Below are 57,671 nucleotides of genomic sequence, written 5' to 3'. Positions count from 1 at the left end.
TATATCAAGTGGAATATTCCGATGTGTTGGTTCTCAGTTATGTGGTGGATTTTAGGTCACTGACGCCAATCCACACATAATGGCTAATTCAAGTTCTGACATTCGGGTAACGTGCCGAGAATGTTACGAACCGATTAGTGTTGACGCAAAGGAGTGCCCTCATTGCGGCTACAACCCCCGCCGAAATTTCCAAATACTTGCTGTCGTCTCCGTTTTCATTTTCGGATTCTTTGCCATTATCGCAGGGTTCCTAGCCCCATTTGCAGTGAATATATTTGCAGTCTTAGCGGTTATCACCCCAATTCTCTTTTTGCTAGTCGCTCAGAATGCGAATCCTGCGAGAAAAACTGCTTAGATTCTTCTTCAAACCAAATTCATAGTCGATATCGGCTCTGTTGAAATCCTTAGAGAGTTACAGGTTCGCCCGGTAGTCTGATCGGATGGATGCCCTGCCGAAGTCGCAGTTACTCCGGTTCGTTGAGCAAGCGATGCAATTGGCTCAGCGAGCTGTCGCTCATTCCTCCTCGAAGTTCTCGAAATGGCGGTACACACTTCATCAACACATCGTCCTCCTCTGTCTCAAGGTTCGGAAGAATACGACGTACCGGACGCTCCTTGACGAACTTATCTTGCGTGTGGTGGCTACTTCCCTCAACACCGCGCTAGTTACTACCCCTGTTTGTTGTGGCTTCCTCCCCGATACACAGAAAGCCAATGGGAAAGCCAGCTACTATGCCTCAACTTCAAACGCGGGTTCAGCAACTCGCTTGTTTTCCTCGAAAATCGAGATGGCCTCGCTGACCGCGTCAGCATCTTGATTCTGCAACACTCCCGACAGTTGGCTCATTCCCTCGTACACGCACACGCGGACTTCCTCGGAGCCGTATACGATGAGCCCGAACTCTGGGAGTTCTGAAGCGGAATGAATACCACTACTACTTCTGTCGAGTAACTCGCAAACTTCGGGATACCTTCGCTGAATTAGGCTCACTAAATCTGGATGCGTGAGAATTTCAAGAGTTGTACCCCCCTTAGCATAATCACGAATCGCTTGGAGTTGTTGGGAGAAGACGACGGGGAGCGAGGCACGAATGGTATTGCAGTCCGGTGGGATCCCCAAATCCTCTAGAGCCGTAACTGGAGCACGCTCAGGGGCCATCTCAACTGCATCAGCGTTTGCGATAGTCGCCCCAATTGGCGAATTGGGCGGTAGCATAGCTAGGAGTTCAGACGCTGGCTTAACCTTCTCTGCCGCCTTGACGGTCTCGCGGAACTCTTCATACACGATTCTCCCATATCTGGTGAACTCACAGCTGCCGTTGCGCCGCTCTAGGACATTGGCTGCCTCCAATTCTCGCACCGACCTGTCTATCGTGGTCCGTGAGGCCTCCAAGTTATCATTCATTTTTCTCTTCTCTACTACTCCCATATCCACCTGTTCAAGTATCTCATACCGGGACACGATGACCTCTAGCGACGGAAGTTCCGAGCCCAATTTCATGTTAAACAACTAATACTCGGTCCTATTGATTTATTGCCACACCGAAATTCGATTTTGGCTAGCGATAGTTTTATGACTGATTACTAGCCCACTATCGGAGAGCCCCTCAACTATGATAGAATTTTTATTTGTAGAGAGGGACTCGCTTCCTTCTAATTAATCGGTCCATGGGCTGAGGTTGGTGAATTACAGATCAGTGAGTCATGTCCGATGACAGAAGTGAAGATAAGGTAGAGAAAGGGAAAAGCACGCGCTCCGGTCGGCGAACATTTCTGAAGACAGTTGCAATCGGGAGCAGTATAGCATTCGGTGCGGGCCACGTCAGTGCAGCAACTGACGAGGAAGTCACAATCACGGAAGCCCGGGTTCCGATGGAGAGTGGGGCAGACGCAGAGTACGAAGTGGTGGAAAAAGATGTCCCCAAGGACTGGCACGAAGCCGTTACTCACGCGACTGAGGTTCACGACCGGGAGAAGTTCTACCAGCGTGACGATGTGGTAGCTACCCTTGTCAACCCGGACACCTTCGACAACGCCGAGCCTTCAATCGAAGTAGAGGTCAAGGAGAGTGGTTCGTCTAGTAGAGACTCGATCAGTCCCGGAGACGAGCGTTCACTTCCGGACTCCATCGGGGGCGTCCCAGTTGAAAAGAAGAAAGTCGAAGAGACGTCGGATCCTTCGATTACCCCGTCAATTCAGTCCGCTTGCGGCACTGGGGACTACGGTTCTACGCCTCCCGGAGGGGTTGAGTGTAGTGGCAGTAGTCCTGGAACGCTTAGCTCTCCTCTCGTGAAGGACGGGACGATGTACTTCGCGACTTGCTGGCACATCTTCGGCTCAAGTCCCGTTGATGACTCGGCAGAACTCTCCCAAAGTGACGGGAATACCATCGGCAAGGTAACCGACGGCGATTCAACTGATGATTTCGTCGCTTGTGAGCCAGCGAATGGCCATACTCCCACTCGGGAACTCTATGGAACGAACTACAAAATATGGGGCAATTACACGAAGTCTGGCGTGCAAGCACTCGCTGCCGACAACAAGTCGATCACGAAGCAGGGCGTCGGAACCTGTGAAACTAGTGGGGAGGTTCGAGGCGTTGGGACCAACGTGTTCGATGGGTCGACGACAAGACACGAACAGGTCCGGTGGGGAAGCTCGTCTACTCTAGAGGACGGCGATAGTGGGGCCGTTGCTTACCGCCACCATCAGGACGATAAGGTCCTCGCCGTCGCGATGTGTGGGGGCGTCACTAGCCCGTACAACCTCGGGGGCCGGTACGCATTCGGGACCGGGGCCTACCATATCAACCAGGAGTACGGATACGGATGGTGAGAATGACAACGCACCGAAAAAAGTAAACGAGAACCACGCCACCAATATACTGATGTCGCTATTGCCCCCCGATGTGTTTGATTTCGACTCCTCTCAAGGAGGAGCCGTTCGAGTACACGGGTTGGTCGGGGAGCAAGCGGACGAGATCTTTAGCGTTCTTGCAAGCGAGGGTGCGAGAGCGATTCTCAACCAAATTCATCGAGAGCCTTCAACGCCATCTGAGGTGGCAAATCAAGTTGATGTCTCCGTAGAGAACGTCACCCACCATTTAGACAGACTCGGCGACGCCGATTTGATCCAGGTTGCCGGGACCAGGTATTCGGACCGAGGAAAGGAGATGACGGTCTATGCGCCTGGCGACAACCCTCACGTCGTATTCATTGGTACTGATGACCGGCAGCAGAGCTTGTTTGGGTTCATCAAGAACTTCGCAACGGTCAGTACTGTGCTGGTGGGGGTTAGTGTAATCGTACACACCGTGCTCACGCACAGACTTCCGTCCGTATCCAATCTTACTGGTGGTGGCTCAGAGGCACCAGCATACGTGCTCGCTGCGTTTCTTGGGGCCCTCCTTTTCGCCACTACGCTCGCCGTTCACGCCTATGTGAGGGCATCTACAAGGCTGGCTGGACCACCCAGACGTCGTGGTGACTCACAGGGCGTCAACCTTGCGTACCTCTCGAGTGCTGTGTTCACTGTCGCCACGATTGGTTGGGTTCTTCGGCAAGCTCTCGGCTTCACTCAGACAGTCAGCATAACCGAAGCTCTGTCCGTAGTATCGGTTCTGCTGATATTTGTAGTGGCATGGGCCAGTTACAAGCAATCCCCAATCCAAGCGGGCTGGACTATTGCGACAGCAGGGTATCTGGGTATGATTGGGCACCAGATGGCTGTCGTCTTTCGCGGGTTCATCGGCCCACAGTTAGGTGTCTGGGTAGCCTATATTCTGCTTGGGTCAGTCGCAGGCGGGGCAATCGTAGGGACAGTAGGGTACGCCTGTGGGAGAACTGTGAAGCTGTTGTCCGACTGATTTCCCCATTGACATCCTCCCCGCCCTGAAAGGGCGAGGATTCCCACGGTACCGCACCGCTGGGTTGGGATGTTTAAGGTTTGTAGCCACCCCGAAGGACAGCTACTGGCTGTGCCAACCAGCCGTTACTCCTATCCCGGCATGGGATTCGGAGATACTTCTTAGTGCTTACACCCCGAGTTCCGGTACGGAAGAGGGTGTCTTCCACTTGGAATCAGGGAATCCCGATACTGTCCGATTAAGCGGGCGGGCAGGCCGCCTCGGTTGGCTGTTAGTAGGGTGATGAGTTACTTAAAACATCGGTTTGGGTAGTTCGGACGGTATTTGGGGAGAGGTGTCGGATTCATCCCCGCGCTAAAGCACGAGGCTTTCTCCTCATACTTCCGTAAGTCCCTCCGGATTATCGTTACTTGGTGGGGTACTCAGGTTCTATGGCTCTGTTGGCTTGAGAGGTATACCAACGTCGCAATTATAGCTGGGAGTTCGATCGGCTGCGACGCACTTGCTTCTGCGGCACCGCCACTCGTCACGGAAAGCCCAGCAATGCTGAACGTAGTTGCAGCCGCACCTTTGAGGAAGGTGCGCCGAACCGAATCCCGTCCGCGGCCGGTATCTTTGTTTGCTATGAGTCGCACCGGAGAATATGGTTGTCTTATCATCACTCCATGGATTGCAAAAATCCCGTGAAATGACGACCCCTCAAAAGTTGGGAGTTCATCATATCCTTTTCCTATAGCTTGTAATAATAACTTACGCACATTATGAAAACTAGCATATAATCCAAAAGATTTGAGCGGTGATATCTCCCCACAAATCGGTATATTGTTAATGCATAGGCTAATGCGATAATGGTCTTAGTAATCAATGAAGTCATGGACCGCAAAAATAGCAACTCAACATCGCAGAACCGCCGAAGGTTCCTCAAAGCCTCTGGTGCAGCACTAGCAACCGCCGTCGCAGTCCCAGGTGCAACGGCCGCGGAAAGCGGCAGTTCAGCATCGTTCGACCCCTCGAATCGAGATGCAGTCATTGAGTATCTCGAATGGGTTGACGCGCAGGACAACCCGCCCAAGCACCTACGGGAACTGAACGAGGCACGAACGGACGCAGTCGTAGGCGTCATGACGGATGTCACCTGGAGTATCGAGGAGGGAACGACCAACGCCATGCCATCGACCTCTGAGATCAAGGCGACTCCGGACGCCTACATACCCGAAGACTACGAGGCTACCGCTACTGGGAGCGTCGGTGGGACGACAACGGAGTACACCTTCACCCACCGAATCGACTGGTCCTACAACAACAGCGACTACCAAGGCGTGAACTCCACTCTCGACCCTAATGCCAGCGGTCTGCTCGCGGCGTACGTGAGTGGAAGCAAGGAAGTGGACGAGAAAGTACGCGACCCAGCTTCGTTCATCCAGCGCGCAAAGGCCCAGTTCAGACTCCGGGGCGCCGGTAAGACCGTCACATCTGAGGTAGATGTCAGTGGAGACGCGTTGGGCAACGGCGAGACTCTCCTCTCTAACGCACCGCTATAGCCGTCTAAACGGCCCTACGGCCTCAGAAACATTTTCCTCAGAGAAGATACAAGACAGAGTAACTATATGCCACAGAACGTAACAGCGGTTGCGGAGTATCATTTCAATAGAATTGTGCGAAGCCGGGTGCTCTGGCTCCTTAGTCTACCAATTCTACTGGATGGGATAGTAAACGTCACAACAACGCAGACAGCTATGCAGTACCTCGGCAATCTCCGATACATCGCCTCGTTCCAGCGGGGAATTGCTATCTGCATCCCCTTCGCGTGTATCTTCTTTGGGGCTCGCGCCATTGCTGGCGCTCGAGGGGCCGGCCAGCTCCAGACGACAGTGCTACAGCCGGTATCGCGTCTCGACGTGCTGGTGGGCAAAGCGCTTGGTCAAACCGCGGCTCTACTACTCGCGATCTCCGCTGTCGTGTTCGTCGGATATCTCTACGGGACAGTTTCAGGTTTCCGCCCGCCGATTCCGCGGACGCTGGGCTTTGAAATTCTTAGTGGGGTGTACGCTGGAGCACTCACGATTGGGATGATTGGCCTCTCTGCGCTCTTTCAGCGAGCTATTGTCCCCGCGAGCGTCGCGTTTGTCGGGGGGGCTACCTCGTTCCTCTTCTACGAATCTATCGTCGCAGCCCCGTTGAAGCTACTCTACGGGTCCGCCAGTGGTGGCTCTCCCGCTGGAACGGACGGCACTGTCCTGGCTAGTACACAACCTGATGCCCCACTTGGTCTCTTAGCCCTCGTTAGTCGGCTCCCACCTACCAACGCGTACTACGCATTCTCGAACTGGGCATTAGGCCTCCCCAACGCTGACGCGCTCTCCCTACTCATCGTGTTTAACCTACGCCCGGATAGCGTATCCCTTGGCGTAACACCCCTCGGTCCGTTGTTCGGTGACTCAGGGGTCCCACTGTATCTACACCCGATGGCCAGCGTGGTAACGCTGGTCAGCATCTCGCTGGTCGTGTTCGCAGTAGGGTATGCTGTGTTCAAGAGATCCGACCTCCAGCAACTATGACAGACGTTATTACAACCACGAACCTCGAAAAGCAATACAGCAATACGCTGGCGGTAGACAACCTGAACCTCGCCGTTGAGGAAGGAAGTGTGTTTGGGTTTTTAGGGCCGAACGGCAGCGGAAAGTCGACAACGATTGGGATGCTGATGGGCCTCATCCAGCCGACCAGAGGAGAGGCAACAGTCGCAGGGATCAACCCCGAATCAGACCCCGTTTCCGTTCGGTCCCAAACTGGAGTCCTTCCGGAGGGGTTCACACCGTACCCCACACTAACTGGACGAGACCACCTGAAACACGTTGCCGAACTCCGTGGCGCAACTGTCGATGCTGATGATGCGCTCGCCCGAGTGGGCCTTACGGAAGCAAAGGACCGTCAAGCAAGCGGATATTCAAAGGGAATGACCCAGCGGTTGGGGCTGGCGACTGCGCTTATTGGGAACCCAGCAGTGTTGATACTTGACGAACCGTTCGCCGGCCTCGACCCGGATGGCTCACAGATCGTGCGTGAAGTCGTCGAACAGGAACGAGAGCGGGGGACAACGATCCTCTTCTCCAGCCACATTCTCGGCGAGGTTCAGGTTCTTTGCGACCACATCGGAATCCTCTCTGAGGGGCAGCTCCTCACTCGAGGAGAACCTGGGGACCTGCAACGAGAGGCAGGTCTCCGTAGTAAGATACACGTCAGTATCGACGGGGGACAGCAGAAGGTGGCGGAGGCCGCTTCAAACATCTCCTTCGCGGAGGTGGTCTCTACTTCGGACGGTGAAGCCACGCTCACGTACGACAGCGACAACTCTCATTTGGATGTCGTTCGGGCACTGGAAGCAAATGGTGGTGAAGTCACCGACGCTGTGGTTGATGAGCCTACCGTCGAGGACATCTATCGAGCCTTTACGTAACAGGAATTGAAGGCCGGATGTCTGTCAATCGAAGTTCAGATCTGGCACGTCACTGTTGGAGTTGGCTAAGGGAGACGGAACTCGCAACTTGCCTCTGTTGCTTGAAGATAGAGATACAGGAGATAACAATTTGGAGGACATAGTTCGAGATCACAGGGGCTAATATCTCAACGGATTCCCCGTGGAGGGACATCCTCATCGTCATCTTTGACCTCTTCAAAGCCGACGATCCCGGCATTTTCATCGTCTAAAACCTTGTCCCGTTGTACGCGATATAATTCAGCCGTTGCCTTGGCACCCTCCACTACTCTCTCCACATCTACTGGATCCACGTCCTTCAGGGATCTGTAGACCCAAGTGCTCGTTCGCTGGTCTGGCGAGTCGATCTCAATTTGAACCCATGGGTCAATTCCGTACTCGTCCTCCATTTTAGTACGTTCAAACTCGTTCTTTGGAGAATTGAATAGGAACGTAATCTCTCGTCGCCTTCCACTTTCTAATGGGTCACTTGCTTCGGCATCCGTGTCGGCTGCTGGATGAGTGTAAGCAACATGAGTGAACGTGCTTGTATTTCTGGCGAGATCAATAATCTTCATTTCAGCCGTAATGTCGGTTGCCGTGACTTCACCACTATTGGATACTACGAGTGACGTGTTTGTGGTGGGCATAGCCTCCTCCTCTTTGAAGAGAGTGACATTCACGTCCTCAGGTCGGAGAGCAGCATATTCGAACCGTCCTTCAAAGTAAATCATTGTCGCATAGAACACCGTGGCGGCGACGAGAATTTGCTGGTCAAGTCCGGTAGGTGACGATGGAGATGACGATTTGCGCATCGATATTACGAGTACAGCAATCAGTCCAAGCGCGATTAGTGATTTAATGAGGAAGGTGTGTGACGAGATCTTCCCCACCAACAAGGCGCTCTTGAATTGACGGTACATGCGTCGGAGGGTTCCTCGTCGCCATCGCCACCAAGGCGATATTGAAAATTCCGCACCACCGTCCAGAAGGATGATCCGGTCTTGGTACAAACGATATCCGAGACCGAGAATCACCCCAATAGAAAGAAGAGGTATTACCCAGAGAACGGTCGGCGGGATACCTGAAACGCAAACGACTCCATCAGTACAGCCCATTATCACAAACTCCCCTCTCTCACATCTTGAAAGTCGCTGATGGCTAACCCATATTTCGGAGGGTTCTATTGCCCCCTCGATGGGTGAGGGGCTCGCTGTACTGGCGGGTTCCCTGAAGACGGTGAGAACGATGGCAACCAGAGACATCTACGAGACGGGCTTCGACGAAGACGTCCGAACGGAATCGAGTGCGAACCAGTGTCCCGAATGCGACGGTCGGGTCACCACGAACGCGGTCGAGACGGTCTGCGAGGACTGTGGGCTAGTCATCGACGAACAGCGCATCGATCACGGGCCGGAGTGGCGGGCGTACGACGACGAGGAGCGCGAGCGAACGGGCGCCCCACTTACTGCGGCCCGCCACGATCGCGGCCTGTCGACGGAAATCGGTCGCGGCACCGACGCGAAGGGGAACGAGATCTCCGGGCAGAAGCGACGGCGACTCGCGCGGATGCGCCGTGAGCAGACCCGTGGCCGCTGGCGGTCGAAAGCGGAACGGAATCTCGCCCACGGCCTGGGCGAAGTGCGTCGGTTGGCGAGTGCCCTCGAACTCTCCAATTCGGTCCGCGACCAGGCGTGTCAGCTCTTCCGGAGCGCCCAAAACGAGGATCTGCTTCGTGGCAGATCCATCGAGGCCATCGTCGCGGCCAGCGTCTACGGGGCCTGCCGGTGCAACAGCCTCTCGCGGTTAGTGGACGACGTCAGCGAGATGGCCCGCGTCGCAGAGTCACGGGTCACGAGACACGTACAAAACGCTGAACGAAGAGCTGTGCCTCCCCGCTGAGCCCGTCTCCCCCAGCATGTTCGTGCCGCGCCTCGCCTCGGACCTCGAGTGTCCGGACGAGATCCGACAGCGTGCCCGAACCCTCGCGGAGCAAGCCGAGGAGCGGGGCGTCACGACGGGCGTCCATCCGACCGGGTTCGCCGCGGCCTGCCTCTACAAGGCCGGTCGTGAAGAGGGGCGATGGCTGACGCAATCCGAGGCCGCGGACGTGGCCAACGCCTCGAAGGCGACTGTTCGGGCACACCGGGATACGTTGGAGGAACAGGTCGCCTGAGCGATAGGCAGGATCCTCAGAGATGTGCCGACAGTAGAGCTGGCCAATCCGCTAATTCCGTCAGGATAGTACATCAGGCAATGCGACGATCCCTCGCTTCACCACGATTGAGCTACGTTCGTTTCTCACGGACGCCTTCACGCCCACGAGTCATATCCTCACAGTTCAGACACACCTGCGGTTCGTCGACCGAATCCGGCGTGAATACACGAACGTAGACCTCCGTGACATGGCCGCCGCAGTTCTGGCATTCCGCCATACCAGTAGCAGCCAGACCATCGACCATAGGCTTTCTGACAGCGACGACACGAACGAGTAGAGATAGTAAACGGCGTCCGTGATCGCTTCAGACTCAGTCTCGGGAACATCACAAATCAATACTTGTCGCATAGATCGCCTGGCCATGGAGTGACCAATTTGCTACTGTTGAAATCCTATTGATCAGGTATTATGTACGGTGAAACAACCCGTAAGTGAGTGTGCGAACCTCCAATACGAAGGGGTGAGTTCCGCTACAGAGTAGTCAGCACCCCGGACGCTGTTAGTTTGGGGCCATGATGGTCGTCTCTCTCAGGGATGCCCAGAGCAGCCCTATCAGGACGAGGATAACGGCGAGTACTCCAAATCCGACGAATTGCATGGGGGTGAGCAGTGGAAAGTCAAATTCGGGCCCGAGGCGGTGGAACGCGATTCCGGGAACAGCAGTGAGTGCCGCAGTTCGAGCTGTGGTCCGACCCTGCAACGACGTATACGAAACCCCGCCGAGGATTAGCCCATAGATGATGAACGGCAGTTGGTAGAGCCAGTACACGAAGGGGAATCCGCCGCTCGCATACGTAGTGAAGCGATAGTACTGTCCTTCGTAGGCAATCGCATACAGGCCTTGGCCGGGCGCAGCGTAGTCACTGTAGAAGAATCGGTCTGGCCGGTCTTCGTTCCCAAAGACCGTGTAGTGTCCGTCCGGCGATTCGATCGTCCGTCGAACAGCATCTTGCGCGGAGTTCGAGAGACTGTCGTACTGGAGTAGCGGAGTGTCTCCCTGGATGTCGGATTTCTCGATACGCTCAGACGAGAAGGTAGCTTGCTCGCCCCAGTCCGCCATCGTGATGGGGGCACCGACAAGTGAGAACGCGACTAGTAGGGCGAAAAGGGAGAGAATCACTCGACGGTTCATGGGTTGGGCGTCTGGAGGAGGAGATAAATGTCTTGTCTGTACTTACCGAATCGATCACGACATCAAGGCAGATTTTAATCCGGTAATTCGTAGGGGAACAGCCGCTCAGTAGGTGTGCAAACCGCGAAGTTGGGGGACTTATTCAGTTGTTTCGTTAATGATGTGGTGGTGGAACTGGCGGAACAACAGCAGAGCAGATATCGGGAATGTGAGTAGAGTACCAATTCTGCCTAATGCGAATTGAAGGATGACCCCGATAATAATGACCTGAACTGTCCAGATGATTGCTCTGACTTGCCAGCTGATGTATCCGTGGAATATAGTCTCCCGGGATTGCTCTATCGCTTCACCCATTTTCCTTACAAGGAGTTCACAACAACATAAACATAGATTTTGTGACCGCCTGCAGTTGTTGGCACCACGCGTCATCAAGAACCACAGCCAGACCTACAGCGACAGCCCACGAACTCACCATCCCGACTCTCCCCCGATAGAGGGCCGAGGCCACTCGTCTATTCTCGTTCCCACAGTGTCTCGATTCGCTCTTCGACGTAATCGAGGACGAGCTGACAGACGTCACGATGGTCTGGGGGCCACTGTGCGTCCTCTGCGTCGGCACGACTTGCATCCGGCGGCGGATGGAAGTGATCGCGTGCGTTGTGGCTGCTGGGGTGGCGGTCCCAGCGACGCTTCCACACGCTCTCTTGGCGCTCTTCTTGATAGTGGACGGTGAAATCGTCGTTGCGATACCACCGAATCTCAAATCGAGCAGACGCATCGCCCGGGTAGTAATCATCGGCGAGTTCGACACGGAGATACAGCTTCCCCTCCTCGACGAGGGCCACTGATTCGAACATCCGACGGCCAGCGAATCGAGACTGTATCCGCTCTAACACCGCCCGGTCTAGTGGCGCGGGACTCGCGGGGTCGTCGGCCGGCACCATCGTCAGCCGTGCGACGGCGCTGTCGAGCTAGTCGCCTTCTGGCGCGCGCGCTCGTGCAATTGTCGTTCCTCAATCACGGTTGCCCAGTCACCGAGGTCCGCATACACGTCGTCAACGTTCTCGGCGTCGTAGTCGAGGACATCAACGTCAGCGGGCGAGTCAGCGTCGTACTCCTCGCGGTATGCCTCAATTTGGTCGGTGAGGTCCGAAACCCGAGCCTGTAGTTCGTCGACGGTGTGTTCGTTCGCCAGTTCGTTCATTCGCCGCCACTCGAAGTAGTCGTTGTTGCGCTCGTATCGCGCTGGACGGCCGTCGTGGTGGATGACGATGCCGAGATCAGCGTAGAAAGACAGGTGCGTCCGTGCAGACTCTTCGGAGCAGTCTGCACGCTCGGCAATCTCGGCGGCTGTCATCGGCTCCCGCGCATGGAGGACCGCGCCGTACACGCGCTGTTTCGTGTCCTGGCCTTCGAATGGCCGGTCGAATGACGGTGGGCCGTCACGACGAGTGTCGTCGGTCATACTTCGACCAACGGACTAAGCACACATATTTCTTCTTCTAACCAAAATATATACTGCACATTCTCGTGCTGTCGATTGAACGGCCGGGCTTGACCCCGAGGCGGTTCACGGGCGGTTGGGAGTACCCGTCGGGCCGCGATTCTGTAGACGGGACAGTTGGAAAAGGTTCGCCACAAAGCGTGATTGATACGTAGCACTCAACAGAGTCACTATCATAAGGGAATGCAGTGAGTCAGGACGTTATTACCGCTCTCTTCGGCGACCCATTCGCGGTGATGAATACAATCGGGCTGGTTGCGTTCGCCCTCGTCGGGTCATCGAAGGCGATTCGCGAGGAGTTCGACGTGTTCGGAATCGCCATCGTCGGGTTAGCGATGGCGTTTGTCGGTGGCGCGACTCGAGACTTGCTCGTCACGCGAGTGCCATTAGTTCTCCAGTCCCCGATCGAGATCACGCTGGGCCTACTCGGCGTCGGGTTAGCGATCACGCTGAGCGTCGGCTTGGAGTCCCCGGATACTCACCCAGTCGTGCTCGTCGCGGACGCGATCGGCCTCGCCGCCTTCGCTACGACGGGCGCTATCGTCGCCACCGACGTGGGCGTCTCAGCGTTCGGCGTCGTTGCGATTGCGACAATCAACGCCGTCGGCGGCGGTGCGTTCGCGGACATCCTGCTCGACCGAGCCCCGTTCATCCTCTTCGAGGACTTCTACGCGAGTTGTGCCGTCCTCGGTGGCGCGGCATACTGGCTGACCGGCACGATCGGCGCAAATGGCAGCACGGCTGCTGTCGCGTGTGCAGTGGTGACTGTCGGAACACGATTGGTCGCGGTCACGTACGATTGGCATCTCCCGACCGTCCAGCGGTTAGGCCGTCCCCGAGAGTAACCGAATCTCCGGGTGATTTAGGGCCAGAGCCCGCGCGTCTCGTGGGCTTCCGCGATTCGCGAGAGCGCGACGATGTACGCTGCGTCGCGCCACGTCACGTCCCGTGTCTCGAATTCGTTTCGAACGTCCTGCCACGCTTCCAGCATCTCCGTTTCCAGTTCGTCGTTGACGCGTTCGAGCGACCACGCGCGACGATTAATGTCCTGAAGCCACTCGAAGTAGCTCACGGTGACGCCGCCGGCGTTGGCCAAGATATCCGGGATGACGGGGACATCACGCTCGGCGAAAATCGCGCTCGCGGTACTCGTCGTCGGTCCGTTGGCACCCTCGATGATGATGTCGGCCATCACATCGTCGGCGTTCGCTTCCGTCAGGACGTTGCCGATTGCCGCCGGAATGACCACGTCAACATCCAGTTCGAGTAGCTCATCGTTAGTCAGCGTCTCCGGCGCCTCGTGGGTCATCACGGCCTCCGGCTCCTCGTGGTGGGAGGGAATCGCGTGCGTGTCGAGACCGTTGGCGTCGTAGACGCCGCCGTTGACGTCACTCACTGCGACGACATTCGCGCCCCAGCTGTCGAGTAATTTAGCTGCATTCGAGCCGACGCTCCCGAAACCCTGGACCGCGACCGAGGTCTCTTTGATGTCCTTGTCGTAGTAGTCGATCGCTTCGCGAGTGATGATCGCGACGCTCCGCCCGGGCGCTGCATCGCGGCCCTTGCTCCCGCCGACGATCGGGGGTTTCCCGGTGACGACGCCGGGAATCGTTTCGTCTTCCTGCATCGAGTAGGCGTCCATCAGCCACGCCATCGTCTGCGGATCCGTCCCCATGTCGGGTGCCGGGATGTCCGTCGTCGGGCCGATGACGGACCGGATTTCGTCGGTGAAGCGACGCGTCAGCTGTTCTTTCTCGTCTTCGGTAAGGTCCTTGGGGTTGACGGCGATGCCGCCTTTCGCGCCCCCGAAGGGGATGTCCATCACGGCGCACTTCCACGTCATCCACATCCCGAGCCCGACGCATTCCTCGCGTGTCACCTCGGGATGATAGCGGAGGCCACCCTTGAATGGGCCACGGACGCTGTCGTGCTGTGCGCGATACCCAGTGTAGACCTCTACGTCGCCGTTCTCGCGCTCGATTGGAACTGTGACTTCGTGGACTTTCTTGGGGTGTTTGAGTCGCTCGACGACGCTCGGGTCGATGTCGAGATGGTCGGCGGCGTGCTGGAGCTGTCGACGCGCCGTCTGTAGCGCCGACTCCGGTTCGCTCGGGTCGTCGGCTGTCTCGTCGTGGTGGGTCGATGTCGATGGCATTATTCGAGAGGTGTCCGTCGGTTCCGCATGTTGCCAGCGCAGTCGGGGCACTGCCCCGGGTTGTCCTCCGCGAATACGACGTTCCCGCAATCGAAGCACTCGTACGGCGATTCCTCGGCTGAATTCTGGTTGACGTCCCTCATGGATGAGTGAGCGTCCCGTCGGTGGCTGCGGGGTGCTCTACATATGGATAATGAGTGTATAAGGGAATACGCGGTAGTTGAGCACCGAACCACCGGCCGTCGAGTATCGTTTACTATTCAACGTCTCGTGGAGCTGAACCGGGAAGCGCTGCTGGTGGGCAATCACTCAGGGCGAGCGGTGGAGATTAGTCCGCACGTTGAGAGACCACCGGTACGTGCCCGTCGATCAACGCCGCGAAGAGTTTCCGCTGAACGGTCCGGATGTGCTGATAGAACGCCTGCGGCGAGATGTCCAGCGACTCCGCGACGGCTTCACCAGTCACCGACCGCGGCGACTCGAAGAACCCGCTGTAGTACGCCGTCTCCAGGACCTCCAGTTGCCTGTCAGTCAGGCTGTCCAGCACTGACGCGTAAAAGCCGTGTTCGGACGCCTGCTCGCGCGTCTGCTTCGACGTCAGCTCAACGTCCTCGAAGCGCTGGGTGACGAACTGCGTGACGTTTCTGGCCTCAGCGTTCCCAGGGACGTCGATGACGAACTCCGTTCCGGCCTGTGATGCCGTCGCGGTCTGCAGGACAGCACCGTGGTCGGCCAGTTCCGTCGCCAGGAACGGCTCCGCCAACCGGAGCCGCAACACGCCCCCAGTCTCACCACCACGAATCCGCTGGACGTCCTCAATCACGTGGAGGCCAGTTGCCACGTCGACGACCATGTCAAGCGGTGCGTCTTGGACCGTGACGAACACGTAGTTTCCACTAGCAGTCTGCTGGACGCCGCCTTCGTACGTGATCGTACAGTTGGCAGCCCGCGCCAGTTGCGCGAGCACGAACGACGGATCAGTAACCGTGTACTCGACGCGAGTCATCGATGTGGTGAGCAGCGCGCGCTTGCGCTCACTTGCACTAATTGCGGAGGCGATCGTCTCACCGAGCTCCGCGAGCACAGTCTGGATTGTTTCATCGAAGGCGTCCGGTGTCTCCGCGTACACCGTCAGAACGCCATACGAGAGGTCGTTGTACACCAGCGGAATACTCAGCACGGACAAAAGGTCGCGTGAAATCGCGTCCTTGCGCCATGAAGCCGCCCGGAGATCAGCCGCAACGTTCGAGACTAGCGTCACCTCACCAGTCGCCGCAGTCCGACCGGCCGGCTCAACGGCCTCAGCGGCGACCGGGAACGACTGCGTATCAAGATAGCCCTGATCAGCCCCGGCCCACGCTTGGGGGGTCACGACGTCATTCGTGCTATCGAGGGTGCCGATCCAGGCAAACTGAAAGCGTCCATCCGCAGTAAGTCGTTCACAGACCGTGTGGTCGATTTCCTCGCGGGTCTCCGACTGCACGAGCGCCTGGTCAATCTCGCGGATCGTCCCGTTGATCTGGTTGAGCGTGGTAAGTTGGTCGTTCTGTCGCTGAAGTTCCCGGTCCTGCTCGCGAAGCTGGGATTCCCGGTCGACGCGGTCCAACGCTGCTTCCGCCGTCGCCGCGAGCAAGTCCGCAAGTTCCCGCGTCACGTCGTCGAAGGCGCCGACGTCGGTTGATCCGGCGACGAACACGCCGTGGTTTCCGAGTGGAATGTACGCGATGCTCCGGAGGTCAGTCACGGGATTGGCGAGGAGGTCGGCGTCGTGGACGTCGTCGAAGAACCGGGCCTCATTCTCGACGAAGCTGTTACTGGTGAGATCGCGGCCGTCCGCGTGGACGTCCGCAAGGGGGCCGTGGGCGTTCCGCATCGCCTGTGAGTACGCGGTCGGCTGGAGGTGGTTGTCATCGGCATCGAAGAGGTAGACGGCGCTCGCGTCGAGGTTGAGAACGTCGGGGGCATCGTCGACGACGTGTTGGGAAATTTCGTGGTGCGTTTCGGCGTACAAGAAGTCCCGCGCGGTCTCCTGGAGGGTTGCGAGGGCTCGCTCGCGCTGCTTGCGCTTCGTGATGTCACGGCAGCTATACAGCAGCGTGCCGTCCTGAATCGAGACCTCGCGAACGTTCACCAGCAACGTGTGTTCGCGGCCGGCCTTGTCCGTGGCCGTCGTCTCAATGTTCTTCAGGACGCCGTCCTCGGCGAGGTCCTCGCGGTCGAACAAGTCCTCGCCGAGCAAGGCCTCGATCGTACCCAGCTCCCGGATCTCTTCGGCCGTGTACCCGAAGATGAAGTGGACGTTGGGGCAGACGTACGTGTACTCGCCGTCCTCGTCGGTCATGAGGACGGTGTCAGTCATGTTGTTGAGCGTGACGCGGTGGAGTTCCTCTGACTGGCGGAGTTCCCGCTCGAGGTCAACACGCTCGGTGATGTCGACACCGTCGACAATGATCGAGACGAGGTCGCCGCGTTCGTCGGTGACTGGTTGGACGGAGAGCTCCAGTACTCGCTCTCCAGAGACACCGCGCTGAGTGACCACAGCGTGCCCGAACTCGCCGCGGTTGGCTGTCTCGACGAGCCGACGGATGTCAGCGCTCGTCTGACCCTCGTCAGGCCACCAAGGCAGTGTCCAAAATGGGTCGCCAACGACGACGTCGGCGTCTACGTCGATCATGTCGCGTGCCGTCTGGTCGACGCGCTCGAGCGCCCCCTCGGGGTCAAGTACCCACGTCGCTGACCGAGGGTCGTGGAATGCGGCGTCGAACTGTCGCGCCCGCTCGCGCTGTGTCTCCGCCCGTTGGGCGTCCCGCAGTGCCTGCTCGGTTCGCCGCAGGGCGTCGGTGACAGTATCGTCCAGCGGGCCAGTGACCGCAATGTAGTCGGTAACACCGGCTTCGATCGCCGTGCTGGCGATCGACTCGCTCCCGTCGGCCGTCCCTAAGATGATGGGAAGCGTAGCGGTCGTTTCTCGAATGCTGCGAACGAGTTCGATCGCCGTCGCCTCGGGGAGGCGGTAGTCAGTTACGACGCAGTCGACTGCCGTCCGTTGCAGCGTTTCTCGGGTGGCGGCTGCCGTCGAGACGTAATGAACAGCCGCGTCGAACTGTTCGCGGAGGGCGTCAACGTACGAAGCTAGCCACGCTGTGTCGCCCACAGCGACGATCGTCGACGTGCCGAGAATACTCCGGGATTCTGGATTCATGTGTGCGAACTCGGCCCCGATTACGGAACGGGATTTCACGCGCGTGAGGCGGCGATACTATTACCTGTGACTATACACGCAAAACCCCCAGTGTTTACTATTCAACCGCCGGTGATGGTTCGTGTTTCGACATCAGCGACGAATTCGAATCGCTGAAAGTCCGATTTTCGTGGTGGTTATGGGCGAAGACAATCCCGCTGATTTCGCGGAGCGAGCGTGGATGGTTGACGAAGGAAACCGTACTTTTTCGGTGGTGACCGAACCGAAGACGCTGTCGGCGAGGAAGCAATGTGGACCGCCGAGTTGACATCCTCCCCGCGCTGAAGCGCGAGGCTTTCTCCTCGATTCTCCGTAATCGCGGCCGAATTCTCGCCGAGTTCATGCAGTCCGGTACCGACTCCGGAATAGGCCGTAACGATCGTCCCGCGACGAAGGCCCCGACTAGTGTAGAGACGGTCAACAGCCATCTTAACCAACAAAACTACGGAGTCGCGGGTCGTGTTGGTTAACACGAGAATACTCGATGTCTGACGAACCTCCAACCCCGCCAGCGAGCCTGCCGACGGAAATCGTCGACGCGCTCGACGAAGCCACGGCGGAACATCTTCGAGACGCTGCTCGCTACGCCGAGGCGCTGGCCGAGCACAGAGAGCGAGAGGGTCGTGTCGAGGCGGACGCTAACAGCGGCGAGGTGGCGGAGCGGCCAGACGACCGCCCGGACGACATCCCTGCCAAAGCGACAGTCACGATTAAGGAAATCAACGACAATCGCTACTACTACTGGCAGTGGCGGGAGGGAGAGAAGATTCGTTCTCAGTACAAGGGCCCGGTTAACCCGGACGAGTAACCCCCGGCGCAGGACACCCACCCCACGTTTCCGTCGTTTCCCCACGACGGAAGGGAGCCGACGAGGAGAGCTACAGCGACGCAGAATCGAGACCCGCTCGGGCTTGGGGAGAAGACAGGGCCGATTAGTTGGACGTAACGGCCGCCTTCGGACTAGAAGGGTGGTCGTCGCTCCGGTAGTCTTTCATCACGCGTTCCTCCGCCCGGTGGAGGATTTCACTACAGGTGGACTTCGAGATGTCGAGCGCGTCGGCCAAGGCGACGAGCGTGGTCCGTCGAGGGGTGTCGTAGTACCCGCGGTCGATGGCCTCGTCGACTAGCCACTCCTGTCGGTCGGTCAGTAGGGATTCCGACTCGACGCTCTGCTGAATCCGGTCGACATCGTACTCAATGCCGACATCGTCTAAGGTGTGACCGAGGTTCGACAGCGTCTCCGAGGGGATGGTGGCTTCCAGCGTCATCTCGCCGTCGATTATCTCGAACGGCATTTCGAGCGGAACGCCGGAGTCCTGGAGCGAGTTCAGCAGTAGCGGAACCGTCGTCTCGACTTGCATCTCGGTCATTCCGTCGGTGGATTCGAGAACGGTGACGTCGGTGACCGTCTCGTACGCTCGAATCTCCGCACAGACCGCTGCAGGGTCGTTTCCGCGGAGTTCGACTCTTGCGACGCCGCTGTCCTCGTTTGCGGTGGCCGCTAGCACGCGGAATCGCGTGTTCGGATGCGCTCGCGATACCTCGCTGATCCAGACCGCGTCGGGAATCGTGATGGTGAGTTTTGCGTATGGCATGGCGGAAACCGTGGGCAATCTAATTCACGCGTACGGGTGGCTTTGTCTGCCTAAATCGTACATTTTGGCCTAACCTAAAAGTCGTTCGTGTGAACATCTTCGACGGCTGTTGAAGTGTCCCATAGAGCGCTCGGCGGACGAACATCTCCGCCCACACGGCTTAGTTTAGGTTTAGCTAAAATCGAACGAGGATGTCCGGCCGCAACGCCGCTGACACAGACGGACAATCGGAGAACGGGGCCACTCCGCGAGGCCTGCAGCCGCGGGTCGTGCTCGCACTCGTCCTCGTCGCGGCGCTCGGAGGCGCGTGGCTCACTCACCGCGGCCAACCGCTCGCCACGAAGCTACTGCCGTGGGCGACCGCCGTCACTACCGGCGCCCTCGCGGGGGGCGTGTACTGGCGGCTGGTGCTGTTCGACGCGGACGCATTCGACCGGGCGGAGCACCGGCGAGCGGTACGAGCGCGGTGGCGGCGACTCGAAACCGCGCTCGTCTGGGCCGTCACCCTGTCCAGTGGGGCGTACCTCGTCGCGGGGACGACTGCTCCCGTCCCCGGGTTCGGCCGGCCGGTAGTCGTCGCGGGGACGGTCGCGGTGGTCGCCTGCTGGTACGGTCACCGCCGGTTTGGTGATGCGAGAACGAACCACCGGAAGAGAGCGCTGCGAGCCGGCGTCTTCACCGGGTCTGTCGCGGTCATCGCGGGATTCGCGTGGCTGGAAACTGCGACGACCACACTCGACTGGGTGGTCCGGCTCGGGCACGTGGCGGCGCTCGCGGTCTGGCTCGGGGGCGCCGTCTGGCATAACTTCGTCGTCCTTCCGACGATTCGAGCGCACCCGGATGCCGCTGCCGCGGTGAAGTCGCAGGCACACGCGTTCCGCCGTCACCTCCCCGTCGTCATCGTCGTCCTGTTTGCGACTGGCGTCTACCAGACCGGCCGCCTCGTCGGCTACTCGATGACGGCATTGACGGGGACGACGGTGGGCCACGTCGTCACCGGGAAACTCGTCGTCCTCGCTGCGCTGACCGGATTGGTCGCCATCAACGTCAAGAAGAACCCGTAGCCGCCGCGTTCGAGTGTATCGAACAGCCGATAACTGCGCCCTTCGGGCCCACGGAACGCACCACCATGAACGTGACCGTCGACGACCTCCGAGACGCGGCTAGCCGGCTCCGAGACCTGCTAGGCGCCTACGAGCAGTTCGTCGACGGCTGGCCCTACGACCACAGCCCCCTGCCGCATCGCGTCGAGGCGTACCGCTCCGGACGGGACGCGGGTCGGGTGGAGTCGCCGACCGACGTTGGCGCCGCGCTCGCGGCCGACGTCGTGGAACAGTACTACCGCGCCCGCGAGCTGGAGAGCGCGTACGTCCAGCAGACGAGAGCGCGCGGGCGGACGGATTGGACGCGAATCGTCGCGGAAACGGCGCCAGTCCGGCAGGCCGCCCAGCGGGTGCACGCGGCGGGCTATGGAATCGACCGCGAGACCGGCGACCCCGGCTACCTGCTGCCAGCGGAGCTGTGTCCGGCGCGTCGCGTGTCGATGAACGCCGGTTCCTCGCCGGTCGTCTACGAGGACCGGGTCGCCCAGTACCGGGCGGTCACCGACCGGTTCAGCATCTCGCCCGATGTCGTCTACCACCCCGGCTCGGGTCACGACGTCAGCCCGTCGGAGGCCTTCCCGGACAGTCGAGTCGTCTACACCGACGTCGACGCGGCCGCGATGGCGGAGCTACGGCGGGCCAGCTACGACGCCCACGGTGCCGACGCCGTCGGTTACGAGCTCGACGAGCGCGCCGACCTAATCGTGTTCCGGAACGCAGGCCTGTTCGAGGAGGCCGTCGTCGCGACGAACCTGCGACGCGGCGGGTGGGTCGTCGCCAACGACCACCTCGAATCGGCCCGCCACGTCTCGCGGTTGGATGGGGTCGACCTCGTCGCCGTAGTGCCTGCCGAGTGGGACGGAGCCTCGCCGCGGATAGACACGGTCGAATCCCGTGATTCCGAGGTCCCGTCTTCGAGGTCGGAACGTACCGACGCACGGGACGACAGCCGGCGTACGGCCCTTCCACCAGCTGACGAGGTGCCTGCGCCCCTCCGAGCGGGGTCTCCACTCGACCTCTACGTCTTCCGGTACGAGGCGTGACACACCGGGTGCATCGCGGATGACCGCGACGGAGCCACGAGCCGCCGCCCTCGCGTGGCGTCGTCCGGCTCGCGGTGCGATGGCAAAGCTTCGGGGGAAGGTGTTCGCGAACAGCGTCTCCCGGCGTGCGCGTCAGGCACGAATGCAATGTCCAAACACGCGTTCCTGTTGCTCTCACCGCCGGAGACGCCGGGGAAGATTGCGAATCCGCTCGAGTACGCTCGCCAGCTGGACGAAGCCGACCACGAGGTCGCGGTCTACTTCGACGGCGCGGCGACCTACTGGTTCGACGGCATCGACGACCATCCCGCGCCGGCGGTCGAGGCCTACGAGCAGGCCAAAGAGCGCGGCCTGATTGCGGGCGTCTGCGACCACTGCGCGACGTTCAAGGGCGTCGCGGACGCCGTCGAGGCCGCGGGCTTCGAGGTCGAGGGGACCGAGCACGCGCCCGACGTCGCCGCGCTCGTCGAAGACGGATACGAACTCCACACGGTGTGACCAGCAATCCCGACAGCCGGGAGGGGCCCCCTCCTTGAGATAATGCCGCCGGAAGGAAGTGCGGAACATCGCCGTCAACTACGACCCGCTGAATCGGTCCAGCCACGAGGGGTTCACGGTTCGGGGACTACGTCTGTGTTCGGACGTAGTACGGACCGTCCCAGTCGTTGACCCAGTCCGGGGCAGCAGCGTGAGCCTGCAACAGGTTCGCCTCGTAGGACTCGTCCTCGAACACGTCGCCATCGTCGTCCGTTGCATCCTCTCGGGGGACGGTGAACGTCACGGGCTCCCGGTCGCTGGCCGAGGTCAATTGCTTGCGGTCCCAGTCGTGTGCCTCGCCCGGCGAGTCCACCCACTCCTGCGGGTGGAACGTCACGCTAACCTTGTCGTCCGGAGTCGAATCCGACATCGTCACACCGAGGAGTCCGCTTCGCCGCCGTTCGTGGCGGTTGCGTCAGTTTTCCCGATGAGGACCCTGAACTCGCCGGGGTCTTTCGACAAGTACTCCCAGTAAAACTCTGGTCCCGCTTCCGCCTCGAACTGGTGGTAGAGCGGTTTCGGGTCGTGGTCGTTGACGAGCACGAATCCCTCACCGCGTTCGAGGTCGGCGTACGCGTCGTAGATGCGCTCGTGGCGTTCCGCAGGCGGCCGGTCTCGGACGTCCAGCTCGGTGGCGATCGCCGGCGCGTCGGCTTCAGACGACGACACCACTCCGTCGGCGTCAGTCGCCTCCGACGCGTCACCTCCTGCCGAATCTGCCGAGGTCGATTTGGTGATTTGGACGCGACAGCGGCCCGGTTCCGACTCGACGACCTCCCACGTGAACGCGTCGCCGTACTGCTTGCGGAACTCCTGATGGAGCGGCTGCGGTTCGTGCGGCGCGATGAGTTCCATCGTCCCGCCTTCGGGGAGCATCCCGTACCGGTGATGAATCGTCGGGTGGCGTTCCGGCTGGGGAATCTCGCGAACGTCGTAGCGCGTCACGACGTCGTCGTCCTCGTTGCCCTCCGATTCGCCGGTCCGGACCACTTCGACGCGCCACCCATCCTCGCCGCGGCTCAGGTACTCCCAGCCGACCACGTTGCCGTGCATCGACTTGAGCTCGTGGTACAGCGGTTTCGGGTCGTGGTCGTTCACCAGCACGAACCCTTCGTCGGTCTCGAGGTCGCGGAAAATCTCTAAGAGGGCTTCGTGTCGACGCTGGGGTTTCAGGTCGCGGACGTCAATCGCGGGATAGGCACTGTCGAGGTGGCCGTTGACAGTCAACTGTAGTTCCCGGGGGGTCGCATCCGGATGCGCGTACTCCCAGTCGATAGCGCGGTCACGGTCGAGTTGGTAGCGGACCAATTGGGGGTCGACGTCTCTGTCGCTGAGAATTTCGAGTGTGTCACCGGCAGCAGCGTCCTCGATAGCTTGGAATAGCCGAGTTCGAGACCCATCTATCGGCTCCCCGCGTAAATCAACCGTGTCAGTCATCAACTCGAACGTGGGTGTTCTGGGGTAAAACGGCTCGGCCGAAGGGATTTGCCGAGTTACTGAAAAGGTGTTCCGAGAGACCTTTTATCAGCCGTGTTTTGAGAACAGACTGAGCATCCCCGGGTCTGGTTGAATGCGACCGAGTGAACGGTGGACGCGGCCAGCACTCACTGGTAGAAGGTATCAAAACCGCTAATCCCAGTTCTAGCTATTAGTACGTCTGGGGTGGTTGTTCGAGAATTTCGAAGATTTCGCGAGCGCGATACTCCTTGTTGCGGCCGTGCCGGGGCACCTCCTCGAGGACGCCTTCGTCGACGAGCTCGTTGATTGCCCGCGAAGCCGTGGATTGTTCGACGTCGAATAACCGTTGGACGGTCTTGCTCGTGACGTAGGGCTGCTCGAAAAGCGTCACTGCGAGCTGGTTCTTGGTGTACGACTTCCCCCCGTACGCTTGCTCGTATTCGCGGCGAAGGTCCGCGAGCGCGAGCGTCCGTTCTACCGATTCGTGCGCCTGGCGTGCGATTCCTTCGACGAAGAACGAGAGCCAGGCCTCCCACTCACCGTGGAACCGGACGCCCTCCATACGCTCGACATACGCGGTCTTGTTGCGGTTGAAGTACTCGCTGAGGTAGAGGTTGGGCCGTTCGAGGAAGTCGGCGTCGTACAACTGGAGGGTGATGAGGAGCCGGCCGAGTCGACCATTGCCGTCGCCGTACGGGTGAATCGTTTCGAACTGGTAGTGGAACAACGCGATGTCCACGAGCGGGTGGTAGCTGCCACCAGTCCGATAGTAGGTGAACAGCCCGTCCATCAGGTCATCGACCGCGCCCGGAACAGGTGGGAGGAAGTCCCCGAGGTAGTTCGGTTTCATCTTGTACGCGCCGATCGTGTCCGTGTCGACGCGGTCGCCGGGAACGCCAGTGAGGAGGGTTTCGTGGAGGTCGTGGAGCAACTCGACGGTCAACTCCTCGCCGTCATCGACGGCCCCGATGCCCTCCTGGACTGCGGTCTCGTAGTTGAGGACCTCGCGGGTGTCTTTGGTTTCGCCAGCTGCAATAGATTCGCTCGGTTCGTCCCGGCCTTCGTCGAACGTGCGCGTTTCGAGGCTGTACAGCGCGTCGTAGTCGACGTCGGCGCCCTCGATTTCGGCGGACTCCATGGCCTCCTTGCGGAGTAAGGAAGTGTAGAGGACTGGCGGGAAGTCGAGTTCGAGGCTGACGCCGCTGAGTTTGCCTAGCCAGAAGGTCGCGTCGGCGAGCGTCTCGTAGAAGTCGTCGTCGAGCGCGAGGTCCCGGGACGGCGGGAGTGGGTCTGGTTTGTAGTACGACTCGCGGCCGTATGAAATGAGGTCCCCGGGAGCATCGGTATCCAACTCAGTCGACCGCATGTATATATGACCGCTAGAACCCGAGTACTATGAATCTATGGCTATTCTATGAATGGTATTGCCAGATCCGGCTTGTAGAATACATATAGAAGATTCACGTGCATACCACCAGGCTGAATTGACCGACTGAACAGGAGGATTGCGCCTCAAAGACAGCGAGTTCGTGGTCGTACTGGGTTTCCGAGATGAGAACGTCCGACTCCGCAGTGACGCTCCTGGAAGTGCCGGTGCGGACGAAACCGGGCATCTATATCACACGTGAATCCTCGTCGATGGAGAGGGGTGTGAATCGGTCGCAGAAACACATCGATAGAGGTGTGTGGCGGGGTCGGAACACTTCGATAGAGGCGTGTCTTCGCGAACGGTCGTATTGACAGACTACTCACAACGATTCGGCGGGAACCACTCGATTACGCCGGTCGAGCCGGCAAACCTGAACCGGCGTGCAGTCTCGTTTTCGCCGGTTAGGCAAGCTCTACTCGGAAGTCACACTTCGATAGAGGTGTGTGAGGTCGAAAGACAGCGAGAAGTCGACTCGTCGAGGTTCGACCCTGTACTGACCCCGCTGCAGCCGTGTTACGTTCGAACAATCCAATACACATCGATAGAGGGGTGTATGCAGAAATTGCGTTCCACCCCTCAGTGGAAGCCGCGAACAGTCGGATGCAGAATACGAAGTGCTGAGACGAAACCGATGCTCCCCGGGTCCGCTAGGCTTCGTGGCGGACCTGTGCTTTCACGACCGACTGGACTTCCTCCGTCGAGACCATCTCGATGCGGGAGTCCTCGCGCAGCGTCTCCAGAATCGTCTCCGGGCGCTCCCCGAACTGGAACTCAAGGAACATCCCCGAACTCGGGCCGTGGCTGCGGCGCTCGAAGTCCACCAGCGAGTACGTGGTCAGCTCCTTCATCTTGTTCACGTACGTCTCCTGATGGTACTGGTCGGCGTCGATGGACTCCGTGAGATACTGATACACCTGATAGCCGGTCGTACTCCGAGCGGTGCCGCCGTCCGTCTGTGCGGCGACGGACGCCGTCGCGTACAAACAGAGCTTCTTCTGGGTGCTGATGCCCCGGACCACCTCGAGGACGCGGTTCTTCTCGACTTTGTCCTGGGCCATCCGAACGTGTTTCTCGCGGACCTCCGCGTCGCCCTCGCGTTCCGCGAGCTCACCGGCAACCCGCATTAGGTCGATCGCTTTTCGCGCGTCCCCGTGTGTCTGCGCGGCGAACGCCGCCGCCAGCGGAATTACCTCCTCTTTGACGACGCCGTCGTGGAACGCGTCCTGCCGCCGGCGGAGAATCGACTGAAGCTGGTTGGCGTCGTAGTCGTCGAAGTGGACGTCCTCGGGCGTGAACGAACTCAGCGCGCGACTGCCAACGGACTCCATCATCTTCGTGTCGTTGGAGATGGCGACCACGGAGATGTAGGCGGTGAGGTCGTCGCTGGCGCCGGCCCGCGAGAGCTGGTAGAGCAGCCGCGAGAACGCGGGGTCCTGTTTGTCGCGGCGGCCGACGAGCATGTCCAGTTCGTCGAGAACGAAGACGACGGAGTCGAAGTTCTCGTTGACGATGCGGTAGAGTTCGTCCCACTTCTCCTTGGTCGCGACGCCGTGTTTCGGCACTTCGACCTCGACGCCGGCCTCGTCGGCGGCCTGTTGGGCGAGTTCGTAGACGGCGACGCCGAGCGTGTCCAGATCCTGGCAGTTGACTTCGACGGTGCCGAACTGGATGTCCCGGGAGTCGCAGATGCGGCTGATGTTCTTGCAGACGGCTTTCGTGATGAGGGATTTGCCCGTGCCGGAGGGGCCGTAGAGGAAGAGGTTCGGCGGGCGGTTGTCGCCGAGTGCGACGCGAAGCATCTTCGTGACTTCCTGGAGCTGTTCGTCGCGGCCGACGATGCGGTCTTCCTCGACGACGTAGTTCGGGTCTAGCAGCGAGCGGTCGCGGATGAGGCCTTCCTGTTCGTCGAACTCCAGCAGCATGTCCTCGATAGACTGCGAGGGAGCGCCGCTCTCCGCGTCGGTTTCGGTGGCGGTGTCGGATGCGCCTTCGGAAGCAGGAGACCCCGTGGAGAGATCCGTCTGTGTAGATTCGTCTCCGGGCTCCGGGTCGGGAGGGGAGCCGTCGGAGTCGTCGATACCCATGTACGGGCCCATACAGAGCAGGAGTAAAAATGTTCCCCACCCCTATCGAAGTGTGATTCGGGTAGTAAGGTGTTTATTCACGGGTATAGTGTGAGTATCGTTCGTTACGACGAGTATTTCCGGACGCGCCTAACGAAGTGTTTCGGGAAGGACCGTTGACAGGCGCATCGAGAAGTCGTTGGAGAGACACACCCCTCTATCGATGTGTTCGAGCATTCCGGCGTGGGGACGATTCGAGGCGACTCAACCGAATTGAAACCAGAGCTAAGACAGTTCGTGGACACCAATTTCCCGGGATTTTGTAGCGAGAAGAGCTGGAACAGAAAGCCTAAGATTGCGGCAAGTGGTTGATCTTCTCTTCTTCTCTTCTAGCTTTCTAGAACAAACACACACACACACCTCTATCGAAGTGTTCGAAGTATTCAGCAACTGCTGTCATCTGTCCTCTTCTACTACACACAATCGTCAATCAACTCGCGTCGGTGATTCCGTTATCCGTCGTCCTTTGGACCGGCTGAACTGCCCCAACCACTTCTCGTACTGGCTAATTGCTCGTTTCCGCTCGGATTCTCGCTCGCACCACCCTGAACTGAACACATCGATAGAGGGGTGTCTGTCTATCCTCAGTCTGTTTCCTGGAGCCAGACCACTCCCCACATCCTCTCATTATTGCTCGCCCTTTCTCTGCTTGGACTCCTTCGAGGAACACATCGATAGAGGGGTCTCCATCCATCTCTCGACGAATCATACTGACCCACCAAGTCTTAACCAACAACGTCGGCGATATCGTGATTCTGTTGGTTAACACGAGCTCGCAGCAAGGAGTGAATCTGTGGCCTCGTTCCTCCGTTGGTTAAGCAGCCGTGACTTGCTCTCACAACTCGGCTTCTAACGCCTAACTGAAGTTGGGCATCGACACCGACGTCATCATCTCCACACGCTCGTCGAAGAGCAAGCGTAGCCAGAGACACCCCTCAAAGCAGCAAACGGGTCCGTGGCACTACCAACACCTCTTCGACTGGACGGTGATGTTGGACCGCCGGTAATCCGGCAAGCTCTACAAATCGGCAGCGGATATCCCTCATTCAGGAAACGCCTCGTGGCTCTGAATCAGTAGGTCTCGACAGGTAGCCCGTCCACGTCCGCAAAATCCTCGTCGTTGCTGACGACTGGCTCATCAACGGAGAGCGCCGTCGCCGCAACCATTGAGTCCGCACCGTCGAGATTTGTAAGTGAATCCGAGCGAGCGTGCCTTCCTCGAAGTGTCCCCGCTTTCCGAGCGAGTTTGGCGTCCATTTCGACAACGGGGAACGACTGAAGCAGTTTCTCGTACCCGTCTTTGAGTGTGTGCCGTTTCGGCTCAGGAGCTTTCGAGACGCCGTAGTACAGTTCCCACGTGACCATCGCTGGAACACGCGTCGGGGCACTGGTCGCGTCCAGCTCGCCTGCTTTCTGCTTGGCTGCCGGCTTTTGCTCGATGAGATTCCCGAGAAATTCCGTATCCAGAATCACGGGAGTTCCTCATCGAGTTCCTTGCGGTTTGCTTCGTCGTCGGTCTCGAAGTCGGCTTCGAGGGCTTCGGTGTCCCACGCGTCGCTCGCGCCCTCGACATCTTCTGCGAAGTCGAGCAGCCCGTATCCGTCAATCATCCGTTCGAGCGCGTCACTGAATGTCTCCCCCTCGCGTTTCTCATCCTCGACGCGGGCATAGAGCCGTTCACTCACCCGAACTTGCTTCGTCCCCATGGTACGCTGTTGACGCCGTTGACAGATGAAACTGACGGCGCCCGTTCCCTAGTCCGGCACGCCCGTTCTGGACACAGCTGTTGCTGCTGGCATGTGAATCGGTAGTGATCGATCTGAACGTGGGCGCTGTCCAGAAATAGAGTTTCTGGACAACTAGCCGCCCAAACGTATCCGTATGCTCGCACTCAACGACAACGTCGCGACGCTGGCCGTCGACGACCTGCTTGGGAACGATGGATAAAATACGCATTTCACCCCAGCGCCACTTTATGCATATCCTAATACACGGGTAGGTATGGGCGACTACTCGTCGGTGACCGTTGTTGCCGTATTCGGTGTTGTACTCGCGCTCGGCGTGGGAGCCGTTTTTGCGACTGGTGCCGTTAGCGGCGTTGACGGTTTCTTCGGTGAGGATAGTGAACCTCCGGAGTTACTGTCATTTGACACGGCGGCTGTGCAGTGCATCGATGACCCCATCTCGAATAGCTCGACATCAATCATGGTCGGTGACGCAAATACCGAGATTACGTACGCTCGGAACGTCTCGCTCCCTGGTCCTGCCTATGGGGTGGGGAACGCATCGTTCGAACGCGTCAACGAATCCACGTACACACTTGCAGTCCCGGTTGAGGAGCAGGCCAACAGTACTCGTGACTGTCCCGGAGTCGTTCGGTATACTGCGACAGTGCAAATCCCCGCCGGTGAGGACCCGTGGAACATCATCATCAAGCACAACAACAGAACTGAAACCACAATTTACGGGAATTCGTCTTCCACCTTGTTTGGTGGGTCTGCCAGTGCTGGGGGAAGCGCTTCAGCTGACCCACCCCGGAATCAGACAACAGCCAGTACGTAGAATTGCGACGTGACTACTAGTAGACTCCCAGAGAACGATATCCACCGTATCACCGGGGCTTATTGGCGAAATACTGGATGTATCGTGTACCGCCGATTAACTTCTGGCGCGCTTTCTCTTCATCGACGTTTCTGGCGGAACAGCCGCTTAGTAGGTGTGCAAAGGCATCAAGAGCACTCTCGGTATCTGACTTTTCTCTTATCTAGTCGCACAGTTTTATAGGGTCATCTCAACAGAGAGATAGTGATGGAACGACTCGAGGCGCAGTCCGTTCCGGAGACGACGCGCCAAGCGACTGCCGCAGACCTTCGGGCAGAACTCGGGTCGCATGATCTGCCACGTCATCTCGCGCTCTTCTACCGGTCGAACGAAGCCCAGTTAGCTGCCACCACAGCCTTCCTCGTTGAGGGCCTGCAGTCTGGCCACCGTTGTGTCTACCTCCTTGATGTCAATACTGCTGGCGACATCAAATCGGCACTCCGGCGAGCCAATATCGACGTCAAGCAACGTATCGACGCTGGCGACCTCGTCATCCGAGACGCTGAAGAGGTTTACCTCGAATCTGGCTTCGACCCTAGCGAGATGATTACGACGCTCGAGACCGAGGCCAACGCTAGTGTTGCGGACGGCTACGACGGGTTGTGGCTCGCCGGCGAGAACTCGTGGTGCTTCCACACCGACCAGTCGTTCGACCACATCGTTGACTTCGAAGCGGACTTCGATGCCGCCTGCCCGGACCTCCCGGTCACCGCACTCTGCCAGTACGACCTCGACCGCTTCAACGGGACGTCGGCAGCGAAAGCCCTCCGCACCCACGAACAGATCATCTACCGCAATCAACTCTGCAAGAACCCCTTCTACATCCCACCCGAGGACTATCGTTCGACCGATAGCTCGGAGTTGAATGCGCAACTGATGCTGGAGCAAGCGTATTCGCTGACGAACGCCCGCCGCGACATCGACAAACGCGAACAGCGGCTAGGTATCGTCAACCGCGTGCTCCGGCACAACATCCGCAACGACCTGAACCTCGTGAAGGGAACGCTCGAGCTGGTCGACGAAACGGAGTCGTTATCCGCCGAAAGCCACCAACGACTGGCGATTGCCATTGAGCATGCTGAGTCGGTCATCGAGATGGCGGAAAAAGCCCGCTACGTTCAACAAACGACCGGCGATACAACGGTCGAACCACAGCAGCTTGCCCCACTTCTCAAGACGGCTATCGAAGAGGCGACAGCCGACTATGATAGTGCCGACATCCAGTTTTCCGGGGCTGACGGCGTGACGGTGCTAGCTGATGAGAATCTCGACGTGGCGTTACGTGAAGCCATCGAGAATGGGATTATCCACCAGGAAACGGATTCTCCGACGGTTATCGTCTCTGTTTCGACGCCGAACGAGGACACGGTCGAGATCGAGATTCGGAATGAAGGCTCGATTCCGGACTTGGAACAGTCCACGTTGGAGAAGGGAGCGGAGACCCCGTTAGCGCATTCGAGTGGGCTTGGCCTCTGGCTCATCAAATGGATCGTCGAGAACGCGCACGGATCGATCGACTTCCCAGACTCGAACGCAGATGAGGCGCGCCTACAAATCGAATTATACCGTGTTCCGTCTTAGGGTAAGTTGGGACGGACAGTCTGGACGCACGTTAGGACGAAGACCGACTTTCGCTCCTTCAAAACCGTAGATTCTGATGCTGTCCACTCAGTCGGTTGCTGTACTTACGGCAGCCGTTGGGACTGGCTGGCACGTAGTTCACCAGCAACTGATGATAGGTCGTGCGTGTCAGCTAGTGTTCGGAGGACCGGAACCCGTTCGCCGAGTTCGGCTGGCGTGTGACTGTCCGACCCGAACACAAACTGGATACCGTATTCGGTGAACAGATCAAGCATCCCCGGGTCTGGATGGACGCGGCCGAGTGAGCGGTGGACGCGGCCGGCATTCACTTCGGGAATCGTCTCGGAATCGGTGAGCGCTCGCACGACACGCTCGTAATCCCCGCGCGTGGTGTGTCGTCGTAACGCGGGAATTCGTTCGGGAAGGTCGAGATGCCCCACGACATCGAACAGCTCAGATTCGATGAGCGCAACGACTGCATCATAGTAGCGTTCGGCTGCGGCCCGGCATTGTTGTGCGTCCGCGGCCGCGTACTGCGTCGCGCTGGTGTAGTTGTACTGGCCAGCAAAGTGGACGCTCCCAATCGTGTACGCGAAGTCCGCAGTCTCCAAAAAGGCCGCAATCTCCGATTCGGTTCCTTCGACGTAGCTCACCTCGGCCGCGTCGTATAGTCGAATGTCGGTCGCGTCGCGGGCGGCGTCGATGTCCTCACGGCGCTGCTGATAGGTCTCCACGAGATCGTACTTCGCACGGCGGCCGAATTCGTCGTCAGTGACGATGCAGTGATCGGTCAGGCCCAAGGCACTCAGACCTGCGTCTTCAGCCGCCGTAATCATCTCCTCGAGGGGCGACCCGTCCGAGTAAGTGGTGTGCGTGTGGACGTCAGTCTGCATCAGGTCTCCGCCCCGTCACTGACGTCGAAGAGCCGCTGGCCCTTCAGTTTCGGCACTACGTCGCGGCTATCGAAGTCCAGCGCGTACTCGTAGAGGTCCGTGCGCTTGACCTGTGGCTTGTCCTCGTACTTCGGTCCCTTGCCGAACTTGACGACCTCCTGGTAGACATCGCGTTGCTCCGGCGTCAGCGGCTTCCCATGCAGGTGGCGGGCGATATACAGTGCGCCGACGAGGTCTTCCGGGGACGGCTTTCCCTTCGACCCCGCCGCGACGAAGTACGTCTCGCGGTCGTCATCTGCTAGATGGTCGGCAACTGCTTTCCCGTTGGTTAGTCCGCCGACGTAGACATCAACGTCGTCACCGCCGGCCAGACGAAGGTCCGTAACCGCGTTCCCGCCGTTCGTCGACGTCATCGCCGTCGGTCGCCCATCGACGTCGATGTCCTGCACGAAACTCGGCGAGTTGAAGAAGTCGTAGCCTTCCTCGCCCTCGTAGTTCGGGCCGGAGCTGCCGCCGATTTTCGCGTCCGGGTGCTCGGACTTGAACGCCGGTTCGTTCCCGCGCTGCTCGGTGATGTAGATGTACTCGGTCCCGTTCGCGAACAGTTCCGGCACCGTCGTCGAAAACTGTGCAACGTCGACGACGACGTAGTTCCCCGGTTCGGGGTTGTCGGGAATCCTCGCGCGCCCCGGAATCATCGTCTCCAACAGCGTCGACTCCAGCGTGTCGCCCGTGACCAGACTCATATAACGCCCTCACTCCGGCACCCCAAAAAGACCGCTAAGAGCCCTATACAGTCGACTTCTTACATATGTAGTCCGCAATAGTCCACCCGGTAGTCACACAGACCGTGGCCGAAATAATCGACAAGCGAACACGAGAGTCGCCACGTCGGGACGGTGCTCGTTCACGTCCTCGAAAGAATGGTCACCCCAGCAGTGCGAGTGCGGCGACGACGGCGAGCGAGCCGGCGAAAAACCCCACGTCGACGGGGCGGATCTGCATGTCCGCAAGTCGAAGTTCGGTGCTCGCCTCGTCGTGCAACGAGTGCGAGAATCCGCGGGCTTCCATCGCCTCAACGGTGACGCGACTGCGCTTGGCGACGTTGAAAATCATCGGGTAGAACGCACGCATCGACAACTTCAGCAGGTAGGCGTAGTGCCGCCAGCGGAACCAGCCGGGTGACTCGGGGGCGGAACTCCGTAACCGAAACGAGTTCACGAGGTCGTGGTACTCCTCGAACAGCACTGGCAGCATCCGGTAGCCGTACGTGATGAGGAACGTGAACTGGCGTGGAATCCCGAGACTCCGCAACCCTTGGGCGAGCGTCTTCGGCCCCATGCTTGAGAACACGGCGAGACTCGACACGGAGATGATTGTCAGCTTCAGCGTGAACGGGACCAGCGCTCGGACTGCCGCAACAGGGTCACCCGTGAAGACGGTGACGGCGGCGTAGGACGCCAGCGTCGACGCTACAGTGAACGCCATTAGGCCGACGAGGAAGAGACTGACCCGCGACAGCACCGCCAGCACCGACACGAACGCCAGGAGGCCGAGGAGGACCGTGGTGTCGTAGAACAGCCACGGCACGAACAGGAAGACGACGTACCACAGCAACAGCACTCGAGGGTCAAGGCGGTGAAGGAACGAACCCTCATTCTCGTAGGCCGTGCGCAGTAGGTCGGCTTTGATTGCCTCAACGGACGTCGCATCGCGGAGTGCGTCGAGCGCCGCCATCACTGCTCCCCCACAGTTGACTCCGTCGACGACCCGGTCGTGTCGAATCGGTCCGCGAACGCCTTGACGGTCAGTGGCGCCGGGTGAAGACCGAGTTCTCGCCCAAGCCGGACTACCTGCGGCGGGCGGAGGTTCGCCCGTTCGAGCACATCGAGGTCGGCAAACACCTCCGCTGGCGGGCCATCAGCGATAACGGCGCCGTCGTCGAGCACAACAACGCGAGTCGCCCACGACGCCGCGAGTTCAAGGCCGTGCGTCGCAATTACGACCGTTTCCACGCGTTCCCCGGCCCGGTCGATCGTGCGGCCGACCTCCTCGCGGCTGGCAAGGTCGAGGCTCCCTGTCGGCTCGTCGAGCAGGACAATCGACGGGTCGGTCGCCAGCCCGATTGCCAGCGACGCCCGTCGCTGTTGGCCGACGCTGAGCAGCCTGCCATCCCGGTCCTGGAGCGGTTCCAGGTCGAGGAATTCGATGACGTCGTCGACGCGCTGCTCGACGTTTGAGTACTCCCTGTCGTCGAGGTAGTGGGCAACGTCGGCCCGGACGCTGTCGTCGATGAACATCTCCTCGGGGTTCTGCTTGACGTAGACGACCTCCTCGGCCAGCTGCTCGGGGAGTACGCCCGTCGTATCCGTGCCGTCAACGGTCACCGTCCCGTTGTCAGGGGTCTCGAGACCGGTCACCAGTTGCATCAACGTGGACTTGCCGGCGCCGTTGCTACCGACTAGCACCACTCGCTCGTCGGCGTACACGTCCAAGGAGAGGCCATCAAGAACGTCTTTCGTCCCGCTTCGGAGCGTGTCGTAGGAGTGTGAGACATCGTCGAAGGAGACGACTGGCTCCCCAGAGGAGGCCGGCTCCGCCGCGCCGTCAGTTCGAACCCCGTCAAAGTCGTAATCGGTGAATCGGTCGACGCCATCCACGAGCGTCACCGGGAGTTGGCTTTCGTCGTCGAAGATGTGATCGGCGATGCGAGTGACCTGTGGCGGATGGACGTTCTGGGCGCGCAACGCGTCGAGCTGGTTGAGCGCCGATTCGACGGGCAACTTCCAGCTGACGACGCCGTCCTCGACGAGCACTACGCTGTCACAGTAGTCGGCGACGAACTCCGTCTGGTGCTCTATCGTCACGATGGTCTTCCCGTAATCCTCGTTGAGCGCGGCGAGTTGGTCGTAGGTCTCGCGGGCGTTGACGGGGTCCAGTTGGGCCGCCGGTTCGTCGACGACGAGGATATCGGGGTCCAGTGACAGTGCCGCCGCCAGTGCGACGAGGTGTTTCTGTCCGCCGGACAGCTCCCAGACGAACCGGTCCTCCAGTCCGTCCAGGTCGAGCAGGTCGAGGGTGCGGTGGACGCGTTCGCGGTAGTCCTCGTGGCCGTAGTTCATCGGCGCGAACGCGACTTCCTCGAAGACGGTCGGGCTGACGAGTTGGTTGTCGAACTCCTGGAACACGTAGCCGACGTGCTGGGAGAGCTCCGCGACGGAACTCGCTGCGACGTCGTGCCCGGCGACGGTCACGGTTCCCTGCATGTCGCCCTCGTAGAAGTGCGGGATGATGCCGTTGAACGACTTGCACAGTGTCGTCTTGCCGGAGCCGTTCCCGCCGATAACGGCGACGAACTCACCGGGTTCGATGGTCAGGTCCGCGCCGGCCAGCACAGCGTCGTCGGTGCCGGGGTACTGGAACTGCAGTCCGTCGACGTCGATGCGGGAGGTGTGGGAGGCAGACATCGGCTCACGCCGTCTTGGTCGCTCGGTACCAGATTGCGGCGGCGACGACCGCGGACGCCACAATTGGGACCACGATGTAGCTCTGGCCGTACACGCCGAGGAACTCCGGCTCCCAGACAACGTTGACGGCGCCGCCGACTTCGCTGGCCGCCTCAGCGGCGAACGCAATCGGGAACGCGACCAGCACCGCTGCGAGCGCCTTCAGCGAGAAGCCGCGCAGCATCGATGCGCCGCGCTCGCCCTCAAACGGCTCCATGCCGAGCAGCGGCTCGACTTTGCCGTGGAGCTTGGGGTAGAGGTACAGCGCGGGAATCACGCCGAAGATGACGCCCGTGATGAGCATCTGGGTGAGGAAGTCGACGCCTTCGAGCACGATGATGCTCTCCGGGAGGCCGGGTACGGCTTCCAGTTCTTCGACGCCGATGTAGACTTTCCCGATGTCGATGAACGTGGCGGCGAACTCTTCGAGCGCTTCAGCGAGGAAGACAACGATGGCGAGTTGCGTGGTGTTTTCCGGGTCTTGGAGGAGTTTCGCGGCGAAGTAGTAACAGACGGGGATGAGCAGGAGTCCCTCCATGGCGCCAAGCCCATCGAACTCGCCAAGCAGGATTTCACCGAATACGATTTCACCGACAGGAACTGCGAGTGCCGCCCAGTAAGTCCGGAAGAGCAACACCAGCACGATTGGGATGAAGATGAACCCGCCCACGCCCAGTTCGAGCGGCCCGACGGTGAACTCGGGCATGATCTCCGTAAACGCGTTCTGTAATCCAGTGAGGGACATGACGAGGATGAACACCATCATGTCCTGTTTCCCGAACGAGAATCGACTCTCTGTGTCAGCCGACAGTGTACTCATGTTACACCCGAACGCAGACCAAACCCATATTTGAAATATTATAATAGATATATTTGACGCTCTGAGGAGCCCATGCCAGCATATACGCCTATATACTAGTCACCCAGATTATCATACCAGTAGTTGAAAACACGGAATTTTTTATTCAGTAATTTCCGGGTAAGTAGGCGTGGAACGGCATGTGGTGCCGTCCACGGCAAATACAGAAATCGTATTTGCAACAACTGATACTATGGAACGAAACACCAGCATTGGTTCCAAGCACTCACCACATTCGTTCACCCGGGGATGTTCACTCAGTAACCTGTCCGCAGTGGACGCATATCGTCTCAGGGGCTTCGGTAAGCTAACCCACCCCTAAAGGGGTGGGCTTTCAGCGTGGACTCCCGCTCTGGCCGAATCTTCGGCAGGAGGGTCATACGCTCCGTTCGCGTTCAGCGTCCCGCTGTTCAAGCGCACGCCTACGGGTGCGCCTCCACCGGAGCCAGTTTGGTTCCGGCGGAGATACCGCAAGCCGATGTTCTTGGCGGCGTTGTAGTCGGCGTGGTTCTCGTAGCTGCACTTCAGGCACTCGAAGTCCTCTCTGTCGCGGTTGTCCGGGTGTGTGAACCCACATGTCGAACATCGCCGTGACGTGTTCTCCGGGTCAACCTGTGCTACGTTGATACCGTACTCTGCGGCTTTGTATTCGACGTACTCGTACAGGCGGTTGAACGCCCATTTGTGCCCCCACGATGCGCCGGTTCGCTCACGAATATCGGTCAAGTTCTCGAACGCAATCACCGAACAGCCGTGGGTGCGGGCTTCAGCCACCAAATCGTTCGAGATACGGTGGAGCGTGATCGTGAACCGACCTTCCTCTTTGCGTCCGACCGATTGGATGTTCTCGTGCGCCCACCGTGTCCCGCACTGTTGGAGCGACCCACGACGGGTCTCGTATTCGCGCCGCCAGTGGTCGAACTCGTCACCAGTCCAGAACGAGCCAGTTGAGGTAACTGCAAGATTCGTCACGCCGAGGTCGACCCCAAGAACCGTTCCGTTCTCGGTAGCTTGTTCCGGCGTATCAGACTCCACATCCGTCTTGCAGTGGATGTGGAGCATCCAGTTGCCGTTACTGTAGTGCAGTTCTGCCCCTGTGGTTTCGTACTCGTCGGAAAAGAAATACTCGGCGTGGGGCGTGTCTCGCTCCTCGTCTGGAAGGACGTAATCGGCTTCGATGCGACCGTCAACTGTTGCTAGCGACACGTACTCGTCGTGGAAGGTGGCGGTGCGGTGGTCGTAGACGAGGTGAGGGCTAGTGAAGTGAGGCATCGATCCCTTCTTGCCCTGTTTCCACTTCTCGACCACGCTCTTGCAGGCTTCGGCGGCCTTGTTGCGGGCGGCTTGGACGTGGTTGCTGTGTAACGCTGTCTCGTCGCGCACGTCCTCGTAGGTGTCGTCATGGAGCGTGGTCTTGCTCGTGGTGACGTATTCACCGTCGAACGCGTGGCGTGTCACGTAGTTGGCGGCCCACAGAAATTCGTCGACGGTGTCTTCGAGGAGTGCGGCGCTGTGGCTGTCCACGTTGAGTGCAATGGGGACAGTACGCCGCTTCTCCATACATCATATGTAATCTTGGTGATTAAAAAGTATTGGGGAGTCGGCCCTGCCGTAGTCGGTGGTTGGATACACGGAGCGTACGCGCTTCCTCCCACCCCTAAAGGGGTGGGTTTCCGCGCTGTACCACTACGAGTGATTAGCCACGGAACAGCATCGTCCCGCTGGCCACACTGACTCGGGAGAGCGTATTCCCAGCGACGCGGAGACACGACGATTCTTCATCGACCCCCGGGGGTTCAGGGAGTATTGAGGGTCGACGGAAACACCGAAGTATATCTGGGCTGTAGCACCGCTGAATGCCCCTAATCGGGCATGGTTACAGCAGAACGCTAGTGCGGTTGAAGCTACCCGCTCCCGCACCATAGTGGTTTGTTGGAGGTTACAGCAGAACGCTAGTGCGGTTGAAGCCCGCGACGGGTCGGACAACCCAGTGAACTGGGTGGTTACAGCAGAACGCTAGTGCGGTTGAAGCGGCCAACGCTTGAACGTCGCAGAGACGTGTGAGAAGTTACAGCAGAACGCTAGTGCGGTTGAAGCCAGCCGCACTCCGAGGAAGCGGTCGTCGAGTGCGTGTGTTACAGCAGAACGCTAGTGCGGTTGAAGCACGCCGGGAATGTCGGAGACGACGCGGCAGATGCGGGTTACAGCAGAACGCTAGTGCGGTTGAAGCAGGATACGACGAAGGAGATTCGGAAGTCGCTGGACACGTTACAGCAGAACGCTAGTGCGGTTGAAGCCGCTCAACGCGGTTCCGGTTGATGTACCGTGCGTAGTTACAGCAGAACGCTAGTGCGGTTGAAGCACGAACAACAGCGAGGCCGTCGACGAGTTCATGGAGTTACAGCAGAACGCTAGTGCGGTTGAAGCGCGAGGCGCGCGAAGAACTCGAAGAGCGGTGGGGATTGTTACAGCAGAACGCTAGTGCGGTTGAAGCTCGTCGCCGTCGTCGTCGCGGGCGACGAACTCGAGTTACAGCAGAACGCTAGTGCGGTTGAAGCGACATCCTCGACGAGGACCTCGCCGAATCCACGCGTTACAGCAGAACGCTAGTGCGGTTGAAGCGACGTGATTCGGCGGCATCAGGATGGCTTCGCCGGCCGTTACAGCAGAACGCTAGTGCGGTTGAAGCACGGCAGTCCAGTAGTGGCTAGCCGTTTCGCTGGCGTTACAGCAGAACGCTAGTGCGGTTGAAGCAACGCTGGCGGTATCCGACGCGGACGCCTCCGCAGTTACAGCAGAACGCTAGTGCGGTTGAAGCCTATCCGAGGCTGGCGTTCGTGAGGGAGTCGTTGTGGTTACAGCAGAACGCTAGTGCGGTTGAAGCAGCGCGCGGGCGGTGACGCGGTGACGAAGACCGTCTCGTTACAGCAGAACGCTAGTGCGGTTGAAGCACGGAACCGAACGACTCCGGGCAACCGTCGCTTGAACTGTTACAGCAGAACGCTAGTGCGGTTGAAGCCCGTGTGACTGAGCGCGTAGGAGACGACGCCCGGTTACAGCAGAACGCTAGTGCGGTTGAAGCCGCGACCTACTACAAGCCGAATGGGTCGCGGCGAAGTTACAGCAGAACGCTAGTGCGGTTGAAGCGGTTCGGCCGGGGCGACGTCGACGTCACCGTGCCCACGTTACAGCAGAACGCTAGTGCGGTTGAAGCAACGGCTGGTCGGGTGTTGTGGACACTGACGAGGGTAGTTACAGCAGAACGCTAGTGCGGTTGAAGCGGGAATCACGCCGTCCTCGATGTCGACCGCGAGGTTACAGCAGAACGCTAGTGCGGTTGAAGCGGCCCGGGGACGCTCCGGGCGGCTCGCGAGGCGTGGGAGGGAGACTCGTTACAGCAGAACGCTAGTGCGGTTGAAGCAGGACCTGCCCGCTGGACACGCGCAGCGGCCCCTGTTACAGCAGAACGCTAGTGCGGTTGAAGCAGGAGATGCGTGGGACGCGTGTTGAGTTCCGTGGGCGTTACAGCAGAACGCTAGTGCGGTTGAAGCGACTCCTCGAATATCCACTCGGCGCTCTACCAGAGGTTACAGCAGAACGCTAGTGCGGTTGAAGCAACCCAACGCTCTCAGAGTATTGGAGTTCCCAAATCAGTTACAGCAGAACGCTAGTGCGGTTGAAGCGCGTCGCCGAGCTGGCTCATGCGCTGCTCGACGTCGTTACAGCAGAACGCTAGTGCGGTTGAAGCGGTCGAACGTGAATGGTATCGGTGAAACGGACTGTAGTTACAGCAGAACGCTAGTGCGGTTGAAGCCGGAAGCAACAGGTGAAATCGGAGTACCAGCAACTCGTTACAGCAGAACGCTAGTGCGGTTGAAGCAACCTCTACCTAACCGTATACGCGGACACCCCTTGTTACAGCAGAACGCTAGTGCGGTTGAAGCGTAGCCCTCGCCCGACGCGCGGAGCTGGGGCGCGTCGAGTTACAGCAGAACGCTAGTGCGGTTGAAGCGATGACGTCGGAGGTATATTGCGGCGTGTCCGCGGTTACAGCAGAACGCTAGTGCGGTTGAAGCGGGAGGTCGGGGCCGACCGTCTCGAAGGCCATCGCGTTACAGCAGAACGCTAGTGCGGTTGAAGCGGGAGGACGCCATCCGGCGCGATCTGGACGTCCGGCGGTTACAGCAGAACGCTAGTGCGGTTGAAGCGGGATGAGGTTGAAGTCCGAGAACCACTGCCTCGCCTCGTTACAGCAGAACGCTAGTGCGGTTGAAGCGAGGTATACGCGCTCAAGGGCAGGCTCGATGGCGGTGTTACAGCAGAACGCTAGTGCGGTTGAAGCGCCGCGATGATGCGCGCCGTCCTCAGTCCGGCGCGTGTTACAGCAGAACGCTAGTGCGGTTGAAGCGCGTTACGGCAGACGATGGGGAAAACGAAATCGAAGGTTACAGCAGAACGCTAGTGCGGTTGAAGCATGGCTACGGTCGAGCGACGCCCAGGAGAACCGCAGTTACAGCAGAACGCTAGTGCGGTTGAAGCCTGTACCGACTAAAAACATCCGGCTATAATCAGCCGTTACAGCAGAACGCTAGTGCGGTTGAAGCAAGTACCTGCCTGCGAAGCCGGAAACCATCGGCGTGTTACAGCAGAACGCTAGTGCGGTTGAAGCTTCTCCGAAGGTAGGACTAAGGGGCTCGGTCGTGGCGTTACAGCAGAACGCTAGTGCGGTTGAAGCTACCCTTTACCGCGCATTGAATGAACTCGAGGAGCGTTACAGCAGAACGCTAGTGCGGTTGAAGCGAGAGTGAGTCTACGGAGCTGCCGGAGTTCGCCGCGTTACAGCAGAACGCTAGTGCGGTTGAAGCTGCAGCCGCGTCCAGCTCGCGGAACGAGAACGACGTGTTACAGCAGAACGCTAGTGCGGTTGAAGCACCCAGGATTCGGAGCTGTGGCAGATCTCTCCGGCGCGGTTACAGCAGAACGCTAGTGCGGTTGAAGCTATCAGCTCGTCGACGGCGAAGCACACCAGATCGAGTTACAGCAGAACGCTAGTGCGGTTGAAGCGATTATGACCCTACGCGGGTTATGATTCGCGTTAGTTACAGCAGAACGCTAGTGCGGTTGAAGAGCGGACCTCGAAAGCCGCAACGGCGCCCGCTGGCAGTTACAGCAGAACGCTAGTGCGGTTGAAGCATATTCGGGGATGATAGGCAGCACATCCAGCAGTTGTTACAGCAGAACGCTAGTGCGGTTGAAGCGCCCCGAACTTCGAGGCTGCGGGCGACCGCGACCGTTACAGCAGAACGCTAGTGCGGTTGAAGCCGCGGGTGGGACAGCGCCGACAAGCAGGCAACTGTGTTACAGCAGAACGCTAGTGCGGTTGAAGCCGCGTTCGCGCGCAGAACTCGCATGGGGAGTCACGTTACAGCAGAACGCTAGTGCGGTTGAAGCCCGAACCCGTATTCGCGGCCTGAGCGGCCGGCGGCAGTTACAGCAGAACGCTAGTGCGGTTGAAGCCCGAGGTCCGCACGCTCGCCCACTTCCAGCACCGTTACAGCAGAACGCTAGTGCGGTTGAAGCGGATGCTGTGACGGGCTGGGGGGCGGCGGTTGCTGGGTTACAGCAGAACGCTAGAGCGGTTGCAGATTCAGGATACTGCTGTCGACGGGGGCCGAGCGAGACGCAGCAAACGCGTAGCGGACTGGTTTTGCTTGGGTCGGTGCTATCCATTTTCGCCCCCAGTATTAACCAACACTAGCCGAATATTGCGGTAGATGTTGGTTAAGTCCGTGTTAGCGGAGTGACTGCGAGCTATTTGAGCTTCTCCAGTCGTTTGAACAAGACACACTGAGGACACGTGTCTCCACGAATCAACGTTTGAACGAATTCCCCCTCCAATCTTTCCAACGGCTCGTTCACACAGGATCGGTCTCGTGTGACATTAGGGAAACTCGGTCTCTTAGCGTGCAACCCCCCGTGATTTGTGGAGCGTGGGCTAACAGTTTCGCTTAAAGAACCGAAGCCACACAGGAGAGAAAAATTAGGTGTGAACGCTAAAGGTTGGAGAATCGACTACGTAGGGCTTCGTATGCGCTACCCAACGGTCCGCGACTTCCTTCGACGAATTTTCCGGATTCGTCGCGGTCTAAGCGCTCCCCGGAATTTTCGTGGTTGTAGCGATTGCCCATTATCCTACCGTAACCGACAGCGGCGTTTCGTATAGAAGTGACGCTTGAGACGATTGGCTTGCCCCATTTGTACTGCGTCCGAAGTCAGGAACCGACCCCTAAAGGGGTGGGCTTGTCAGTGGACTCCCGCTCTGGCCACGAACCGTGGCAGGCGTGAACTCGCCATTCGCGTTCAGCGTCCCTGACTTCAGGGCCACCTGACAGTCGGCCCGTCCAGCACCAGACGTGAGCCAGTGCTGGACAAGACGCCACCCAATATTTAGAAGAATTCGTCGAGGCTTCCTTGATCTTCGTCGCCGCCACTCTGGTCGGTAATTAGCGACTCGATGTCCAGAATCGCTGGCATGTGGCCGGGTGTGAACTCGATTTCGCGGTTCTCTACGCGATCACATGCGCCGAGGTCGTCGAGCAGGTCGAATGCTGATTTCACGCGCCCGGGTTCGAGATCTCGATAGTTGAAGTGCGTCCGCAGCTCGCTCACTCCGACTGTAACCGGCTCGGATACAGCCCGTTCGCCCCACACGCGACAGATGGTAACTGCGATGCTCTCGATCTCCAGCCCGTCTGTCATCGTCACCGTCACTCGCGGCGTTTCAGCCATCTCAATCCCGGCCGATAACCACTCCTGCAGGTAGTTTGAGCCGAACTCTCCCGCGAGCACCTGCAGCGTCTGCTGGCCTTCTCGCCCAAGAACAGGGCAGTATTCCTCCAGTTCCTCTAATTGCTCTCGACAATCCTCCCACTTGTTCCGGCAGTCATCTACGTACTCGCTGTCCAACTCGTCGTAGTAGATCAACGGCTCCGTAGAGAATACGTCTCCTGAGAAGCCAAACCGGCCGTCAACGTCTATCTTGTCGATGTACTCCTCCGCAGCATCGATGGAGACTGAGTCCAGTCGCTTCGCCTGCTTAACGTCCCGCGGCTCGATGTTGTTTCCCTGTTTCACTTCGGCCAGAATGAGCGTCTCTCCGTCGTATAGGGAGAAGTCAGGCTCAACTGCAGTCTCGGTGAAGCTGTTGTCGATCGTCGGAAAGAAGTTCGTGAGTCGGTAGCCTTCGTCCAAGAAGCCACGGTCGCTGTTCCGGGCCGGATACGCGCTCAGGAAGGCGTTATAGGCGTCAATTTCGCCTCGCTGGCGGGACCAACTTTTCCCGCCGCTCACTGCGCTTTCACCCGGGTTTCCTCTTTGCTGACCGAGTACGTGGAGTCGAACGTGTCGAGAACGGTTCTACAGAACGAACGGAGGCTCAGCGCAGTCGTCGACTCACGGGCGTGGAGCACCAATTCTGTCGACTCGATGCCTAACTCGAAGACTTCCTCGTGTTCCTTGTCGTAAACGAAGAACGTGTCCTCGCCCCATCGGCCGTACTGATAGCGATTCTTCGAGAGAACCTCCTCCTCAAGCTCCTCGTCGAGGAACTCCGCCTCATCACGCTCTGGACTATGTAGCTCGATGCTCGTGAATTCGTCTACGACGAACCCCGGTTCGAGAAGCGTCCAACTCGTGTCCGCATTCACCGCGAATTGCTCAGTACCCCGCTTTACGAACTCATTCGAGATGTTGAGCAGGGTATCTGCTGCTTTCCCTTCAGACCCCTCGCGAACGCTTTCTAACTTGGCGAATCCATCATTCGATCCAGACCCTTGAATCGCCGTCGTAGGGCTGTTCTTCTGGTTGAATTCGATACGGGTTGGCGTCGCGGAGAACGCTTCCTCAGCCGTATTCAGGTCACCTGTCTCCGCGCCGTGGAACTGGAGGGTCGCATCGCGGTCTTTGTGCTGGGAGTGGTATTCTGCCGTGAACCCTGCAATTTCGGAGTCCACGATGCCCCGCATCGAATCCTCCAAATCCTTGGAGGGGAGATATACGCGCTCCAGCTGCGGGAGATATTTGATGACATTCTCGATCGTGTCTTCGAGCCACTCCTTCAGCTCGGTCGTCAGGAACCAGAGTGCGTCACCACGGTCGATGACAATAGCTTCGTCTGTCCGCTCGTAGCGAGGGGTCGTGACCTTGAGGAAGGTAATGTCCTCGTTCACCGATTCCTCTTCAATGACGACGTGCTGGAAGAAGTCCCTCGCCGCCTTCTTCGTGTTTTCATCCTCAGCAACGTCGAGACCCGCCTCCGAGAAGCGTCCCTGCAGATCTTCAGAAGAATCGACGATGTATAGCTTCAAATCGGTCGTCTTGTCGCCTCTCGTTTCCTTCTCCTCCATATCCTCACCAGACTTCGTCACCTCGCTGATGAGGTCCAACACTACGTCTCTGGTATCGGAGTTCCGGATGTCTGATGGCTCGATGTTCATATTGCTGGGTAGTTATTGAAGGCCCCTGATTAGTTTGGCCACTTACTCACAACCTACTATGTGTCAACCTTCACCTATATTATATCTTCGCCCGTAATGGGATTCAGAAATGAACCCTGCCAACCGTAGATACGCTGCATTGGAACGCTGCGGAAGGTACATCCCGCGGACTTGAGACGGTTCTACCAATGAAGACTGATGTCGTCGACGTGCCGGAGAATCCGGAGTCGTACGAGTTCACGGTCGGGCAGTGGTACCGGCGTGGCGGGCTCCACGACGCGTACAAAGGGAACCGACAGAAGGGCATCTCGTCGCCGGCGGACCACCCGATAGTCTTCGTGTTCACTGGCGACCCGGGCGAAGAGTTCGGCTACGAAGACGAGTTCCGCCAGGACGGCACGCTCGTCTACACGGGCGTCGGGCGCACGGGCGACCAAGAGATGGCGGGGATGAACAAGCGGCTGAAGAACCACCGCGAGTACGGCGACGCGGTCCACGTTTTCGAGGAGGTTCGCGAGAACCCGGTTTCCGTCGTCTCTTACGTCGGCGAGTACGAGGTCGAGAACGTCGAGCCACGCGAACTGAAAGACGAGAACGACGAGTACCGCCGCGCGTTCCAGTTCGAACTCGTACCCGTCGGTGGAACCCAAACGACGGTCGAAGTCGACGAAGGCGGCTCTCCGGAGGAGCTGTTCCACGCCGCAAAGCAGTCCGCTTCGCAGCCTGATACTACCACGGCCTCGACGCGAAGTTCGAGCGACAGCAGCCGAAGTCGATCCGAACCCGTTCGCCAGTTTGCGCTCGCCGACGCCGACGGCGTCTGTCAGGGCTGCGGTGAGAAGGCGCCGTTCGAGACTCCCGCTGGTCGACCATATCTGGAAGTCCATCACCTCTACCGGCTGAGTGATGGCGGTCTCGACGACCCCGAGAACGTCATCGCGCTATGTCCGAACTGCCACCGCCGCCGTCACGGGGGCAAGAACGGCGACGAGTTCAACCAGGAACTCATCGAGAAGGCCGAAAAGCGGAACCGCCGGATTCTATCACGCTAGTGCGGTTAAATGCGAAACGCGGTGAGAAGCGGAATATGGAGGTCTTGGGGACAGTAGACAGACTCTTGCGAGGCAGCGACCTACATGCAGGCAAGCAAGTGTCTCTCCCGACGATATTCGGAGAGAGTCTATCACATACCTCCTTCGAAATGATGGCCTAAGTAGGAGGCATCTGACCGTGTGAACTCCTTCCCGAAACGCTCGAAAACACTACTTCCAACTGACCGAGGAGGAGAAAATGGAACAGATAAGTAGTTACCCCCGGTGACACCTGAACACAGTTCCGACTATTCGTCTGTTGAGAATTTTAGCGGTCTCCGAACCGGTGTTCGCGACATCTTCCACATATATTTATACGTGATGCGCGCTGGTTGAAAGAATGTTTGGCAGTGGGATACCGGCCCTTGTAGCAGACAAGATATTTTGTGATGTCAATACCACTATCTCATATGACCTACCGTGATACCGAACGAGCCAAAGAAAAAGAGGAAACTATTCAGAATGACTTGGTTGAGGAGCTTTCTGAGTTAGATGTCGACCTTGGGGAAGAAGAATTAGAGGAGTTCGCGGATAAGATTGTTGAGGATTCAGTTCAGGTCAAAGGCCCAGAAGAAGATACGAGTATCAAACTGATGGTTTCCACGAAGACAGGAGGCAAAAGCACGAAGCCCGGTAATATCAGGTACCATCCGACTAAGATCCTTGAGATAGCTGCTTCTGGATCTTTAACTGTCGGCTCTGCTGTTGGAATGCCCGTACTCGCACCAGCTGCGGCGATAGTTCTCTGGGCCTCAGTTTGGCGAGGGTTCTCGATAGATATTACCACAGAGGAAGCATTCGTATACTGGATAATTTGGAAACATCAAGATGAGGACGGCTGGACCCCTGCTGCCACTCTCCCAGAATTTATCGATGAGGAAGTTGATGAGGTCAACTTGGAAATTGCTCTCGATGAATCTGATATTGAGCAGGCTGTTTCGAAGTTCCTTCGAATAGATGCATTACAGAAGCGGGAACATGACGGCGATATTTATTATCATCCCCGTGAGTATTGTAAAACGGCTTGGGAGTGAAAGGTGGAAATTTTCCTCCTTCAAGAATCGGTCGAAGACGAAGAGGCGGTCAGTAACAGTATGCCTGGGGCAGAACGGGCTAAACACATTCTTCGCTACCTCAGCAAGTGCGAACACGCCTCGAAGCGCCACACGCTCTTTGCGGTCTTGTGGCATACCGGCTGTCGGATGGGTGCTGCCCACTCTATGGATGTTTCCGACTTCTACCGGGAGAGTCAAGCACTGAAAATCCGGCATCGGCCTGACACTGGAACGCACCTGAAGAACAAGCAGGCTGGAGAGCGTATCTGTGCCCTCTCCGAAGAGGTGTGTGAAGTGCTGGAAGACTACATCAATGTGCCCCGTGACGAGGTGACCGACCACCACGGACGGGAACCCCTCTTCACGACTCAGTACGGACGGATGCACAGGTCGAAGATTCGGGAGATGGTGTATGCTGTTTCCCGTCTCTGTGCTTATGGGAAGGAGTGCCTACACGGTCGAGACTCTGACTCGTGTGAGGCTGGCACCTACACACAGGCATCTTCTGGTCATATCTGATTGTCTTCGTTGCGGTAATGAAGATTGATAAGAGAGGAATAATTTCTATAGGACAGGTAGCAGCGGATTGGCGTTTGAAGAAACGCCGGAGTATGATTATATGCCAGATAAAAATCTTAATGGAATATCTACCTTCTTTCAGTGGCCATATGTTGTGCTACTCGCTATATCAGCGACAGGTTTTATAATGCATGTGGTTTCTTTAGTGTTGCTGGATAATCAACATCTGGGAACTTGGTTCAGTAGACTAACTGCGGCGACTTTAGGTTCATATCTAACAGCAATAGTAGTCGATAAATCATTCAGGGACCAAGAGCAAAAAGAGAAAGAGAGAATTAAGAACATAGCATTACAGGAGTTCCGTTCTCCTTTAGCCTCACACCTCCATCTTCTCGCCAAGTGGTACACGGCAAGCCGGTCTGAAAGGCCAGAAGAGATGCCATCTTCGTGGAAAGAATTTCTTCAAAGTGACTTCCCAGAGATAATTGAGAATATGGACTTTAGTGCCTCTGCTCCTGCTGTTAAAGAGCAAAATTGGCTTACTTACAGTATGGACGAGACCCAAGAATTCAAAGAAAACGTTAATGGAATATCTACGAAATATAGGTATTCAATGGATTCTGATATGACTCACTCTTTTCAAAAATTAGAAAACTCTCCGTTGTATGGTACTATTCTGGATATGGGCCAAAATATACAGGATATGAAAGAAAGGAGCGAACCAGAACACGTGGAGAAAGAGACTAAAAAAGTCGGGCCGTTTGCGAGCGTTTCTGTTGAGCGTCATATAGACATCCTCTGCGAGATAATATCATATTATGAGGATGATGACGCTCCAGAAACCCCTGTATTTGAAAATACCAGTCTACACAATTCAAACTTCGCCCCAGCGATAGGCAGCGCTCGTTTTGACGATGTTCCGTCGTGGGCTGAAGAACTACGCAACCGCGATGACCTGTAACTGAGAGTAGAAGGGGCCTAAGAGAGTTACAGTAGAACGCTAGTGCGGTTGAAGCCTGCGTGGCTGTTCCGAATGGGTAGCTTGTAGGCGGCGTTACAGTAGAACGCTAGTGCGGTTGAAGCGCGTCTCGTGGGCGTCGTCGTTTCAGGCCGCCGTCGTTACAGTAGAACGCTAGTGCGGTTGAAGTGGTGAGTGGGCATGGCTGGTGGACTTCACGCGGCGGGTTACAGCAGAACGCTAGTGCGGTTGAAGCGACGCGTCCCGTTGGAACGTCGCCGCGTCCTTCCCACCGTGCGGAAGGTGCGACGGCGGGCATCGGGGGCCGTGGACGCCCCGACCGTGACCCAATCGACCGTTCGAGGCTATCAGGCCGATGGTCGGATGGGAGTGTCCGACTAACCCACGGGAAGCCTCGGGGCTTGACCCCGAGGCGGTTCACTGTCTGGGGATGGCGTCGACGCTCGACATCGACCTTGAGCAGGCTGTCGAGGAGAAGCTAGCTGCCAACGAGCAGCGATTCGACGAGGAGGCCGCCGAAGAGATCACCGAGCAGTTGCAGTCGTATCAGCGCTGACTACGCCGTCTCGAGGTCGAGGTCGGACTCGATGTCGTCGAGCGTCTCGATGAGTTCGCGGTTGTACTCGTTGCCGTCCTCGCCGTTGTGGACGCGGCGGTGGCAGGTGGGGCAGAGCGCGATGACGGCGTCGGGCTTGTCGGGTCCCTCGTCGCTGACTTCGAAGACGTGGTGGACTTCCAGGTACGGGTCGCCGGTGCGGCTCGTGAACGGCGCGTCCTTCCCGCAGCCCTCGCAGACGCCGTCGGCTCGTGCGCGTGCGTACGCCTTGACGGCGGCCGAGCGGTCGTACCGAGTCGTCGTGGTCGTCGTAGTCGTGGTCGTCTCGGAGCCGTCCTTCTCGGCGATTTCGCGGAGTTCCGCCAGTGACGGCTCGTCGTCTTCGTCCGCGTTGACGGAGTCGATGGTCTCGCCCTCGCCGCCGACGTACATGTCGATGGAGAGCTGCTCGCCTTCTTCGAACGCGTGGCGCGCACGGGCGCTCTCGAAGTAGTCCTCGAGGGAGCCGTGCTGGAGGCGGAGTTCGTCGACGCGCTGTTCGTCGACGCGCGTGAAGCCGAGCGGGTAGGCGATGTCGTAGCCGATGTCGTCGTGGAACGCGACGCTGTCGAGGTCGACCTCGACGGGGTCGTCGAGGTAGATGACGTACGGCCAGGTGTCGCCTTCCTTGTCCCGCCAGATGCTGCGCGCGAGGTCTTCGTTGACCTCGGTCGAGCGGACGGTCGCGATGTGCGAGTAGGTCTTGTCTCCGACGTAGAAGGCGATGATGTCGCCGGGCTCGATGGCTTCCGCGGCGGTGGCGTTCCCTTCGCCAGTTCCCCAGATGGGGATGCGCTCGCTGTCTTGAAGTTGCTCGGGGATCTCGTCCTCGTAGTCCGCGACGGAGACGCCAGTCAGGACGGTGTTCTCGAAGTGCTCTTGCGCGTGTTCGTTGCTGCACGGCGCGAGGAAGAGCCGCGGGTAGCGCCCCTCGTCGGAGCCTTCGTCTTCGCTGTCGCCTTCGAGGGCGCTGGCCGTGGATTTCGCTTCGCGCCGCTTGTTGTCGACCCGTTTGACGTACTCGCGGACGGTGCTCTTCGCGATGTCCAGCTCGGCGGCAATCTCCTGTCGTTCGAGGCCGCGTTCGCGGAGGGCCTGAACGCGCGCTTCCTGTTCGCTGAGGGCAGTCTTCTCGTGCAGTTCCTCGACTCGGTCGGTGATGTCTTTCTCACTCATTTGTGGACGCATACTGTAGTCAATGCGGATAGCTATTAAAACTTACTCCGCCACACATTCTGTCCACACTACATCCTCGATGATGTCGCCGGTTCGGGCAAGTATGAACCGGACTCAGACGCCCTCGGTATTCAGCACGTGCTCGGGGTAGAGGTCGGAGGCGAGGTCGATGAGGTAGTACTCGAGTGCTTCCAGCGAAGTTTCGAAGCCGTAGAACGGCCCGGTGTCGTCTTCGCGCCACGCTCGCACCCAGAAGTACACCGGCTCGCGTAGCGTCCGCGAATCGCCCTCGAAGAGCGCGTCCGCCCACGCCTGATACTTCCCCCGCGGATCGTCGTCGCGGTTGACACTAGAGTCGTCGTGGTGGTCAAGGAGGGCGGCGCTCAGCTCCCCGAGGTGGTAGGCGTAGCCGTCGCCCCAGCGCGCGAACTTCGACCGGTTCGTCCGGACGTTCTTCAGGTTCGCGCTCAGCCGCTCGTCGTCGCGCCCGTACTTGCCCGCTTTCCCCACGTACCGCGGGACGACGGTGTCGCCGTCAAGCGTGTACATGAGGTAGATGACGCCCTCGTAGGTGTCGTCATCGTGCTGCCAGTCCTCGACGACCTTCCGCCCTTCCGTCGCGAGCAACTCCTCCATCTCCTGACTGCGCTCGAGGATCGGTCGGTCGTCCTGCCCGTGGGCCTTCACTTGGACGACGCCCTCCTCGTCAGTCTCGAACAGCGGCACTGGGTCGCCAGTGTCGACGTACTTCGAGACCCAGTCGTCCCACACCTCGCGTTTCGTCACGGAGTCCTCGTCCATCTCGTCGAACCTGTTTTCCGTCGTGCAAAGTGTCTATCGGAGACACCCTCTGGGAGTTCGCTTTCGGCGCTCCTGACGCGGACGTGAATCTCGCGTGTGTCGCGAGTACGGGAGCGCTCGCGGTCGTTTGCTCGCCCGTACGTACCAGTACGAACGCGGGCGCTCGTAGATGCGCGAACGGCCGCGAGAGCGCGCGAGCGGCGGCGCGTCCGGCGCGGTACCGCGCCGGTGCGCTCGTCCACGGGGTGTGGATGTGAACGCGGGTGCGCACCCCCGGTACGCCCGCGTCGGGCACGTATTCACACTCGCGCGTTTACGAACCGTACGAAGGCACGCGAATCACTGTATAGAGTGCGTGAAAGTTACTACGCGATATAGTACAGTATACATAGAACACCACACAGTGACCAATCCAAATCACATCTGGACCGCTACCCGATGGAGTAGTTGACATCCGTTTCGACGTGTCCGCGGGAACTCCGATTGCGGTCTGGGATGCCTCAAATCGAATCTGATTCGCCACCCCTCGGCCCACTTTCCACGAGACGCCCGACTCCCTTGAGTGGGTCTGTGGTGGCTAACTACTAAACCGGCAAGCCGCGAACTATCACCTAATGGACGCGTTCATCGGGCAAGGATTCAGCACAGACAGCGAATCCGCGGGCCAGCTTCTCGACGACCCGGAGATTTCCTCGATCGGGGACGCCGTCGAAGCGTCGCTGGCTGACTCACGGTTCAATCGAGCAGTCGCTGCCGTCGCATTTGCGACCGAGAAAGGTGTCCAGCACCTCAAAGCGATGGTCCAGTCTGGAAGCGTCGACGACGTGGAAGTCTACGTCGGAGTCGACGAGAAAGTCACCACGAAAGACGCACTTGAGGGAATTCTGGAGTCGGGCCTGAGCGGCTTCATCTATCACGCCGGCAGCACGTACCACCCCAAGCTGTTCTACTTCGATGGACCTGAGCGAGTACGCGTGCTCGTCGGGTCCGGAAATCTGACGCAAGATGGGTTGTACACCAATTATGAGGCCGCCTTCTTAGCTGAGGTCGACAAGAACGCCGACGCAGTCGCCGACCTCGAACAGTACCTCGAACAGATCGAGCGTCATGGGAACACCCTCTCTGACGACCTCATCAGCGACTTAGTCGACGATGGGAAAGTCAATACTGAGGCGGAACAACGTCAGCAACGCGCTGCCGAGTCGAATTCGACTGAGGGCGCGTCTGGGGAAGGCTCCCCCTCGTATAAGGCGGACGTGCCGAGACAGAGTGCTCCATCTCTGTCTTCCTCCGGGTCTTCGGGAAGATCTACTCCGAGCGAGGAATCGAGTGAAGGGACGCACAAGTTAGAGTCGCTGGACGAATACCAGTTGGAGCGAGAGGAGATGCCGGACATTCCCCCGGTTAGGACGTTCCCGACGAAGACTGACCGGGACTACTACAAGCAGCTGATTAGCGAGAACGACAACCAGGTCAACTTCATGCGGCGAATCATCCGGGAGGAAGGCCGAATCCGGAAGGGCGAGCTGAAAGACATCCTGCGTGAGCAGCTCGATGTGAACATTTCGGGGAGCTTTGATGCCGACCTACGCGTTCTGTGGCGGACGACCGACGAGGTCCGCAGAGAGGGCCGCGGTGACGATCAGATGCTCATCTGGACGGGAGAGTAGCGGGCGGGCTCGTACACACGAGTCCGTTTCACGGGCTAAATTTGGGTTACTGGAACTGCTATATCGGGGTGATTTCAGGGAATCTGGTCCAGTTAGAGTTGCTTCGGTTGTAGTTCGAGGATGATCGACGGTGGATATGCACACGAGCGAGTACGGGCTTGTGTGCGTATTCGGAAACGAATTCTCTGGGGTGTTGGTTAAAGCAGTGATTGAGGGGGGATAAGCACTCACGACTCACAACCTATCCATAGTGAATATGTTTAGCGGCTCTATAGACTTCGCTTATTCCGTAATTGAGCCGAGACCGTTCGATGTTAACCCAGAATAGAAACCGTCCCGTCAACCAACTGGGGTGTAAGAAGCCCCACGCCGATGAGTAAGACGCCTAGAATAGCGACGACGAGTAGTCGCACCCAGTCGTTACTTTCCTCCGATAACACAACACCGAGTCCCGAAAACGCGACCACTAATCCTCCAGTCAATACAAGAGACACCCGGCTTGCGTCCGCGACAGATAGCGTACTCAGGATTGCCTGTGCCGATGTAACTACTACTGCAATGAGGCCCGCGAAGAAGCCGATCGAGCGGAGTGTCTGATTTCGGAATCGTTCCATTCGCTCCTTGAGTTCGTTCTCGAGTTCTTCAGTTGAACTCTTGAAATCCTCTAATTCACTCTTCGCTTCTTCAAGAGCCCTGTCTGCACGTTCGGCGTTTCGTCGTGTCTCCCTCAGACTGTTCAACTGTTTATAGTAGTTGTACGCATCACCAGCGTCGGAATCCTCCTCCTCTGGGTGCAATTCCAGTGCCCTGTTGATTTCCTTCTCTGCGGTCTCAAAGTCGTCCATCAATTCTAAAATCTCACTTCGGATTGCGTGGAACTCCGAATCGTCAGGGGAGAGAGTAACAGCCTTCTGCGAATATTCCTTGGCAACAGATAGCACTTCGCTACGTTCCTCTGGTAGAGTGTTGATGTTCAAGGATTCGGTTGGACCACTGTAGTAGAAGTCTGCCACTCCCTGTGCAAAGTTAGAGTAGAATCGTGGATTGGTGCAAGAGTCGTCGATAATGCTGTCAATAGAGGAGATCGCCGTTCGGTAGTGGTCGGTCTTGAACCCACGAAGATAGACTTCCGAACGTAGATACTGATAAATCGGCCGATCAGAGAATTCTCGTTCGAACTCAGTTAGATCTTGTCTGAGGGTGAAGAAGTCAGCCGTACCATCTAGTGAAACCCGGATTAACATATAGAACGCGCCAAAGATGACCTCTCTGCGGAAAGGTCCCATTGGAGAGTCGCCCAAATCCATTGGCGACGAAGTTGCACTCTCAGGAATTAACAATTCTAGTAGGTCGTTTCTGTGAATCCGCGATACGTGCTTTGATTGCGAACAGTACCTATTGAGATAACCAATGTATTCAGGGTCAGTTGTTGACAGACGACTGTTTTCAATCAGTTCAGAGACCTCGCGTAGATAGTTCACGAGAACTTTCAGCTTCTCGCTCCTTGGTGTCTCAATTCCACCATCAAAATAATCCTCTAATTCTGGTATCGTTCTATAGTCCATAGTGTGCAGTCCTCTTCCACCTCGGATAATAATTCGTCATTCGCACTTCCTCTTCCCGTCGATTATGTCGGGGAACAGCTATACGTGGAAGTCCTCGCCGCAACTGTTACAGTAGAACGCTAGTGCGGTTGAACCTTGCAGGCAAACCGTTCAACACGAACGGCGTCACCAACTTGATGAGGTACGTCTCCGCACCATTCGTCTTTAGCTAAGCCGACAGAGCCGAGTGAACGCCGTTCTGGCAGATCAATGAATCCTCACGAGAACCGCTTAGTCTCCCAAATCAATCTCAACACCCGGCAAATTGGCCCCCACGTCGACCCCGATACCGTCTTGTGATTATACGTTTAGCTAAAGACGGATAGTCTCCGCACTTTCAAGCCGCGAGTAATCCAGTTCATCAAGGTCAACCATCTGCGTATCCCTTCGGCTCGACCTCACCGTAGCCCTAGTTGCGCTTGCCACCGAACTGGAGATTTCATGCTGGTATGCAAGTGGAATGCGCGTATCCCACAACTGAGCACCTATATCTCAGTTATTTACCTCACTTCGGACTGGAAGAAGAAGGGACCAAATAACTGGGATGGAAAGCACTGCAGACACACCCAACAAAAGCAAGAGGTTCCCGATAATTCCTACTTTTTCTAAAAGAATACCAGAGATTGATGTAACCGTGGCAATTTGGAACGTCCCAAATACAACACCAAGAATCCCCAAGAGTGAAACTGAGATTTGTTTTTGGAAAATATACCATCTATCCCGCCGCACATTAACTCCATCAAAGTTGCTTACTTCAATGTTGTCACGGATTGTGCTGGGGACCTGCACTGTGAGTGGTTCCGTGTCGTCGTCTGATGTGGGAAGACACTGTACGGATTCCTTTTTGCCTTTCCATTCAATTGTCAGGCGGTCGTTCTCCTCTACTCCTAGGTAACCCATAGTAGATTCATTGACTCTAATGATCCCCCTGTATTCGTCCTGATCATTCCCTTGTTTCACTCTTAGCAGTACCTGGCGGGAACCAACGAAGAACTCTAGCAGCTTATCATGAAATTTACCAAAAACTCCAGGAATGAGTGTGCTTTTATTTTCATCATCAGCATCCACTACGGGCCGTACCCTCACAGTTTCTCCAAAGTCTATATCAAGTATATCTCTTGAATGGAGATCTATACGAACTTTCTCCGGATTCTGATCGCTCTCAAACAAGGTATCTGCGATGAGTTTTACTCGACCGCCTGTTTGCGTATTGTATACTTCAACTTCGTTCCCCTTTTCTATATTCATCTTAGAAAGCACGTCTGGATCCAAATAGCAAACACCCTGATAAGGATCTGAATATGGCCGATAGACTGTGAGAGAGTCTGAACAGGGTGTATCTATTGGTTCAATTTTGATCTTATCTTTAACCTCAAGGTCTGGATTAATCCCTTTCATCAAATTCGTACTTATTGCAACAACTTTTGAATCTCCCTTGTAATCACTTGAGAAGGGGATTGCATAGAGAATTTTTCCGCTCTCGCCATTCTCATATCTTGCTCGGATGTAACAGTACGGGTCTACATTCATCTCCTTAAACATGCTTGGCGGCAATACAATTGCATTCCCGAGCATATGTTCCCGTTTCTGGTAGCAGTCTGGTGAAAAATCAGAAGCTGGTCTGAGACAAGTGACTTAAACACTGTCTGACATCCAATATCATATAAATAATAGACTATTTCAATGTAAATGTTCGGTACGATTAGAATACTTGAATATTTGCCATCTCTCCAAACCAACTTCAACTCAACACTTTGTTCACACAGGATCCCAATCTCGCGTGCATATCTCGGAAATCAGCCCTCTTAGCGTGCAACCGGGTGGTTGTGTGGGGAAATTATTGTGAACTGACCTAGTTGCTGTCTCGATTCCTAACTCCTTCTCGGTCTTCTTCCGGTAGTGACTCCCAGAACTCCTCGACTTCCTTATCTCGCCCTAATGTTTGATCTACAATGTAGTTAGTTAGCTTAAAAAGAGCATGTGCCATCTCACTATTATCATCCATTTCCATTCTTCCTGGATGAACCGAATTATTCCCCGTAATCCGTACGCCATCTAGCATCTTCTTAGTTCGGTTCCCTATTTTTCCGTCTTCAACCAAATGTGCGATATCGTTGTTTATGCCGTTTCCTGGTGTCTCAAGATGATTCTCTAAGAGGCGTTGGATACCTAATCGTAGTAAGGCCGCCGCAGCACGTGGGGATGAGTCGACGATTTCACGTGCTTCGTTGAAGTCACGCGCCACCTCTTCAGGCATCTCGTTATGTGGTCGTGGTGCTGTCGAGGAAATTGGATATCGTAGTTTCTGCTCAGCCCAAATTGAGTATGAGCCGCATTTTGCACATCTTGAGGTAACAAATCCAGTTATAACGTTGTTATGTGTTGCTTTACTCCATGTTTGTTTAGCATATGCTCCACAATGTGGGCAATTGAATGCATTTTCATTGAACTCTGGGGGAACATATTCTGATTCCATGCTTAGACTTTGTTGATTTATCTTTGGTAGTTTTTCCGGAGATGGTCTCGAACTTTCCTTCGGCGAATATAGGTCCAATAAATTCAATAACCACGAACTTGAGGTGGATGTGTATGATTCCCGACCGACAAATCCGCGTTGCAAGATGGCTCAAAGAAGAAGGCGATAGGAAAGTCATAGATCGGGACTACTATTATATTAATGACGAATCTGAAGAAGAGGTTCGCGTCTATTACGTAGAAATAGATGGTAAACTAGGAGCTGATCCGCCGGCAGATGTCAGCTTCAATTTTGGCCCAAAAGAATGGGTGAAATCCTACGATGCGATTGAAACTGAATTCGAATCCCGGGACTTGCAACCCCTCTCGTAGTCGGAAGACACTGGCCTAGGAAGTGTAGTGATCAACTGCGTGCTCTACTATAAGGACGTGACGAGTCGGTACGTGTTATGCCGGGAGAAGAAATCGCAGGCGACGGAGACCCGAGCGAGGCCGTGCTCAGGTTAGATTCCGAGCCGTTTACCGAGGACAAGCGAGTCGTCGGCGATTCTGCCAATTCCTGAATATCCGAGCGGCGGTGCGGAGTGTTTTGGGTGTGGCCTTAGCCACACTTTCTACGTGCTGTTCGAGTGCTTTTGCTAACCAACAACCGGTCTTCCTGCCAGCGAGTGTTGGTTAAGGCGAACAGGGCCGACCAACAGCCACTCACTACGATTCCCCAGCGGACGCCCAATAATACAACCGCCACCCAGAAAGCCCGCTACTATCATCAGAACGGCCCGATAGATGCTACACGACCTGCATCCCGCACAACTCTCGGTTCAGCTCCGCGAGTCACGCACGCCATCGCGACCACGAACTTTATCCTCACAATTCGGGCAGGCACGCGGTTC

General features: G+C 57.7%; 50 protein-coding genes, 3 pseudogenes and 1 CRISPR repeat array (1 of these 54 only partly in view). Of the genes and pseudogenes, 23 read left to right on the top strand and 30 right to left on the bottom strand.

Features of this window, described 5'->3' with window-relative positions; translation table 11 throughout:
* Positions 1-79 precede the first annotated feature (79 nt).
* Both HHUB_RS17645 and HHUB_RS16185 read left to right on the top strand, forming a co-directional pair.
* A complete protein-coding gene (locus tag HHUB_RS17645) occupies positions 80-355 on the top strand; it encodes a zinc ribbon domain-containing protein (RefSeq protein ID WP_143416447.1) in 276 nt (91 codons plus the stop codon).
* Positions 356-440: 85 nt separating this feature from the next.
* Positions 441-629, top strand: a pseudogene (locus tag HHUB_RS16185) (IS5/IS1182 family transposase); the annotation flags it as partial.
* Positions 630-730: 101 nt separating this feature from the next.
* On the opposite strand, the gene HHUB_RS16785 reads toward HHUB_RS16185, so the two are convergent.
* Positions 731-1,501: a transcriptional regulator FilR1 domain-containing protein gene (locus HHUB_RS16785; RefSeq protein WP_089649860.1), complete on the bottom strand. Its 771-nt coding sequence runs from the start codon at positions 1,499-1,501 to the stop codon at positions 731-733.
* A gap of 203 nt (positions 1,502-1,704) precedes the next feature.
* On the opposite strand from HHUB_RS16785, the gene HHUB_RS16780 reads away from it, so the two are divergent.
* The 5 genes from HHUB_RS16780 (at position 1,705) to HHUB_RS14150 (ending at position 7,322) form a co-directional block, all read left to right on the top strand.
* Positions 1,705-2,835: a hypothetical protein gene (locus HHUB_RS16780; protein ID WP_143416446.1), complete on the top strand. Its 1,131-nt coding sequence runs from the start codon at positions 1,705-1,707 to the stop codon at positions 2,833-2,835.
* Between the two features lie 73 nt (positions 2,836-2,908).
* Positions 2,909-3,865, top strand: a complete 957-nt coding sequence (locus HHUB_RS16180; protein WP_169793425.1) for an ArsR/SmtB family transcription factor — start codon at positions 2,909-2,911, stop codon at positions 3,863-3,865.
* Positions 3,866-4,713: 848 nt separating this feature from the next.
* Positions 4,714-5,406 (top strand): twin-arginine translocation signal domain-containing protein, encoded by a 693-nt coding sequence (locus HHUB_RS16775; RefSeq protein WP_089649858.1) that lies wholly within the window; start codon positions 4,714-4,716, stop codon positions 5,404-5,406.
* A gap of 66 nt (positions 5,407-5,472) precedes the next feature.
* A complete protein-coding gene (locus tag HHUB_RS14155) occupies positions 5,473-6,423 on the top strand; it encodes an ABC transporter permease subunit (protein ID WP_059058639.1) in 951 nt (316 codons plus the stop codon).
* The gene (locus tag HHUB_RS14150; RefSeq protein ID WP_059058638.1) at positions 6,420-7,322 is read left to right on the top strand and encodes an ABC transporter ATP-binding protein; all 903 of its coding nucleotides are present in this window, start codon (positions 6,420-6,422) and stop codon (positions 7,320-7,322) included. Before HHUB_RS14155 ends, HHUB_RS14150 begins: the two co-directional genes overlap by 4 nt.
* A gap of 167 nt (positions 7,323-7,489) precedes the next feature.
* On the opposite strand, the gene HHUB_RS16770 is transcribed toward HHUB_RS14150, so the two are convergent.
* On the bottom strand, positions 7,490-8,263 hold the full coding sequence (locus HHUB_RS16770) for a hypothetical protein (protein WP_143416445.1): 774 nt from the start codon (positions 8,261-8,263) through the stop codon (positions 7,490-7,492).
* A 325-nt stretch (positions 8,264-8,588) separates the two neighbouring features.
* Here HHUB_RS16770 and HHUB_RS14140 point away from each other — a divergent pair.
* A pseudogene (locus HHUB_RS14140) lies at positions 8,589-9,516 on the top strand (transcription initiation factor IIB).
* A 112-nt stretch (positions 9,517-9,628) separates the two neighbouring features.
* Here the strand turns inward: HHUB_RS14140 and HHUB_RS17680 are convergent.
* The 4 genes from HHUB_RS17680 to HHUB_RS14115 form a co-directional block, all read right to left on the bottom strand.
* A complete protein-coding gene (locus HHUB_RS17680; RefSeq protein WP_449271433.1) occupies positions 9,629-9,775 on the bottom strand; it encodes a DUF7563 family protein in 147 nt (48 codons plus the stop codon).
* Positions 9,776-10,057: 282 nt separating this feature from the next.
* Positions 10,058-10,690, bottom strand: a complete 633-nt coding sequence (locus HHUB_RS14130; protein WP_059058629.1) for a hypothetical protein — start codon at positions 10,688-10,690, stop codon at positions 10,058-10,060.
* Positions 10,691-11,202: 512 nt separating this feature from the next.
* Positions 11,203-11,547 carry a hypothetical protein gene (locus HHUB_RS17390; RefSeq protein ID WP_238324081.1) on the bottom strand — a complete coding sequence of 115 codons (345 nt, stop codon included), beginning with the start codon at positions 11,545-11,547 and terminating at the stop codon, positions 11,203-11,205.
* A gap of 89 nt (positions 11,548-11,636) precedes the next feature.
* The gene (locus HHUB_RS14115) at positions 11,637-12,155 is read right to left on the bottom strand and encodes a DUF7342 family protein (protein ID WP_059058625.1); all 519 of its coding nucleotides are present in this window, start codon (positions 12,153-12,155) and stop codon (positions 11,637-11,639) included.
* A 227-nt stretch (positions 12,156-12,382) separates the two neighbouring features.
* On the opposite strand from HHUB_RS14115, the gene HHUB_RS14110 reads away from it, so the two are divergent.
* The gene (locus HHUB_RS14110) at positions 12,383-13,039 is read left to right on the top strand and encodes a trimeric intracellular cation channel family protein (RefSeq protein WP_059058623.1); all 657 of its coding nucleotides are present in this window, start codon (positions 12,383-12,385) and stop codon (positions 13,037-13,039) included.
* Between the two features lie 17 nt (positions 13,040-13,056).
* On the opposite strand, the gene gdhB is transcribed toward HHUB_RS14110, so the two are convergent.
* The 3 genes from gdhB to HHUB_RS14100 all read right to left on the bottom strand — a co-directional run bounded on the left by gdhB (position 13,057) and on the right by HHUB_RS14100 (position 17,551).
* Positions 13,057-14,349 (bottom strand): glutamate dehydrogenase GdhB, encoded by a 1,293-nt coding sequence (gene gdhB, locus HHUB_RS14105; protein ID WP_059058621.1) that lies wholly within the window; start codon positions 14,347-14,349, stop codon positions 13,057-13,059.
* On the bottom strand, positions 14,349-14,492 hold the full coding sequence (locus HHUB_RS16765; protein WP_143416444.1) for a rubrerythrin-like domain-containing protein: 144 nt from the start codon (positions 14,490-14,492) through the stop codon (positions 14,349-14,351). The genes gdhB and HHUB_RS16765 overlap by 1 nt, the downstream gene beginning before the upstream one ends.
* A gap of 185 nt (positions 14,493-14,677) precedes the next feature.
* A complete protein-coding gene (locus HHUB_RS14100) occupies positions 14,678-17,551 on the bottom strand; it encodes a bacterio-opsin activator domain-containing protein (protein ID WP_059058620.1) in 2,874 nt (957 codons plus the stop codon).
* Positions 17,552-18,074: 523 nt separating this feature from the next.
* On the opposite strand from HHUB_RS14100, the gene HHUB_RS14095 reads away from it, so the two are divergent.
* Positions 18,075-18,398, top strand: coding sequence for a hypothetical protein (locus tag HHUB_RS14095; RefSeq protein ID WP_059058618.1), 324 nt, complete (start codon positions 18,075-18,077; stop codon positions 18,396-18,398).
* Between the two features lie 124 nt (positions 18,399-18,522).
* On the opposite strand, the gene HHUB_RS14090 is transcribed toward HHUB_RS14095, so the two are convergent.
* On the bottom strand, positions 18,523-19,185 hold the full coding sequence (locus HHUB_RS14090; protein WP_059058617.1) for a helix-turn-helix domain-containing protein: 663 nt from the start codon (positions 19,183-19,185) through the stop codon (positions 18,523-18,525).
* A 269-nt stretch (positions 19,186-19,454) separates the two neighbouring features.
* Between HHUB_RS14090 and HHUB_RS16760 the strand changes: the two genes are divergently transcribed.
* The 3 genes from HHUB_RS16760 to HHUB_RS14075 all read left to right on the top strand — a co-directional run bounded on the left by HHUB_RS16760 (position 19,455) and on the right by HHUB_RS14075 (position 21,829).
* Complete coding sequence (locus HHUB_RS16760; RefSeq protein ID WP_238324080.1) at positions 19,455-20,249, top strand: hypothetical protein; 795 nt, start codon at positions 19,455-19,457, stop codon at positions 20,247-20,249.
* Positions 20,250-20,314: 65 nt separating this feature from the next.
* Entirely contained in the window at positions 20,315-21,331 is a 1,017-nt protein-coding gene (locus tag HHUB_RS14080) for a hypothetical protein (protein ID WP_059058613.1), read from the top strand.
* Between the two features lie 147 nt (positions 21,332-21,478).
* Positions 21,479-21,829 carry a DsrE family protein gene (locus HHUB_RS14075; RefSeq protein ID WP_059058612.1) on the top strand — a complete coding sequence of 117 codons (351 nt, stop codon included), beginning with the start codon at positions 21,479-21,481 and terminating at the stop codon, positions 21,827-21,829.
* Between the two features lie 127 nt (positions 21,830-21,956).
* Here HHUB_RS14075 and HHUB_RS14070 read toward each other — a convergent pair whose 3' ends face one another.
* From HHUB_RS14070 to HHUB_RS14045, 6 genes are all read right to left on the bottom strand, one after another.
* A complete protein-coding gene (locus tag HHUB_RS14070) occupies positions 21,957-22,238 on the bottom strand; it encodes a hypothetical protein (protein ID WP_059058610.1) in 282 nt (93 codons plus the stop codon).
* Positions 22,239-22,240: 2 nt separating this feature from the next.
* Positions 22,241-23,305, bottom strand: coding sequence for a DUF2249 domain-containing protein (locus HHUB_RS14065; protein WP_059058608.1), 1,065 nt, complete (start codon positions 23,303-23,305; stop codon positions 22,241-22,243).
* Between the two features lie 211 nt (positions 23,306-23,516).
* Positions 23,517-24,692, bottom strand: coding sequence for a Fic family protein (locus HHUB_RS14060; protein ID WP_082687276.1), 1,176 nt, complete (start codon positions 24,690-24,692; stop codon positions 23,517-23,519).
* A 710-nt stretch (positions 24,693-25,402) separates the two neighbouring features.
* The gene (locus tag HHUB_RS14055; RefSeq protein ID WP_179204606.1) at positions 25,403-26,839 is read right to left on the bottom strand and encodes an orc1/cdc6 family replication initiation protein; all 1,437 of its coding nucleotides are present in this window, start codon (positions 26,837-26,839) and stop codon (positions 25,403-25,405) included.
* Positions 26,840-27,949: 1,110 nt separating this feature from the next.
* Positions 27,950-28,351: a PIN domain-containing protein gene (locus HHUB_RS14050; protein WP_059058606.1), complete on the bottom strand. Its 402-nt coding sequence runs from the start codon at positions 28,349-28,351 to the stop codon at positions 27,950-27,952.
* Positions 28,348-28,584: an antitoxin VapB family protein gene (locus tag HHUB_RS14045; protein ID WP_059058604.1), complete on the bottom strand. Its 237-nt coding sequence runs from the start codon at positions 28,582-28,584 to the stop codon at positions 28,348-28,350. Before HHUB_RS14045 ends, HHUB_RS14050 begins: the two co-directional genes overlap by 4 nt.
* Before the next feature lie 295 nt (positions 28,585-28,879).
* Between HHUB_RS14045 and HHUB_RS16165 the strand changes: the two genes are divergently transcribed.
* Positions 28,880-29,440, top strand: a complete 561-nt coding sequence (locus HHUB_RS16165) for a hypothetical protein (protein WP_082687275.1) — start codon at positions 28,880-28,882, stop codon at positions 29,438-29,440.
* A gap of 246 nt (positions 29,441-29,686) precedes the next feature.
* Positions 29,687-31,060 carry an MEDS domain-containing protein gene (locus tag HHUB_RS14040; protein ID WP_059058603.1) on the top strand — a complete coding sequence of 458 codons (1,374 nt, stop codon included), beginning with the start codon at positions 29,687-29,689 and terminating at the stop codon, positions 31,058-31,060.
* A gap of 104 nt (positions 31,061-31,164) precedes the next feature.
* Here HHUB_RS14040 and HHUB_RS14035 read toward each other — a convergent pair whose 3' ends face one another.
* The 8 genes from HHUB_RS14035 to HHUB_RS14000 form a co-directional block, all read right to left on the bottom strand.
* Positions 31,165-31,953: a PHP domain-containing protein gene (locus tag HHUB_RS14035; RefSeq protein WP_059058602.1), complete on the bottom strand. Its 789-nt coding sequence runs from the start codon at positions 31,951-31,953 to the stop codon at positions 31,165-31,167.
* On the bottom strand, positions 31,953-32,699 hold the full coding sequence (locus HHUB_RS14030) for a 2-phosphosulfolactate phosphatase (protein ID WP_059058600.1): 747 nt from the start codon (positions 32,697-32,699) through the stop codon (positions 31,953-31,955). The genes HHUB_RS14035 and HHUB_RS14030 overlap by 1 nt, the downstream gene beginning before the upstream one ends.
* Before the next feature lie 181 nt (positions 32,700-32,880).
* The gene (locus HHUB_RS14025; RefSeq protein WP_059058598.1) at positions 32,881-33,690 is read right to left on the bottom strand and encodes an energy-coupling factor transporter transmembrane component T family protein; all 810 of its coding nucleotides are present in this window, start codon (positions 33,688-33,690) and stop codon (positions 32,881-32,883) included.
* The gene (locus HHUB_RS14020) at positions 33,690-35,420 is read right to left on the bottom strand and encodes an ABC transporter ATP-binding protein (protein ID WP_059058597.1); all 1,731 of its coding nucleotides are present in this window, start codon (positions 35,418-35,420) and stop codon (positions 33,690-33,692) included. Before HHUB_RS14020 ends, HHUB_RS14025 begins: the two co-directional genes overlap by 1 nt.
* A gap of 4 nt (positions 35,421-35,424) precedes the next feature.
* The gene (locus tag HHUB_RS14015) at positions 35,425-36,279 is read right to left on the bottom strand and encodes a hypothetical protein (RefSeq protein ID WP_059058595.1); all 855 of its coding nucleotides are present in this window, start codon (positions 36,277-36,279) and stop codon (positions 35,425-35,427) included.
* A 357-nt stretch (positions 36,280-36,636) separates the two neighbouring features.
* The gene (locus tag HHUB_RS14010; RefSeq protein ID WP_059058593.1) at positions 36,637-37,878 is read right to left on the bottom strand and encodes an RNA-guided endonuclease InsQ/TnpB family protein; all 1,242 of its coding nucleotides are present in this window, start codon (positions 37,876-37,878) and stop codon (positions 36,637-36,639) included.
* A 315-nt stretch (positions 37,879-38,193) separates the two neighbouring features.
* Positions 38,194-41,964: a CRISPR direct-repeat array (repeat unit 30 nt; unit sequence GTTACAGCAGAACGCTAGTGCGGTTGAAGC).
* An 801-nt stretch (positions 41,965-42,765) separates the two neighbouring features.
* Positions 42,766-43,668: a hypothetical protein gene (locus HHUB_RS14005; RefSeq protein ID WP_059058591.1), complete on the bottom strand. Its 903-nt coding sequence runs from the start codon at positions 43,666-43,668 to the stop codon at positions 42,766-42,768.
* Positions 43,665-44,813 (bottom strand): hypothetical protein, encoded by a 1,149-nt coding sequence (locus HHUB_RS14000; RefSeq protein ID WP_059058589.1) that lies wholly within the window; start codon positions 44,811-44,813, stop codon positions 43,665-43,667. The genes HHUB_RS14005 and HHUB_RS14000 overlap by 4 nt, the downstream gene beginning before the upstream one ends.
* A gap of 188 nt (positions 44,814-45,001) precedes the next feature.
* On the opposite strand from HHUB_RS14000, the gene HHUB_RS13995 reads away from it, so the two are divergent.
* The 6 genes and pseudogenes from HHUB_RS13995 (at position 45,002) to HHUB_RS17550 (ending at position 49,013) form a co-directional block, all read left to right on the top strand.
* The gene (locus HHUB_RS13995; protein WP_059058587.1) at positions 45,002-45,865 is read left to right on the top strand and encodes an HNH endonuclease; all 864 of its coding nucleotides are present in this window, start codon (positions 45,002-45,004) and stop codon (positions 45,863-45,865) included.
* A gap of 449 nt (positions 45,866-46,314) precedes the next feature.
* On the top strand, positions 46,315-46,938 hold the full coding sequence (locus HHUB_RS16755) for a hypothetical protein (RefSeq protein WP_157534016.1): 624 nt from the start codon (positions 46,315-46,317) through the stop codon (positions 46,936-46,938).
* A 3-nt stretch (positions 46,939-46,941) separates the two neighbouring features.
* Positions 46,942-47,478, top strand: a complete 537-nt coding sequence (locus HHUB_RS16160; RefSeq protein WP_082687274.1) for a tyrosine-type recombinase/integrase — start codon at positions 46,942-46,944, stop codon at positions 47,476-47,478.
* A gap of 67 nt (positions 47,479-47,545) precedes the next feature.
* Positions 47,546-48,439, top strand: a complete 894-nt coding sequence (locus tag HHUB_RS16750) for a hypothetical protein (protein ID WP_157534015.1) — start codon at positions 47,546-47,548, stop codon at positions 48,437-48,439.
* 282 nt (positions 48,440-48,721) lie between these two features.
* Positions 48,722-48,838 (top strand): annotated as a pseudogene (locus HHUB_RS17385) (radical SAM protein); the annotation flags it as partial.
* A gap of 49 nt (positions 48,839-48,887) precedes the next feature.
* Positions 48,888-49,013 (top strand): hypothetical protein, encoded by a 126-nt coding sequence (locus tag HHUB_RS17550; protein WP_272948288.1) that lies wholly within the window; start codon positions 48,888-48,890, stop codon positions 49,011-49,013.
* Here HHUB_RS17550 and HHUB_RS17380 read toward each other — a convergent pair whose 3' ends face one another.
* Together HHUB_RS17380 and HHUB_RS13975 are read right to left on the bottom strand one after the other, a co-directional pair.
* Entirely contained in the window at positions 49,014-50,228 is a 1,215-nt protein-coding gene (locus tag HHUB_RS17380) for an HNH endonuclease (RefSeq protein ID WP_059058582.1), read from the bottom strand.
* Between the two features lie 114 nt (positions 50,229-50,342).
* Positions 50,343-51,029, bottom strand: a complete 687-nt coding sequence (locus HHUB_RS13975; protein ID WP_059058580.1) for a hypothetical protein — start codon at positions 51,027-51,029, stop codon at positions 50,343-50,345.
* A 614-nt stretch (positions 51,030-51,643) separates the two neighbouring features.
* On the opposite strand from HHUB_RS13975, the gene HHUB_RS13970 reads away from it, so the two are divergent.
* Positions 51,644-52,699 (top strand): phospholipase D family protein, encoded by a 1,056-nt coding sequence (locus tag HHUB_RS13970; RefSeq protein ID WP_059058579.1) that lies wholly within the window; start codon positions 51,644-51,646, stop codon positions 52,697-52,699.
* 314 nt (positions 52,700-53,013) lie between these two features.
* Here HHUB_RS13970 and HHUB_RS13965 read toward each other — a convergent pair whose 3' ends face one another.
* From HHUB_RS13965 to HHUB_RS16145, 3 genes are all read right to left on the bottom strand, one after another.
* Complete coding sequence (locus tag HHUB_RS13965; protein WP_157534014.1) at positions 53,014-54,264, bottom strand: hypothetical protein; 1,251 nt, start codon at positions 54,262-54,264, stop codon at positions 53,014-53,016.
* Positions 54,265-54,795: 531 nt separating this feature from the next.
* Positions 54,796-55,878 (bottom strand): hypothetical protein, encoded by a 1,083-nt coding sequence (locus HHUB_RS16150; RefSeq protein WP_082687272.1) that lies wholly within the window; start codon positions 55,876-55,878, stop codon positions 54,796-54,798.
* Positions 55,879-56,155: 277 nt separating this feature from the next.
* Positions 56,156-56,779, bottom strand: coding sequence for a DUF4145 domain-containing protein (locus tag HHUB_RS16145; protein WP_082687271.1), 624 nt, complete (start codon positions 56,777-56,779; stop codon positions 56,156-56,158).
* Between the two features lie 113 nt (positions 56,780-56,892).
* On the opposite strand from HHUB_RS16145, the gene HHUB_RS16740 reads away from it, so the two are divergent.
* Positions 56,893-57,150: a hypothetical protein gene (locus HHUB_RS16740; protein WP_157534013.1), complete on the top strand. Its 258-nt coding sequence runs from the start codon at positions 56,893-56,895 to the stop codon at positions 57,148-57,150.
* Positions 57,151-57,599: 449 nt separating this feature from the next.
* Here the strand turns inward: HHUB_RS16740 and HHUB_RS17675 are convergent, their stop codons facing one another.
* Positions 57,600-57,671 carry the end of a DUF7563 family protein gene (locus HHUB_RS17675; protein ID WP_449271434.1) on the bottom strand. It continues 75 nt past the right edge of the window, so the window shows 72 of its 147 coding nt (coding positions 76-147); its start codon lies off the right edge, out of view; its stop codon occupies positions 57,600-57,602.

The organism is Halobacterium hubeiense (assembly GCF_001488575.1).
GTDB classification, from domain to species: domain Archaea; phylum Halobacteriota; class Halobacteria; order Halobacteriales; family Halobacteriaceae; genus Halobacterium; species Halobacterium hubeiense.
The sequence above is the reverse complement of the archived record's forward strand: the minus strand, read 5'-3'. Positions and strand labels throughout refer to the sequence as shown.

Bases quoted from the DNA above. Each gene is read 5' to 3' on its own strand.
- HHUB_RS17645 (WP_143416447.1), top strand. From the start codon at position 80: ATGGCTAATTCAAGTTCTGACATTCGGGTAACGTGCCGAGAATGTTAC.
- HHUB_RS16785 (WP_089649860.1), bottom strand. From the start codon at position 1,501: ATGAAATTGGGCTCGGAACTTCCGTCGCTAGAGGTCATCGTGTCCCGG.
- HHUB_RS16780 (WP_143416446.1), top strand. From the start codon at position 1,705: ATGTCCGATGACAGAAGTGAAGATAAGGTAGAGAAAGGGAAAAGCACG.
- HHUB_RS16775 (WP_089649858.1), top strand. From the start codon at position 4,714: ATGGTCTTAGTAATCAATGAAGTCATGGACCGCAAAAATAGCAACTCA.
- HHUB_RS14155 (WP_059058639.1), top strand. From the start codon at position 5,473: ATGCCACAGAACGTAACAGCGGTTGCGGAGTATCATTTCAATAGAATT.
- HHUB_RS14150 (WP_059058638.1), top strand. From the start codon at position 6,420: ATGACAGACGTTATTACAACCACGAACCTCGAAAAGCAATACAGCAAT.
- HHUB_RS16770 (WP_143416445.1), bottom strand. From the start codon at position 8,263: ATGTACCGTCAATTCAAGAGCGCCTTGTTGGTGGGGAAGATCTCGTCA.
- HHUB_RS17680 (WP_449271433.1), bottom strand. From the start codon at position 9,775: ATGGCGGAATGCCAGAACTGCGGCGGCCATGTCACGGAGGTCTACGTT.
- HHUB_RS14130 (WP_059058629.1), bottom strand. From the start codon at position 10,690: ATGAACCGTCGAGTGATTCTCTCCCTTTTCGCCCTACTAGTCGCGTTC.
- HHUB_RS17390 (WP_238324081.1), bottom strand. From the start codon at position 11,547: ATGTTCGAATCAGTGGCCCTCGTCGAGGAGGGGAAGCTGTATCTCCGT.
- HHUB_RS14115 (WP_059058625.1), bottom strand. From the start codon at position 12,155: ATGACCGACGACACTCGTCGTGACGGCCCACCGTCATTCGACCGGCCA.
- gdhB (WP_059058621.1), bottom strand. From the start codon at position 14,349: ATGCCATCGACATCGACCCACCACGACGAGACAGCCGACGACCCGAGC.
- HHUB_RS16765 (WP_143416444.1), bottom strand. From the start codon at position 14,492: ATGAGGGACGTCAACCAGAATTCAGCCGAGGAATCGCCGTACGAGTGC.
- HHUB_RS14100 (WP_059058620.1), bottom strand. From the start codon at position 17,551: ATGAATCCAGAATCCCGGAGTATTCTCGGCACGTCGACGATCGTCGCT.
- HHUB_RS14095 (WP_059058618.1), top strand. From the start codon at position 18,075: ATGTCTGACGAACCTCCAACCCCGCCAGCGAGCCTGCCGACGGAAATC.
- HHUB_RS14090 (WP_059058617.1), bottom strand. From the start codon at position 19,185: ATGCCATACGCAAAACTCACCATCACGATTCCCGACGCGGTCTGGATC.
- HHUB_RS14080 (WP_059058613.1), top strand. From the start codon at position 20,315: ATGAACGTGACCGTCGACGACCTCCGAGACGCGGCTAGCCGGCTCCGA.
- HHUB_RS14075 (WP_059058612.1), top strand. From the start codon at position 21,479: ATGTCCAAACACGCGTTCCTGTTGCTCTCACCGCCGGAGACGCCGGGG.
- HHUB_RS14070 (WP_059058610.1), bottom strand. From the start codon at position 22,238: ATGTCGGATTCGACTCCGGACGACAAGGTTAGCGTGACGTTCCACCCG.
- HHUB_RS14065 (WP_059058608.1), bottom strand. From the start codon at position 23,305: ATGACTGACACGGTTGATTTACGCGGGGAGCCGATAGATGGGTCTCGA.
- HHUB_RS14060 (WP_082687276.1), bottom strand. From the start codon at position 24,692: ATGCGGTCGACTGAGTTGGATACCGATGCTCCCGGGGACCTCATTTCA.
- HHUB_RS14055 (WP_179204606.1), bottom strand. From the start codon at position 26,839: ATGGGTATCGACGACTCCGACGGCTCCCCTCCCGACCCGGAGCCCGGA.
- HHUB_RS14045 (WP_059058604.1), bottom strand. From the start codon at position 28,584: ATGGGGACGAAGCAAGTTCGGGTGAGTGAACGGCTCTATGCCCGCGTC.
- HHUB_RS16165 (WP_082687275.1), top strand. From the start codon at position 28,880: ATGGGCGACTACTCGTCGGTGACCGTTGTTGCCGTATTCGGTGTTGTA.
- HHUB_RS14040 (WP_059058603.1), top strand. From the start codon at position 29,687: ATGGAACGACTCGAGGCGCAGTCCGTTCCGGAGACGACGCGCCAAGCG.
- HHUB_RS14035 (WP_059058602.1), bottom strand. From the start codon at position 31,953: ATGCAGACTGACGTCCACACGCACACCACTTACTCGGACGGGTCGCCC.
- HHUB_RS14030 (WP_059058600.1), bottom strand. From the start codon at position 32,699: ATGAGTCTGGTCACGGGCGACACGCTGGAGTCGACGCTGTTGGAGACG.
- HHUB_RS14025 (WP_059058598.1), bottom strand. From the start codon at position 33,690: ATGGCGGCGCTCGACGCACTCCGCGATGCGACGTCCGTTGAGGCAATC.
- HHUB_RS14020 (WP_059058597.1), bottom strand. From the start codon at position 35,420: ATGTCTGCCTCCCACACCTCCCGCATCGACGTCGACGGACTGCAGTTC.
- HHUB_RS14015 (WP_059058595.1), bottom strand. From the start codon at position 36,279: ATGAGTACACTGTCGGCTGACACAGAGAGTCGATTCTCGTTCGGGAAA.
- HHUB_RS14010 (WP_059058593.1), bottom strand. From the start codon at position 37,878: ATGGAGAAGCGGCGTACTGTCCCCATTGCACTCAACGTGGACAGCCAC.
- HHUB_RS14000 (WP_059058589.1), bottom strand. From the start codon at position 44,813: ATGAACATCGAGCCATCAGACATCCGGAACTCCGATACCAGAGACGTA.
- HHUB_RS13995 (WP_059058587.1), top strand. From the start codon at position 45,002: ATGAAGACTGATGTCGTCGACGTGCCGGAGAATCCGGAGTCGTACGAG.
- HHUB_RS16755 (WP_157534016.1), top strand. From the start codon at position 46,315: ATGACCTACCGTGATACCGAACGAGCCAAAGAAAAAGAGGAAACTATT.
- HHUB_RS17550 (WP_272948288.1), top strand. From the start codon at position 48,888: ATGGCGTCGACGCTCGACATCGACCTTGAGCAGGCTGTCGAGGAGAAG.
- HHUB_RS17380 (WP_059058582.1), bottom strand. From the start codon at position 50,228: ATGAGTGAGAAAGACATCACCGACCGAGTCGAGGAACTGCACGAGAAG.
- HHUB_RS13975 (WP_059058580.1), bottom strand. From the start codon at position 51,029: ATGGACGAGGACTCCGTGACGAAACGCGAGGTGTGGGACGACTGGGTC.
- HHUB_RS13970 (WP_059058579.1), top strand. From the start codon at position 51,644: ATGGACGCGTTCATCGGGCAAGGATTCAGCACAGACAGCGAATCCGCG.
- HHUB_RS13965 (WP_157534014.1), bottom strand. From the start codon at position 54,264: ATGGACTATAGAACGATACCAGAATTAGAGGATTATTTTGATGGTGGA.
- HHUB_RS16150 (WP_082687272.1), bottom strand. From the start codon at position 55,878: ATGCTCGGGAATGCAATTGTATTGCCGCCAAGCATGTTTAAGGAGATG.
- HHUB_RS16145 (WP_082687271.1), bottom strand. From the start codon at position 56,779: ATGGAATCAGAATATGTTCCCCCAGAGTTCAATGAAAATGCATTCAAT.
- HHUB_RS16740 (WP_157534013.1), top strand. From the start codon at position 56,893: ATGATTCCCGACCGACAAATCCGCGTTGCAAGATGGCTCAAAGAAGAA.